General features: G+C 44.5%; 50 protein-coding genes and 1 pseudogene (1 of these 51 only partly in view). 45 read left to right on the top strand and 6 right to left on the bottom strand.

The genetic code is table 11. The features are described 5' to 3' along the window. The 12 genes and pseudogenes from RWS24_RS04755 to RWS24_RS04700 all read left to right on the top strand — a co-directional run. Positions 1 to 230: pseudogene (locus RWS24_RS04755) on the top strand (beta-1,6-galactofuranosyltransferase); the annotation flags it as partial. A 32-nt stretch (positions 231 to 262) separates the two neighbouring features. Further along, positions 263 to 1,486, top strand: coding sequence for an accessory Sec system protein translocase subunit SecY2 (secY2, locus tag RWS24_RS04750; RefSeq protein ID WP_314365914.1), 1,224 nt, complete (start codon positions 263 to 265; stop codon positions 1,484 to 1,486). 8 nt (positions 1,487 to 1,494) lie between these two features. Further along, on the top strand, positions 1,495 to 3,075 hold the full coding sequence (gene asp1, locus RWS24_RS04745; protein WP_314365912.1) for an accessory Sec system protein Asp1: 1,581 nt from the start codon (positions 1,495 to 1,497) through the stop codon (positions 3,073 to 3,075). After that, on the top strand, positions 3,065 to 4,594 hold the full coding sequence (gene asp2, locus RWS24_RS04740) for an accessory Sec system protein Asp2 (RefSeq protein WP_314365909.1): 1,530 nt from the start codon (positions 3,065 to 3,067) through the stop codon (positions 4,592 to 4,594). The genes asp1 and asp2 overlap by 11 nt, the downstream gene beginning before the upstream one ends. Further along, positions 4,591 to 5,070, top strand: coding sequence for an accessory Sec system protein Asp3 (asp3, locus tag RWS24_RS04735; protein WP_002895934.1), 480 nt, complete (start codon positions 4,591 to 4,593; stop codon positions 5,068 to 5,070). Before asp2 ends, asp3 begins: the two co-directional genes overlap by 4 nt. Continuing rightward, entirely contained in the window at positions 5,063 to 7,444 is a 2,382-nt protein-coding gene (gene secA2, locus RWS24_RS04730; RefSeq protein WP_314365906.1) for an accessory Sec system translocase SecA2, read from the top strand. The genes asp3 and secA2 overlap by 8 nt, the downstream gene beginning before the upstream one ends. A 12-nt stretch (positions 7,445 to 7,456) precedes the next feature. Next, positions 7,457 to 8,977, top strand: a complete 1,521-nt coding sequence (gene gtfA / locus RWS24_RS04725; protein ID WP_314365904.1) for an accessory Sec system glycosyltransferase GtfA — start codon at positions 7,457 to 7,459, stop codon at positions 8,975 to 8,977. Continuing rightward, positions 8,961 to 10,313, top strand: coding sequence for an accessory Sec system glycosylation chaperone GtfB (gtfB, locus tag RWS24_RS04720; protein ID WP_314365902.1), 1,353 nt, complete (start codon positions 8,961 to 8,963; stop codon positions 10,311 to 10,313). Before gtfA ends, gtfB begins: the two co-directional genes overlap by 17 nt. Next, positions 10,306 to 10,488 (top strand): accessory secretory system protein Asp4, encoded by a 183-nt coding sequence (gene asp4 / locus RWS24_RS04715; RefSeq protein WP_002897858.1) that lies wholly within the window; start codon positions 10,306 to 10,308, stop codon positions 10,486 to 10,488. The genes gtfB and asp4 overlap by 8 nt, the downstream gene beginning before the upstream one ends. A gap of 1 nt (position 10,489) precedes the next feature. Beyond that, positions 10,490 to 10,711 (top strand): accessory secretory protein Asp5, encoded by a 222-nt coding sequence (locus RWS24_RS04710; RefSeq protein WP_002929966.1) that lies wholly within the window; start codon positions 10,490 to 10,492, stop codon positions 10,709 to 10,711. 179 nt (positions 10,712 to 10,890) lie between these two features. Next, positions 10,891 to 11,271: a CidA/LrgA family protein gene (locus RWS24_RS04705; RefSeq protein ID WP_314365898.1), complete on the top strand. Its 381-nt coding sequence runs from the start codon at positions 10,891 to 10,893 to the stop codon at positions 11,269 to 11,271. Continuing rightward, on the top strand, positions 11,264 to 11,959 hold the full coding sequence (locus tag RWS24_RS04700) for an LrgB family protein (protein WP_002897855.1): 696 nt from the start codon (positions 11,264 to 11,266) through the stop codon (positions 11,957 to 11,959). Before RWS24_RS04705 ends, RWS24_RS04700 begins: the two co-directional genes overlap by 8 nt. 42 nt (positions 11,960 to 12,001) lie before the next feature. Here RWS24_RS04700 and RWS24_RS04695 read toward each other — a convergent pair whose 3' ends face one another. Both RWS24_RS04695 and RWS24_RS04690 read right to left on the bottom strand, forming a co-directional pair. Beyond that, positions 12,002 to 12,835, bottom strand: a complete 834-nt coding sequence (locus tag RWS24_RS04695; protein ID WP_268689989.1) for a lantibiotic ABC transporter permease — start codon at positions 12,833 to 12,835, stop codon at positions 12,002 to 12,004. A gap of 14 nt (positions 12,836 to 12,849) precedes the next feature. After that, a complete protein-coding gene (locus RWS24_RS04690; RefSeq protein WP_125341666.1) occupies positions 12,850 to 13,557 on the bottom strand; it encodes an ABC transporter ATP-binding protein in 708 nt (235 codons plus the stop codon). Between the two features lie 180 nt (positions 13,558 to 13,737). On the opposite strand from RWS24_RS04690, the gene RWS24_RS04685 reads away from it, so the two are divergent. The 3 genes from RWS24_RS04685 (at position 13,738) to pyk (ending at position 19,505) form a co-directional block, all read left to right on the top strand. Continuing rightward, complete coding sequence (locus RWS24_RS04685; RefSeq protein WP_314365894.1) at positions 13,738 to 16,848, top strand: DNA polymerase III subunit alpha; 3,111 nt, start codon at positions 13,738 to 13,740, stop codon at positions 16,846 to 16,848. A gap of 84 nt (positions 16,849 to 16,932) precedes the next feature. Continuing rightward, positions 16,933 to 17,943, top strand: a complete 1,011-nt coding sequence (gene pfkA / locus RWS24_RS04680) for a 6-phosphofructokinase (protein ID WP_295345747.1) — start codon at positions 16,933 to 16,935, stop codon at positions 17,941 to 17,943. A gap of 56 nt (positions 17,944 to 17,999) precedes the next feature. Next, positions 18,000 to 19,505: a pyruvate kinase gene (pyk, locus tag RWS24_RS04675; protein WP_314365892.1), complete on the top strand. Its 1,506-nt coding sequence runs from the start codon at positions 18,000 to 18,002 to the stop codon at positions 19,503 to 19,505. A gap of 88 nt (positions 19,506 to 19,593) precedes the next feature. Here pyk and RWS24_RS04670 read toward each other — a convergent pair whose 3' ends face one another. From RWS24_RS04670 to RWS24_RS04655, 4 genes are all read right to left on the bottom strand, one after another. Then, positions 19,594 to 20,745, bottom strand: coding sequence for a site-specific integrase (locus tag RWS24_RS04670; protein ID WP_314365890.1), 1,152 nt, complete (start codon positions 20,743 to 20,745; stop codon positions 19,594 to 19,596). A gap of 117 nt (positions 20,746 to 20,862) precedes the next feature. Continuing rightward, positions 20,863 to 21,552, bottom strand: a complete 690-nt coding sequence (locus RWS24_RS04665) for a hypothetical protein (RefSeq protein ID WP_314365889.1) — start codon at positions 21,550 to 21,552, stop codon at positions 20,863 to 20,865. Between the two features lie 12 nt (positions 21,553 to 21,564). Next, a complete protein-coding gene (locus tag RWS24_RS04660; RefSeq protein WP_314365887.1) occupies positions 21,565 to 21,954 on the bottom strand; it encodes an ImmA/IrrE family metallo-endopeptidase in 390 nt (129 codons plus the stop codon). An 18-nt stretch (positions 21,955 to 21,972) separates the two neighbouring features. Then, positions 21,973 to 22,323 carry a helix-turn-helix transcriptional regulator gene (locus RWS24_RS04655; RefSeq protein WP_314365916.1) on the bottom strand — a complete coding sequence of 117 codons (351 nt, stop codon included), beginning with the start codon at positions 22,321 to 22,323 and terminating at the stop codon, positions 21,973 to 21,975. Positions 22,324 to 22,623: 300 nt separating this feature from the next. Between RWS24_RS04655 and RWS24_RS04650 the strand changes: the two genes are divergently transcribed. The 30 genes from RWS24_RS04650 to RWS24_RS04505 all read left to right on the top strand — a co-directional run. Next, positions 22,624 to 22,836 carry a helix-turn-helix transcriptional regulator gene (locus RWS24_RS04650; protein ID WP_314365884.1) on the top strand — a complete coding sequence of 71 codons (213 nt, stop codon included), beginning with the start codon at positions 22,624 to 22,626 and terminating at the stop codon, positions 22,834 to 22,836. Between the two features lie 8 nt (positions 22,837 to 22,844). Further along, on the top strand, positions 22,845 to 23,165 hold the full coding sequence (locus tag RWS24_RS04645) for an excisionase (RefSeq protein WP_314365881.1): 321 nt from the start codon (positions 22,845 to 22,847) through the stop codon (positions 23,163 to 23,165). 43 nt (positions 23,166 to 23,208) lie between these two features. Next, the gene (locus tag RWS24_RS04640; protein WP_314365880.1) at positions 23,209 to 23,460 is read left to right on the top strand and encodes a hypothetical protein; all 252 of its coding nucleotides are present in this window, start codon (positions 23,209 to 23,211) and stop codon (positions 23,458 to 23,460) included. A gap of 36 nt (positions 23,461 to 23,496) precedes the next feature. Further along, positions 23,497 to 24,882, top strand: coding sequence for an SIALI-17 repeat-containing surface protein (locus RWS24_RS04635; protein WP_314365879.1), 1,386 nt, complete (start codon positions 23,497 to 23,499; stop codon positions 24,880 to 24,882). Between the two features lie 46 nt (positions 24,883 to 24,928). Further along, positions 24,929 to 25,690, top strand: a complete 762-nt coding sequence (locus tag RWS24_RS04630) for a phage replisome organizer N-terminal domain-containing protein (protein ID WP_314365878.1) — start codon at positions 24,929 to 24,931, stop codon at positions 25,688 to 25,690. Between the two features lies 1 nt (position 25,691). After that, on the top strand, positions 25,692 to 26,534 hold the full coding sequence (locus RWS24_RS04625) for an ATP-binding protein (RefSeq protein ID WP_314365877.1): 843 nt from the start codon (positions 25,692 to 25,694) through the stop codon (positions 26,532 to 26,534). After that, positions 26,531 to 26,734 (top strand): hypothetical protein, encoded by a 204-nt coding sequence (locus RWS24_RS04620; RefSeq protein ID WP_314365876.1) that lies wholly within the window; start codon positions 26,531 to 26,533, stop codon positions 26,732 to 26,734. Before RWS24_RS04625 ends, RWS24_RS04620 begins: the two co-directional genes overlap by 4 nt. Then, positions 26,731 to 26,883, top strand: a complete 153-nt coding sequence (locus RWS24_RS04615; protein ID WP_314365873.1) for a hypothetical protein — start codon at positions 26,731 to 26,733, stop codon at positions 26,881 to 26,883. The genes RWS24_RS04620 and RWS24_RS04615 overlap by 4 nt, the downstream gene beginning before the upstream one ends. A gap of 73 nt (positions 26,884 to 26,956) precedes the next feature. Next, the gene (locus tag RWS24_RS04610) at positions 26,957 to 27,217 is read left to right on the top strand and encodes a hypothetical protein (protein WP_314365872.1); all 261 of its coding nucleotides are present in this window, start codon (positions 26,957 to 26,959) and stop codon (positions 27,215 to 27,217) included. 245 nt (positions 27,218 to 27,462) lie between these two features. Beyond that, a complete protein-coding gene (gene bet, locus RWS24_RS04605) occupies positions 27,463 to 28,206 on the top strand; it encodes a phage recombination protein Bet (protein WP_314365870.1) in 744 nt (247 codons plus the stop codon). A 15-nt stretch (positions 28,207 to 28,221) separates the two neighbouring features. Beyond that, a complete protein-coding gene (locus tag RWS24_RS04600; protein ID WP_314365868.1) occupies positions 28,222 to 29,223 on the top strand; it encodes a DUF1351 domain-containing protein in 1,002 nt (333 codons plus the stop codon). Continuing rightward, positions 29,220 to 29,408: a sporulation protein Cse60 gene (locus RWS24_RS04595; protein WP_314365866.1), complete on the top strand. Its 189-nt coding sequence runs from the start codon at positions 29,220 to 29,222 to the stop codon at positions 29,406 to 29,408. Before RWS24_RS04600 ends, RWS24_RS04595 begins: the two co-directional genes overlap by 4 nt. Positions 29,409 to 29,539: 131 nt before the next feature. Continuing rightward, the gene (locus RWS24_RS04590; protein ID WP_314365864.1) at positions 29,540 to 30,658 is read left to right on the top strand and encodes a DNA (cytosine-5-)-methyltransferase; all 1,119 of its coding nucleotides are present in this window, start codon (positions 29,540 to 29,542) and stop codon (positions 30,656 to 30,658) included. Next, positions 30,655 to 31,080 carry a RusA family crossover junction endodeoxyribonuclease gene (locus RWS24_RS04585; protein WP_314365863.1) on the top strand — a complete coding sequence of 142 codons (426 nt, stop codon included), beginning with the start codon at positions 30,655 to 30,657 and terminating at the stop codon, positions 31,078 to 31,080. The genes RWS24_RS04590 and RWS24_RS04585 overlap by 4 nt, the downstream gene beginning before the upstream one ends. 156 nt (positions 31,081 to 31,236) lie before the next feature. Then, positions 31,237 to 31,950 (top strand): DUF1642 domain-containing protein, encoded by a 714-nt coding sequence (locus tag RWS24_RS04580; protein WP_314365861.1) that lies wholly within the window; start codon positions 31,237 to 31,239, stop codon positions 31,948 to 31,950. Next, positions 31,943 to 32,344 carry a hypothetical protein gene (locus tag RWS24_RS04575; protein WP_314365859.1) on the top strand — a complete coding sequence of 134 codons (402 nt, stop codon included), beginning with the start codon at positions 31,943 to 31,945 and terminating at the stop codon, positions 32,342 to 32,344. The genes RWS24_RS04580 and RWS24_RS04575 overlap by 8 nt, the downstream gene beginning before the upstream one ends. Before the next feature lie 13 nt (positions 32,345 to 32,357). After that, positions 32,358 to 32,540: a hypothetical protein gene (locus RWS24_RS04570; RefSeq protein WP_314365857.1), complete on the top strand. Its 183-nt coding sequence runs from the start codon at positions 32,358 to 32,360 to the stop codon at positions 32,538 to 32,540. Next, entirely contained in the window at positions 32,537 to 32,932 is a 396-nt protein-coding gene (locus tag RWS24_RS04565) for a YopX family protein (RefSeq protein WP_314365854.1), read from the top strand. Before RWS24_RS04570 ends, RWS24_RS04565 begins: the two co-directional genes overlap by 4 nt. Positions 32,933 to 33,006: 74 nt before the next feature. Continuing rightward, a complete protein-coding gene (locus RWS24_RS04560) occupies positions 33,007 to 33,414 on the top strand; it encodes a DUF1492 domain-containing protein (RefSeq protein WP_314365852.1) in 408 nt (135 codons plus the stop codon). Positions 33,415 to 33,640: 226 nt separating this feature from the next. Continuing rightward, complete coding sequence (locus tag RWS24_RS04555) at positions 33,641 to 34,123, top strand: terminase small subunit (RefSeq protein ID WP_314365849.1); 483 nt, start codon at positions 33,641 to 33,643, stop codon at positions 34,121 to 34,123. 2 nt (positions 34,124 to 34,125) lie between these two features. Beyond that, positions 34,126 to 35,415 (top strand): PBSX family phage terminase large subunit, encoded by a 1,290-nt coding sequence (locus RWS24_RS04550; protein WP_314365846.1) that lies wholly within the window; start codon positions 34,126 to 34,128, stop codon positions 35,413 to 35,415. Positions 35,416 to 35,432: 17 nt separating this feature from the next. Beyond that, complete coding sequence (locus RWS24_RS04545; protein ID WP_314365844.1) at positions 35,433 to 36,941, top strand: phage portal protein; 1,509 nt, start codon at positions 35,433 to 35,435, stop codon at positions 36,939 to 36,941. 5 nt (positions 36,942 to 36,946) lie between these two features. Next, positions 36,947 to 38,572: a phage minor capsid protein gene (locus RWS24_RS04540; RefSeq protein WP_314365842.1), complete on the top strand. Its 1,626-nt coding sequence runs from the start codon at positions 36,947 to 36,949 to the stop codon at positions 38,570 to 38,572. Then, entirely contained in the window at positions 38,569 to 38,790 is a 222-nt protein-coding gene (locus RWS24_RS04535) for a hypothetical protein (RefSeq protein ID WP_314365839.1), read from the top strand. Before RWS24_RS04540 ends, RWS24_RS04535 begins: the two co-directional genes overlap by 4 nt. Positions 38,791 to 38,919: 129 nt before the next feature. Further along, a complete protein-coding gene (locus RWS24_RS04530) occupies positions 38,920 to 39,477 on the top strand; it encodes a phage scaffolding protein (protein ID WP_314365837.1) in 558 nt (185 codons plus the stop codon). A 14-nt stretch (positions 39,478 to 39,491) separates the two neighbouring features. Then, positions 39,492 to 40,364 carry a hypothetical protein gene (locus RWS24_RS04525; RefSeq protein ID WP_314365835.1) on the top strand — a complete coding sequence of 291 codons (873 nt, stop codon included), beginning with the start codon at positions 39,492 to 39,494 and terminating at the stop codon, positions 40,362 to 40,364. Between the two features lie 14 nt (positions 40,365 to 40,378). Next, positions 40,379 to 40,627, top strand: a complete 249-nt coding sequence (locus tag RWS24_RS04520) for a Rho termination factor N-terminal domain-containing protein (RefSeq protein WP_314365834.1) — start codon at positions 40,379 to 40,381, stop codon at positions 40,625 to 40,627. Then, complete coding sequence (locus RWS24_RS04515; protein WP_314365831.1) at positions 40,614 to 40,814, top strand: hypothetical protein; 201 nt, start codon at positions 40,614 to 40,616, stop codon at positions 40,812 to 40,814. The genes RWS24_RS04520 and RWS24_RS04515 overlap by 14 nt, the downstream gene beginning before the upstream one ends. A gap of 11 nt (positions 40,815 to 40,825) precedes the next feature. Then, complete coding sequence (locus RWS24_RS04510) at positions 40,826 to 41,227, top strand: hypothetical protein (protein WP_314365829.1); 402 nt, start codon at positions 40,826 to 40,828, stop codon at positions 41,225 to 41,227. Beyond that, positions 41,217 to 41,267, top strand: the 5' end (the start) of a protein-coding gene (locus RWS24_RS04505; RefSeq protein WP_314365828.1) for a putative minor capsid protein. 282 nt of this gene lie beyond the right edge of the window; 51 of the gene's 333 nt are visible here — the first part of the coding sequence; the start codon lies at positions 41,217 to 41,219; its stop codon lies off the right edge, out of view. The genes RWS24_RS04510 and RWS24_RS04505 overlap by 11 nt, the downstream gene beginning before the upstream one ends.

Genomic DNA, 41,267 nt, shown 5'->3' with positions numbered 1-41,267 from the left:
GGATTCCGGTCATCGTCCCTTCTTACCTGTCCAATGCAGAGCTGATTCGCGAGCGCGGTCTGGGCTTTGTCGTAGACAGTCTGGAAGAGGCCAGTCGGATCGTTGAAAATCTGACTGCAGAGGAATATCAGGCTATGGTCGAGCGGGTTAGAAAGTTCTCTTTCCTGCTCAAGGAAGGTTATTTTAGCAAAAAAGTCTTAGTAGATGCGGTGATGGAAGTCTTATCTTAGAGCCTTTCCAGCCATCGTCATGAGGAGTCAGTGTGAAGTCATTTTTTAAAGCGATCATTATCAAAAAGTTTCTGTGGACCTTATTTTTCTTATTTATCTATGTCTTGGGAACCAAGCTGACCCTGCCCTTCATCGATATGAGTAAGGCAGCTGCCATGGACGGGACCTCTACTACCTTGAACTATGCGACAGCCCTGATGGGGGGGAATCTACGCAGTATGTCGCTCTTTTCTGTCGGCTTGTCTCCTTGGATGTCCTCTATGCTGATCTGGCAGATGTTTGCTGTGTCAAAGCGCCTAGGCTTGAGTAAGCTCCCTCTGGAAGTGCAGGAAAGGCGGCGGATGCTGCTGACTTTGGTCATTGCCTTGATTCAGTCCGTGGCACTGGTTCTAAACCTGCCACTGCAAGAAGTAGGTGGGGTGGATATGACTACGATTATGGTCTTAGATACCTTGGTCTTGATGGCTGGGACCTACTTTCTCATTTGGCTGACGGATTTGAATGCTGCCATGGGATTAGGCGGCTCCATCATGATTGTCATGGCCAGCATGATTGCCTACATTCCGCAGGATATTTGGGACTCCATTCAGGAGTTGAAGATTTCTTCGCTTTGGCTAGCCTTGATGCTAGTTTTCAGCCTAGTCTTTCTCTATCTGGCTGTTACTGTTGAGCGATCCAAGTACCGAATACCAGTCAATAAGATCAATATCCATAACCGTTTCAAGAAATACTCTTATCTGGATATTCGTCTGAATCCTGCTGGTGGGATGCCGATTATGTACGCTATGACCTTAGTCAGCATTCCCCAGTATTTCCTTTTGATAATCCACTTTCTCCAGCCGGACAACCAGTTGTTTGACCATTGGATAGAAGCACTGTCTATGGGAAGTCCAGCTTGGTTTATCCTCTATCTGCTGACTATTTTCATCCTGGCACTGGCCTTCGCCTTTATCAATATCAGTGGCGACCAGATTGCTGAGCGGATGCAGAAGAGTGGAGAGTATATTGAAAATGTTTATCCGGGAGGAGCAACCCGCCGGTATATCAATGGTTTGGTGACCTATTTTGCACTAGTGGGGGCTTTCTATCTTATCCTGATTTCTGGTCTGCCTATGATGGTGGTCCTTCTGGACATTCGCTATCTGCGGCTCAGTATGATTCCGGGGATTTTTATGATTTTTATCGGGATGGTCTTTTCTATTAAGGACGAGGTAGATGCCTTGACACTTAATGACCGTTATCGTTCATTGTTGTAGGAGAAACTATGTATTACTTTATTCCTTCGTGGAGTGGCAGTGGGGATCGGGTTTGGCACCGGGATATTGTCCCTTGGTATCGCTCCATGCAGCGACTGGAGTTTGATGACTCGATTCATCAGATTCGGATTTTTCAAAGTGAAAATCTGCCAGTCCAGCTGCTTTTGCCAGCTTATATGCCGCATGCCCGCTATCTCTTGCATCGGCAGGATATTTTTGAGACGGACTATTACTCGGTCTTTGATGAGATTCAGGGAATCCAGTCTAAAGAAATGCAGGTCTTGCAAATCAAGGATCTGGACTGGGAGTCAGACTGCGAGTTTGTCTATACGCCCTTTCTAATCATGGTCCGCAGTCAGGGACAGCTCTATGCCCATGTCGAGTTTGGAGTAGAAGGCTTTATCAGCTTCATCAAGTTTTTCAAGGATGACCAGCTGGAGAAGTTTTATATCTTTGATGATCGGGGCTTTGTCTCTAGTATCACCTATTATGAAGAAGGTCAGCCTCTGTATCAGGACTACCTGCAGCCAGATGGTGACTGGCGGATTCGTGAGCATCTCAAGCCTGACGACGGTCGGATAGAGGTCAACCCTGCTTACTTACTGGACTTTGATAAGCTGGAGTATGAGCGGATGCCGGACTTAATCTTGGAGAAATTAGGCCACTATATCGAGCGCAATGCAGGAGCGGACAGCCGATTCGTCCTAGCAACGCATCCCTTATACACTCAAGCCATTTTGCGCTTATTGCCCAAGAATGTTCAAATCATTCTCAGCTTTTTCCACGAGCGCAATCATACAGTGGATTGGCCAGCTTTAGAAGCAGATTTGCAGCAGGCAGATTTAGTCTTGACTGATCGTATGGACTTTAAGAAGGCTATTCAGCGCTACCTGCCTAGGCAGGCTCAGAAGGTGCATTACCTGTCGCCTTTTGATACCCGTCTGCAGCTGGGCAAGAGCCAACGCCGCCGGGAATCCAAGATTTTTTATCAGATTAATCTGGAAGAAGGGCTTAATGACTATGCCGTTTTCAAGGTTCTCCACTATGTGGCCAAGCATCCGGATACAGAGCTGACTATCGGTGTTTACAATGCCTGGCAGGAAGGAATCCAAAAGGTGGAGACCAAGGTGCAGGAGGTTATTGATGAGTATCTGAATCAATATGAATTTGTCAAGAACTACCGCCGCAGTGAGCAGGCTGAGAATGCCCTGCTGGAAAATCAGGAGCAGGACCTCCGTTTCACCATTAAGAATATCACGGACGAGCTCAGCTTGATTCAGGAGCTGGATGATACACGGTTAATCATTGACCTGAGTGAGCAACCCAATCTCTATACACAGATTGCTGGGATTTCTGCCGGGATTCCGCAGATCAATCTGGTGGGTTCGGACTATGTGACCCATCTGCAAAATGGCTATATCTTGGACTCTATCTCTGATGTTCCGACTGCTGCAGACTATTACTTGGAAGGTTTGAAAAATTGGAACCAGGCCTTGATTTATTCCATTGAAAAAATTCATCATAATACTGGTCTGGAGCTGATTGGCCGGTGGGAGCAGTGGCTCAAGGAGGCTGAGAATGCAAAATAAGCTAAAAATCTTACAGATTGGCTCAAGCGACTGGAGTAAGGAGCTTGCCATTCCGGACAATATGGCCTGGTATTATTTCTTTCCCAACTCCAATCTGGCTATCAAAAAAGTCATGGAGATGGATAAGATTGGCAAGTTTGATGCGATTCTGGTGGACGACCTGCGTCGGATTCCAGATTTGTTTATGATTGAGTCCAAGATTATTCCTTATACAGTTTTCTATGATCAGGAACAGGAAACCCAGGAAGCGGATATTGAGTACTTCCTTAAGCGTCACTGTGCTCAGCCAACGGATATGAGCGATCGAGCTGACCTGCTCCGCAAGCTGTCTAAGGCTCTCTTTTCCGGCCAGTATGGCGATAAGATGACCCCGCTTGATATGGTGGTCAGTCCCGGATTTCGGGGCAAGATTTGCTACAATGGCTATGAAAATCTGGAGCTGGAAGGTGACTTTGGTCAGGACTTTCAGCCAATCCTGTCTTGGAAATATAATATTATTGCCAACAAGTTTAATCCAGTTGAACTCTGGCTTGAGTATGAAAAGTCAGGCAGCTGTGAGCTGCGGTTGCGTCTCTATAATATCCAAGAAGGGTCGACTGCAGATATTGCTCGCGAGACTATTTTCGCAGAAGAGGACATGCGGGAATCCATGGTTCTGGACAATGACTTTACCTCCTATCTGGGAGTCAGTTTAGAGGCTAGAGGAGTGGGACGGATTCAGGTTGGCGCTCTGCATCAGCGTCTGACCCGCTTTGAGTTTGGTAAGTATGTTCTGGGTGGGAAGATTTTTCGCGATAGCCACCGTCAGGAGATTAATTACTTCTTTTATCCGGGAGATTTGAAGCCGCCTTTGGCTGTTTATTTTTCTGGTTACCGTCGGGCGGAAGGCTTCGAGGGCTTCGGAATGATGCGGAGTCTGGGCTGTCCTTTTCTCTTGTTTTCAGATCCGCGCGTGGATGGCGGTATGTTTTATCTAGGCAGTCAGGAGCTAGAGAGCGGTATTCATAAGATTATCCAAGAGCATTTGGACTTTCTGGGCTTTACCGAGCGGGATCTAATCCTGTCGGGCATGTCGATGGGGACCTATGGTGCGGTTTATTACGGTTCGGAGTTTCGTCCGCGGGCTATCGTTTTGTCCAAGCCCTTGGGAAATCTAGGAACTATTGCCCAACGTGGCCGTTTACGCCTGCCCGAGGTCTTTCCGACGGCTCTAGATGTCCTTCACCGTCACACGGGTGGCAAAGATAAGGAGCATGTAGAGGAGCTGAATCAACGCTACTGGCGTAAGTTTGAGAAGGCTGATTTCAGCCGGACGACCTTTGGTATCGCCTATATGAAAGAAGAGGACTATGATCCGACGGCCTATGAGGACCTGGTGGCAGCTCTTCATCTGACTGAGGCCAAGCTGATTAGCAGAGGTGTCCCTGGACGCCATAATGACGACTTAGCTGTGTCTGTGTCTTGGTTCATGAATTACTATCGAATGATATTGGAAAAGGAATTTGGGAGAAAGAAATGAACATTCAAAAAAGAAAGGGCATTTACTGGGGAGAGCTGAGAGGGGTTTCGGCAGCTGGTAAAATGACTGACTTTACCTATCTCTATGGCACTACCCTTATTATTCATTCCCCTTCACATATATTTTTTGAAAATAAACTAATGGCCTCCGGCCAGACCATCCATGAATGGTCTTCCAAATGGAATTATCAGCGAGACCGGCAGGTGCCTGCTCTCCCCTTGCTCAAAAAGGGAGCTCGCTATTGCCTGTCTAGAGATATGACCACCTATCCTGAATCCAGCGTCTTTCTGAAAATCATCTTCTTTGACCGCTATGAGAAAGAAATCAGCAATCAAGTGGAGCGTTCGGAGAGTATGATTTTTACCTATCCAAACGAAGCCTATAGCTATAAGGTTCAGCTGCTGAGTGCAGGAGTTGAGTCCTTAGAGTTTCATTGCCTAAATATTGACCAAATCATAGAGGAGTCTGATGATTAAAAATCATTTTCAAATTCAGCGCTTAAAGAAAATCTTAGCCAAAGTCAAGAGCTTTGAGTCAGAAATGGCTGGCTTGCCAGACGCTGATTTGCGGAAGAAAACTCAGGAATTTAAGGAGAGACTGACCGCAGGTGAGACTTTAGACGACTTGCTGCCGGAGGCTTATGCTGTGGTGCGGGAAGCGGACAAGCGGGTGCTGGGCATGTTTCCCTACGATGTGCAGGTCATGGGAGCGATTGTTCTCCATGAAGGCAATGTCGCTGAGATGGCTACAGGGGAGGGCAAGACTCTGACGGCTACCATGCCGCTCTATCTCAATGCCCTGTCTGGTCAAGGAGCTATGCTGGTAACCACCAATAGCTATCTGGCTCTGCGGGATGCTCAGGAAATGGTACAGGTCTATCGTTTTCTGGGGCTGACTATTGAGGCAGCGGTGGTAGCGGATGAGACTGAAAATTTGACTCCTAAGCAGAAGCGGCTGATTTACCAGGCGGATATTGTCTATACGACCAATAGTGCCTTGGGCTTTGACTATCTGATTGAAAATCTAGCAGAGAATAAGGATAGCCAATATCTTAGTCCTTTCAACTATGTCATCATAGACGAGATTGACTCCATCCTCTTGGACAGTGCTCAGGTGCCTTTGGTTATCTCTGGTGCGCCTCGGGTTCAGTCAAACTTCTATGGTATCATGGATACCTTCATTACGACTTTGAAAGAAGACGAGGATTATCACTACGATGACGAGAAGAATGAAGTCTGGCTGACATCGAAAGGTATTCTGGCGGCGGAGTCTTTTCTTGACTTGGAGCATCTTTTCTCCAAGGAAAATCAAGAGTTGGTCCGCCACCTCAATCTAGCCTTGCGGGGCCACAAGCTCTACAAGAAAGACAAGGACTATGTTGTCCGACAGGGTGATAAAGAGGCAGAAGTCGTACTTCTGGATCGCGCAACCGGCCGTCTGCTGGAAATGACCCGGCTTCAGGGAGGCCAGCACCAGGCTATTGAGGCCAAGGAGCATGTCAAGCTGACGGAGGAAACGCGGGCCATGGCTTCCATTACCTATCAGAATCTTTTCCGGCTCTTCCGGAAAATCTCTGGTATGACTGGAACCGGCAAGGTGGTGGAGAACGAGTTTATGGAGACTTACTCCATGTCTGTCATCAAGATCCCGACCAACCAGCCAGTTATTCGGCAAGACTTGCCAGATCAGCTTTACCAGACCCTGCCAGAAAAAGTTTTCGCTTCACTGGACGAGGTCAAGCACTACCATGCTCAAGGCAATCCGCTCTTGATTTTTACCGGCTCAGTAGAGATGTCAGAGATTTACTCTTCCCTACTGCTGAGAGAAGGTATCGCCCACAATTTGCTCAATGCCAACAATGCGGCCCGTGAGGCACAAATTATCGCTGAGTCTGGGCAGAAAGGTGCGGTGACAGTGGCTACATCCATGGCCGGCCGCGGTACGGATATAAAGCTTGGACCGGGTGTCGCAGATTTGGGTGGTCTCGTGGTGATTGGCACTGAGCGTATGGAGAACCAGCGGATTGACCTACAGATTCGTGGCCGTTCAGGCCGCCAAGGTGATCCGGGAATCAGTAAGTTCTTTATCTCGCTAGAGGATGATCTGCTCAGGAAGTGGGGGCCAGACTGGCTCAAAAAGTTCTACAAGGACTACTCTACTGAAGAGGTTGAGCAGAATCCAGTCCAGCTGGGACAGCGCCGCTTTAGACACTTGGTGGCCAGGGCTCAGAGAGCTAGTGAAAGCAGCGCCAAGATGTCCCGTCGGATGACGCTGGAATATGCCCAGTGTATGAAGATTCAGCGGGAGATTACCTATGCTGAGCGCAACCGTCTAATTCAAGCCGAAGAGCGGATTGACGAGGAAATCAACCGTGTCCTTAGTCAGGTCATCCATCAGGCAGCCTATGAGCAGTCCTATGCGACACGGGCTGACCTCTATCGCTTTATCTTAGACCATTTCAGCTATCATGCTGAGCGTATTCCTTATGATTTCGATATTTATTCGCCAGAGAAAATTGCAGAGCTCTTGCAGGATATTGCCGAGCAGGAATTGCAGGCAAAGAAAGCCTATCTCAAGTCTGACAAGCTCTTTACCCATTTTCAGCGGGTGTCCGTTCTCAAGGCTATTGATGAGAACTGGGTCGAGCAGGTGGACTATCTGCAGCAGCTCAAGACAGCTTTGAGCGGCCAGCATTTCTCTATGAAAAATCCTCTGGTAGAATACTACCAAGAGGCTTACGATGGCTTTGAATATATGAAGGAGCGCATGAAACAGCAGATTGTCAAGAATCTTTTGATGAGTGAATTGGCACTCAACCCTAAAGGAGAAGTCATCATGTACTTCCCGTAAGACGAGGAGAATATGACAGTATATAACATCAACTTAGGCATTGGCTGGGCCAGTAGCGGTGTGGAATACGCCCAAGCTTATCGGGCCCAGCTTCTGCGCAGAATCCAGCAGCCGGCTAAGTTTATCTTTATGGATATGATTTTAGCGGATAATATCCAGCATCTGACGGAAAATATCGGTTTTCTGGATGAGGAAGTTATCTGGCTCTATAACTACTTTACGGATATCAAGATTGCGCCGACGACTGTGACACTGGACCAAGTGCTGGCTCAAGTTGCCGGTCAGCCGGAGCGCTCGGAGAGAGAGGGCAAGATTGTTCGCTATTTCTATCCGCAGGATGATCAGTTTATCACTTGTTATCTGCGGCAGGAAGACCAGGACTTTGTGGAGCATGTAGAGTATGTCTCGCGGGGGAGATTGATTCGCAAGGATTATTTCTCCTATGTCCGCTATGCCAGTGAATACTTCGCGCCTCACAATGACGCCGCAACCCTCTACCAGCGCCGTTTCTACCATGAAGACGGCAGTGTGGCTTATGACATGCTGATAGAGGATGGTCAGGAAGAACTCTATCGTTTTCCAGACCGGATTTTCTATTCCAAGGCTGAGCTGGTTCGTTATTTTCTCCAGTGTTTGCAGCTGCATGTGGATGATGTAGTTATCTTGGATAGGGAGACAGGGATTGGTCAGGTTGTCTTTGAAGAGAGCCAGAAGGCTAAGCTGGGAGTAGTGGTCCATGCGGAGCATTTCAGTGAAAATGCCAGCAGCGACGACTACATTCTCTGGAACAATTTCTATGACTACCAGTTTACCAATGCTGACAAGGTGGACTTTTTCATCGTGGCAACTGAGGCTCAGAAAACGATTCTAGAGCAGCAGTTCCAGCATTACTCGGACAAGCGGCCCAAGATTGTCACAATACCGGTGGGCAGTCTTGGCCAGCTGACTTATCCCAAAGAGCCTCGCAAGCCTTTTTCTATGATTACGGCTTCGCGTCTCGCTACAGAAAAGCATATTGATTGGCTAGTGGCAGCGACCGTCCAAGCCCATGCCCAGCTGCCTGAGCTGACTCTGGATATTTACGGTAAGGGGGGCGAAGAGGAGAAGCTGCGCCGTAGGATTGAGGAAGCAGGAGCTCAAGACTACATTCGGCTTAAAGGGCATGCAGATTTGAGTCAGATTTATGCAGGCTATGAGCTTTATCTGACAGCTTCAACCAGTGAAGGCTTTGGTTTGACTCTCATGGAAGCGGTCGGATCGGGTCTGCCTCTCATCGGCTTTGATGTCCGCTATGGCAATCAGACTTTTATCGATGATGGTAAAAATGGCTATCTGCTGCCGGTCAGTTCCAATCAGGTCGAGGACCAGATTATTGCTGCTTTTGTGGAGAAAATAGTAGCTCTTTTTAGTCAAGGGCGCCAGCAGGAGATGAGCCAACGCTCTTATCAAGTGGCCGAGAATTATTTGACCAGCCGGGTTGAAGCGGCTTGGTCCCAGCTTTTAAAGGAGGTCAGAGATGATTCAGCTCTTTGATTATTACAATCAGGAAACCCAGGATCTGCATGATTCCCTCCTTGCAGCTGGCTATGACTGTCCGACCATTGTCATTGAGGCCAATGGCTTTCTGCCGGACGACATGATCTCCCCCTATACTTATTTTTTAGGGGATGAAGAGGGAGTAGACCACCCGCTCTTTTTCAATCAAGTGCCAGTGCCACCTTTCTGGGAAATCACAGGCGACCATCAGGCTGCGCGTGTCAGTGACATGGGAGAAGAAAGAGCGCGGATTCACTATGCCAGTCAGGCCAAGGGCCGGCTGGTCAAGCAGGTGGATTGGCTGGATAAAAAAGGCCAGCTGCGACTGAGTGAGCGCTATAATAAGCAAGGCCGCTGCTTTGCCAAAACAGCCTATAAATCTGCTCAGGAAGCCTTCAACACGACCTATTACAGCACAGACGGCCAGGAGCGCATCGTGGAGAATCACGCCACTGGTGACATCATACTGACTTTGGACCAAGAGCCCTTGCGAATTTTTAAAAGCCGAGTGGATTTTATCCGTTTCTTCTTGGAACGGCTAGACTTTGACTTGGATCACTTTCTCTTTAATTCGCTGGCCTATTCTTTCCTAGTTTCTCACAGCTTGACGGGTCGAGCTGGACAGGACATTCTCTTTTGGCAGGAGCCCCTGTATGACGAGCTTCCGGGCAATATGCAGCTGATTCTGGACAATAGTCAGCTGCGGGCGCAGACCATTGTCATTCCAGACTTGGCGACCTATGAAAAGGCCATGAGTTTGGCTGTAGCTGACCAGCAGCAGAAGTTCCTGCATCTAGGCTATCATTATGATTTCAAGCGGGACAACTTCCTACGAAAAGATGCTTTAATCCTGACCCACTCGGATCAGATTGAAGGCTTAGAGACCTTGGTTCAGGCCTTGCCGCAGGTGGTCTTTCGCATTGCTGCCCTTACGGAAATGTCGCCCAAGCTCTTGTCTATGCTGTCCTATAAGAATGTCGTTCTTTATCAAAATGCCAGTCTCAAGCAGATTGAGCAGCTCTACTTGGAATCAGACATCTATCTGGATATCAATCACGGCGGACAGGTTCTGCAGGCAGTGCGCAAGGCTTTTGAGAATAATCTCTTAATTCTAGGCTTTGAGCAGACCCTGCATGACAGACACTACATTGCCCAGCAGCATATTTTCGACAGCAGCCAGCCTGCTCAACTGGCATCAACTTTGGAAGAAGCCTTATCTGGTGTCGAGCAGATGCGGTCAGCCTTGCAAGCACAAGGCCGACATGCCAACGATGTGCCAGTCAGTCTTTATCAGGAGACTCTCCAAGGCGTACTAGGAGGTCAGCATGGCTAAAAAAGATTTATTTCATAAGGATATTGAGGGGCGGTTAGATGAGCTCAAGCATGGCAAGCCCAAGAAAGAAAAGGCCAGCTTGGGTGAAAATCTCAACAAGGCCTTTGTCATCGCCTTGGGCTTGATGATCTTGATTGGTTTGATTTTTACATTGATTGGAGCCTTGAGGAAATAAAATGCAAACAATATTGATTACACTTACCATTGTAGCAGCTCTTGTCTTGATTTTGCTGGTTGGTCTTCTTCCCAGAGAGAGCCAGCAATTTTACAGAGACACCAATACATCAATCGGCAAGTCAGGCTACTGGGAAACTCACTTCGCAAAGAAAATTCTAGTTCTTTTGGCAAGCCTTGCTCTGATTGTGCTTATGATTTTCTTTATGATTCAATCCCTTTAGTATCTGTTTAGGTAGCGAAGCTGTCCTGACGGCTGCCTAAATAAGAAAGACCCTCTATTGCAGACAATGGAGGGAATTTTTATAAGCAAATTTTTTATGTAAAGGTTTTAATTTCTGAAAGCACCTTGATATTTTTCTGAAAAGGAGTAAACTGGATATACTAGTGATGGAGGTTTGGTATGAAATTATACGTTCAGTTGATGATTATTTTTATGATTTCCCTCGTTGGAGAAGGGATTTCAAGTGTTTTCCACCTACCTGTCTCGGGTAGTATCATTGGCCTGGTCTTGCTGTTTTTGGCTCTGCAGTTCAAGCTCCTGCGCCTGCGTCATATCAGCATGGTTGGCAATTTTCTTTTGGCAAATATGACCATTCTTTTTCTGCCTCCTGCGGTTGGTATCATGGATAAATTTCAGGTCATTGCACCTTATCTGCTGCCAATTATTTTGATTGTTTTAGGAGCGATTGTGCTCAATGTCTGCGTGATTGCAGTTGTAGTGCAGCTGATTAAGACTCGTTTTGAAGGAGATTATGAGGAAGGAGACGCCAGTAATGTCTGATTTATGGAGCAACCCTCTCTTTGGCCTTGCCTTGTCTATCTTGGCCTATCTGTTCGGTTTATTGATTTTTCGGAGATTTCCTCATCCCTTAACAACTCCTTTGCTGATTGCAGCAGTTTTGGTCATTGCTTTTTTAAAATTAACCGGTATTTCCTACAAGGATTACTATGTCGGCGGCTCCTATTTAAACAACCTAATTGTGCCATCTACGGTTGCTTTGGGGATTCCGCTTTACAAGACTTTTCATTTGATGAAGCACCATGCACGCAGTATTTTGATTGGGACATTTGCGGCGGTTGTAGTCAATACTAGCTTTACTGCTCTGTTGGCTAAGTTTTTCGGCATGGATTTTTTTCTGGCTGTTTCTCTTTTTCCGAAATCTGTCACAACGGCAATGGCTGTCGGTATCACAGACAAGCTGCAAGGGCTTGCTACAGTGACATTAGTGGTGGTTGTTGCGACGGGCATTCTGACCAGTGTCTTGGGGCCAACGCTTCTTAAGCTCTTAAAAATCACAGATCCAGTAGCTATCGGTCTAGCTTTAGGGGGGACCGGCCATGCGGTAGGAACGGGAACCGCCTTTAAATACGGCCAGGTCGCAGGAGCTATGGCAGGACTTGCGATTGGCGTGACTGGGCTCATGTACGTTCTGGTCAGCCCCATCGTGGCAGCCATTATTCTGAAGTAAAAATAAACAAGGTTGAAACAAAATGCTTCAACCTTGTTTTGCTTATTGAAGATTTAGCTTCTTTTTCACGATGAAATAGATGGTAAAATAGAAACCAAAAACTTTCACGAGCTCAAAGACAATTTGGATAATCAGAGAGAGGTCTAGCATCATTTCAAAATCCGTAGCGGAGTAACTATAATCGTATGGAACAAATAGGCCATACGGATTGAAGAGACTAGGTAAGAAGATTGACAGGACCGCCAGAACACTCCAAATCAAAAATCCGAAAAGCACAGCCATCATAATCCGATTCTTCTTAAATAGCTGTCCGACTGAGATTGCTAGATAAAAGAAGAGGATACCAGAAAGGATTTGGAGGAGATTAAGGAAGCCGTATTTGACAATCCAAAGCCATAGATTTGGGATTTCGCCAATATATTTAAAAAAATCATTAAATGAATAGCCGGTAATAGGGAGGGCAATGCCAAAAATGACAAGGCCGCTAATAAACATGGTCAGCATACACAAGAGAGTCCAAACAAATGCGGAAAGAAGCTTAGACAGAAGAATCTGATGCGGCGTAACCGGCAAGGTCCAAGTCAGGTAGCCTTCTCGCCCAAAAACATTTTTATAAAACCGACGGATAATAATGATGGTATTGGACAGAAAGACAGCGCAGGATGCAGAAAACAGCAAGAGGAAGAGCAGATATAACGTGACGATGACACCACTAGTAGCCATTGGGTAGTCACTATATCGCTCCATGACCTCAGGTCTCAAGCTGCTGCCAGTTATAAATCCCATCAAGATAGATAGAGTGAGAAGAATGGCAAAGGTGATACAGTACCATTTGTAATTAGACTTAAAGTCGTATTTAAAGAGTTTTCCAAACATATAATGAAGACCTCCTAATAAAAGCGAAACTGGCTGCGGAAGAGATTATCAATGGATTGATTGTACTGTTGACGCAGCTGATTAGCATTTTCATGCAAAAGAATCTGACCTTGGTTAATCAGGATTACTTCATCCAAGATTGGCTCGATATCCGCAATCAAGTGGGTGGAAATGATGACAGAAGACTGAGGCGTGCGATTTTGGATGATGGTCTGCAGGATATAGTCACGAGCAGCCGGATCGACACCACCGATAGGCTCGTCTAGGATATACAGTTCCGCATGGCGGCTCATGACCAAAATGAGCTGCATTTTTTCCTTGTTTCCTTTTGAAAGGCTTCCGATGCGGACTTGAGGATCGATATGAAGATCCTTTAGAAGCTGCATGGCTTTCGCGCTGTCAAAATTATCATAAAAATCTTGGAAATATTTTACAGCTTCGATTACTTTAGAGCTGTCGCTCAGATAAGTCGTATCTGGCAGATAGGAAACGATTCTTTTCGTATCAGGAGAAGGTTCGACGCCTTTGAGATAAATATGGCCAGAGGTGGGCTGCAAGAGACCATTGATAAGCTTGATAATAGTTGTCTTGCCGCTGCCATTAGGACCTAGAAGTCCGATGATTCTGCCAGGCTGGATGTTTAAGCTCACATCGTACAGGGCGGGTGCGTCGCCATAATTTTTATGGACATGGTCAAGATAGACCAGAGGATACTGATTCATACATGTCTCCTTTACTTTGTTAAATTTATCATTATTATACCTTTTCCTAAGGAAAATGGCAAAGAAAGCCGGAAAGGGTGAATGGAATCTTTATGTTCAGTCAAACTCCTATTTCCCTCATTCAGTGAATTGCGGTATAATAGTTATAAGAAGAAGCAAAGCATGTTCAAGGAGAAAAATGTGGTGATACAACTTGATACCAAGACTGTTTACAGTTTTATGGATAGCTTGATCCCGATAAAGAAATATGTGCAGAAAGCCAAGGGGTTAGGATACAGTCATCTGGGCATGATGGATGTGGACAATCTCTATGGAGCCTATCATTTCTTAGAGGAAGCTGAATCTGCGGGACTGCAGCCACTTTTAGGCTTGGAGCTGAGTCTGATCAAGGCAGAGCAGGAGCTTCATCTCCGTCTGCTGGCCTTAGACAGTCAGGGCTATCGCAATCTGATGAAAGTCTCGACTCTCAAGATGATGGGACAAAAAAACTGGGAGGATTTCCAGCATCTCTTTAAGGGATTGGCTGTAATTGTTCCTGCTTTTGACGGAGTAGCAGATCTGGATTTGGGTTTGGATTTTTATGTTGGAGTTTTTCCAGCAACGCCCCAGCAGGAGTTTGGTCGGCCAACCCTGCCCCTGCATACCGTCCGATATTTTGACACGGGGGATTTGGAGACCTTGCAGATGCTCCGGGCTATTCGAGAAAATGCCAGCCTGCGGGAGATTGGCAGCCTCCCCAATCATGAGTTTTTGCTAGCACCAGATGCTCTGGCAGGAGCTTTTAAGGGAACTTTCCCAGAGAGTCTGGCTAACCTTGAGCAGCTAGTCCGTCATGTTCACTATGATATCAATAGGGAGCTGAAACTGCCACGCTTTAATCGAGAGCGGCCAGCCGTGGAAGAGTTAAGGGAGCGCTCCGAAGCTGGCTTAAAAAAACGTGGTCTAACAGGTAAACTTTATCAGGAACGACTGGACCAGGAGCTGGATGTCATTCATCAGATGGGCTTTGATGATTATTTTCTCATTGTCTGGGATTTGCTGCGCTTTGGTCGCAGTCAGGGCTATTATATGGGCATGGGCCGAGGATCAGCTGTCGGCAGTCTAGTGGCCTATGCTTTGGAGATTACTGGGATTGATCCAGTCAAGAATAACCTGCTCTTTGAGCGCTTTCTAAATCTAGAGCGCTATACCATGCCCGATATTGATATCGATATTCCTGATGTTTACCGGCCGGAGTTTATCCGCTATGTTCGGGACCGCTATGGCAGTATGCATGCGGCTCAGATTGTGACCTACTCGACCTTTGGAGCCAAGCAAGCCATCCGTGATGTTTTCAAGCGCTTCGGTCTGCCAGAGTATGAGCTAACCAATATCACCAAGAAAATCCGCTTCGGCGATAGTCTGACCTCTGCTTATGAGAAAAATATGGCCTTTCGCCAGATTATTAATAGCAAGCTAGAGTACCAAAAGGCCTTTGATATTGCTAAAAAAATCGAAGGTCATCCCCGTCAGACTTCTATCCACGCAGCCGGCGTTGTGATGAGCGACAATGACCTAACTGATCAGATACCTCTCAAATATGGCGAGGACATGTATATCACTCAGTATGATGCTCACGGAGTCGAGAGCAACGGTCTGCTTAAGATGGACTTTTTGGGCTTGCGCAATCTAACCTTTGTCCAGCGGATGAAAGAAGCAACCCTGAAAAAATATGAGATAGATATTGAGATTGCAGAGATTGACTTGGAGGATGCAGACACTCTGAAACTCTTTGCGGCTGGCCAGACCAAGGGGATTTTCCAGTTTGAGCAGCCGGGTGCAATCAGCCTGCTTAAGCGGGTTCAGCCGGTTCGCTTTGAGGAAGTAGTAGCCACAACCTCTCTCAATCGTCCTGGAGCCAGTGATTATATCGATAATTTTGTCAAAAGAAAGCATGGACTGGAGCAGGTGGAGTTGATTGATGACAGTTTGGCTGATATTCTAGCTCCGACTTACGGTATCATGCTCTACCAAGAGCAGGTCATGCAGGTGGCCCAGCGCTTTGGTGGCTTTAGTCTGGGGAAAGCCGATATTTTACGGCGGGCCATGGGAAAGAAGAGTGCTGCTGAAATGCACCGCATGCAGGAGGACTTTGTTGCAGGTGCTCTCAAGTTAGGTCACTCGGAAACTAAAGCCAAGGAAGTCTTTGCTATTATGGAGAAGTTTGCTGGTTATGGCTTTAACCGCAGCCACGCCTATGCCTACTCAGCTCTGGCCTTTCAGTTGGCTTACTTCAAGGCTCATTATCCAGATGTTTTCTTTGATGTCATGCTCAATTATTCTAGCAATGACTATATCACCGATGCCCTGAGTTTTGACTTTGAAACAGCACCCCTCAGTATCAACAATATTCCCTATCATGATAAGTTTCAGGATAAGAAGATTTTTTTGGGCCTGAAAAATATCAAGGGCCTGCCTAGGGATTTGGCCTACTGGATTATCGAAGAGCGACAAAATGCCGCCTTTACTGGGGTGGAAGACTTTATTCTGCGCCTGCCTCAGAATTACCATAAGATTCCGCTGCTGACTCCTCTGATCCAGCTGGGGCTCTTTGACAGTTTTGAGAAAAATCGCCAAAAAATTCTAGCCAATCTTCCTAATCTGTTTGTATTTGCGGATGAACTGGGCAGTCTCTTTGCGGATACGACTTATTCTTGGACAGAGGCTCAGGATTTCAGCGATGCCGAAAAGTTTGAGCTGGAACAGAGCATTATCGGTGTGGGGCTTAGCGATCACCCCTTGGTTAAACTGGCCAAAGAAGCGGATCAGCCCTTTAGCTGGATTAGTGAGCTGACAGAAAATAGCAGAGCCAGGATTCTGGCTCAAGTCCAGACTATCAAGACTATCCGGACTAAAAAGGGCGAGAATATGGCCTTCTTGCAGGTTTCAGATACCAAGAAAAAGCTGGATGTTACACTCTTCCCTGATACCTATCGCCAGCTGGGTGAACGCATTAAGGAGAAGGGGATTTACTACTTGAGCGGCAAGGTGCAGGAGCGGGATGGTCGTTTACAGTTGGTCTTGGCAGACATAGAGGAGGCCACCACTGAACGCTTCTGGATAAAACTTGCGGGCCATGAACATGATCGGGAAATATCTCATGTTTTGCAGAAATACCCCGGCAATATTCCGGTTGTCCTGCGCTACGAAGATGAGAAGCGAACCATATCTGCACCTCATTTCCGAGTGGAGAAATCAGAGCAGCTGCAAGAGGAATTGAAGAATTATACTATGAAAACGATTTTTCGTTAAAAAATATGGAAAATAAGAGAATTTTCATGATGATTGTGGTATAATCTATAAGAATGTTAAAAAGAAAAAGGAGCAAAAAGCGAAATGAAACGTATTGCTGTTTTGACTAGTGGTGGTGATGCCCCTGGTATGAATGCTGCCATCCGTGCGGTTGTTCGTAAAGCAATTTCCGAAGGAATGGAAGTTTACGGTATTTATGATGGTTACGCTGGAATGGTAGCTGGCGAGATTTACCCACTCGATGCGACATCAGTTGGTGACATTATTTCTCGCGGTGGAACTTTCCTTCACTCTGCTCGTTACCCTGAGTTTGCCCAAGTTGAAGGGCAGCTGAAAGGGATTGAGCAGCTTAAAAAACATGGAATCGAAGGTGTCGTTGTTATCGGTGGAGATGGATCTTACCACGGTGCGATGCGCTTGACAGAGCATGGCTTCCCAGCTGTCGGTGTTCCAGGAACCATTGACAATGATATCGTCGGAACAGACTTCACTATCGGTTTTGATACAGCTGTTACTACAGCTATGGATGCGATTGACAAGATTCGGGATACCTCATCCAGTCACCGCCGTACTTTCGTTATCGAAGTAATGGGACGTAATGCTGGTGATATTGCTCTTTGGGCAGGTATTGCATCTGGTGCGGATGAAATCATCGTTCCTGAAGAAGGTTTCAAAATCGAAGAAGTTGTTGAAAGCATTAAGAGTGGCTATGCCAAGGGTAAGAAACACAACATCATCGTCTTGGCTGAGGGTGTTATGTCAGCGGATGAATTTGCTGAAAAGCTGAAAGAAGCTGGAGATATGAGCGATTTGCGTGTCACAGAGCTCGGCCATATCCAGCGTGGAGGCTCACCAACTGCGCGTGACCGTGTTCTTGCATCTCGTATGGGAGCACATGCTGTTAAACTTCTTAAAGAAGGTATCGGCGGAGTTGCTGTTGGAATCCGCAATGAGCAGATGGTTGAAAGCCCAATCTTGGGAACTGCTGAAGAAGGAGCACTCTTTAGCTTGACTGCTGAAGGTAAGATTGTCGTCAATAATCCGCACAAGGCTGATCTGGGCTTGGCTGATTTGAACCGCAGCATCAATATTTAATTATTATTTGTTATTCAGGCCAAGAGGCCAAATAGAAGAAGGAGTTTCATACAATCATGAATAAACGTGTAAAAATCGTTGCAACATTAGGTCCTGCGGTAGAAATCCGCGGTGGTAAAAAATTCGGCGATGACGGATATTGGGGAGAAAAGCTGGATGTTGAAGCATCAGCTCAAAACATTGCTAAGCTGATTGAAGCTGGTGCAAACACATTCCGTTTCAACTTCTCACACGGTGACCATGCTGAGCAAGGAGAGCGCATGGCAACTGTTAAGCGTGCAGAAGAAATTGCCGGTCAAAAAGTTGGTTTCCTTCTTGATACAAAAGGACCAGAAATTCGTACAGAATTGTTCGAAGGCGATGCAAAAGAGTATTCATACAAAACTGGTGAAAAAATCCGTGTTGCTACTAAGCAAGGTATCAAATCTACTCGTGAAGTAATTGCTTTGAACGTTGCTGGCGGCTTGGACATCTACGATGATGTTGAAGTTGGTCGTCAAGTATTGGTTGACGATGGTAAACTTGGTCTTCGTGTTGTCGCTAAAGATGATGCTAGTCGTGAATTTGAAGTAGAAGTTGAAAATGACGGCATCATTGCTAAGCAAAAAGGTGTGAACATTCCTAACACTAAGATTCCTTTCCCAGCACTTGCTGAGCGTGACAATGACGATATCCGCTTCGGTCTTGAGCAAGGAATCAACTTCATCGCGATTTCATTTGTACGTACTGCAAAAGACGTCAACGAAGTTCGTGCAATCTGTGAAGAAACTGGTAATGGACACGTTCAATTGTTCGCGAAAATCGAAAACCAACAAGGTATCGATAACTTGGACGAAATCATTGAAGCTGCTGACGGTATCATGATTGCCCGTGGTGACATGGGTATCGAAGTACCATTCGAAATGGTTCCAGTTTACCAAAAAATGATCATCACTAAAGTTAATGCTGCAGGTAAAGTTGTTATCACTGCAACAAACATGCTTGAAACAATGACTGAAAAACCACGTGCAACTCGTTCAGAAGTATCAGACGTATTTAACGCTGTTATCGACGGAACTGATGCAACTATGCTTTCAGGTGAGTCTGCAAATGGTAAATACCCACTTGAGTCAGTAACAACAATGGCTACTATCGATAAGAATGCTCAAACCCTTCTTAACGAATATGGCCGCTTGACAACTGATAACTTTGAGCGTAACTCTAAGACTGAAGTTATGGCTTCAGCAGTTAAAGATGCTACAAACTCAATGGATATCAAGTTGGTAGTTACCCTTACTAAGACTGGTCACACAGCTCGTTTGATTTCTAAATACCGTCCAAATGCTGATATCTTGGCTATCACTTTTGACGAATTGACTCAACGCGGTCTTATGCTGAACTGGGGTGTAATTCCAGTGACTACAAACACTCCATCTAACACAGATGATATGTTTGACATCGCTGAAAAGATTGCGGTTGAGCAAGGCTTGGTTGAATCTGGTGATGATATCGTTATCGTTGCTGGTGTGCCACTTGGTGAAGCTGTTCGTACCAACACAATGCGTATCCGTACAGTACGTTAATAAGAATTTAAAAACCTTGCTATATCAACGTTTCAGCGTTGTTGGCAAGGTTTTTATTTTTTATAAGGGGCAAGCAAGGGGCAAAAATCTATTTTCGGTCATTGGCAATTGTGTCTAAAATATTCTCTATATTGGATTTCATGCTCTTTGTTACATGTGTATAGATTTGCATGGTAGTATTAGAGTCTTTATGCCCGACTCTTGCCATAATAGCTTTTACTGGTACGTTTCTTTCAGCAAGCATGCTGATTAGTGTGTGCCTAAAGATGTGGGAGCTGAGGGGCTTATTAATCGGCTTATCCAATCTCTGATTTGCTTTCTGCAGGGTGATGTTAAAAGCGTTTCTTTGAATTGGCTTCCCATGATTGTTGAGGAAGATATAATCTGTATCAGAGAGTTTAGGGTTCGTACTAGCGGCTAGTTCGTTTAGTTTGATAAACTCGTCAATGATCTCGATTTCACGGTTAGTCAAGTTAGTCGTGCGGTAACTTGATATAGTTTTCGTCAGTTCTTTCTTGGCGTTTCTGTCAATACTGTCTAGTGTGCCGTGTATATCAAGCTCTCTGCTTTCTTTGCGGTAATTGTGTCTTTCGATAGCTACAGCTTCACCAATGCGGCAGCCATTCAAAGACATAAATTCAGCCAATAGTCCGGCTCTGTATGTTCTAGTGCTTTTATATAACTCTTTCAAGAGCAAATTTAGTTCTTCCGGCTCTAGATATTTCTCTGTGACCGACTGCATATTTTCCAGCGTCAATACACGTTTAGGAAGAGTAGTAGCCCTGGCAGGATTGTCAGTTATGATCCTTAGCTCTTGAGCATAATCAAACACTCCGTTTAAGACAACTTTGATATGGTTTAGTTGAGAAGCTGTGTAGTCAGAATTAGCAATATATCTCTTAATATAAGCGACATCGATATTGCGGATAGGAACATTAGGCGCAAAGTTGTTGGATAGTCTTTTGTATGCTGGTTTACGAGCACGGACACTAGACCGTCTGACTTCTTTTTGGTAAAATGTCCACCATTCTTCCAGGACATCGGCAAACAGCCTGTCTGATGTCGTAAGCTTCTGGAGAACATTCTCAATCTTTTCATCTAAAATCTTCTGAGCTTCTTTTTTTGCTCGGCTAGAGCCACTATCTAGTGTAACTGAGACTCTGCGCCATTTTTCTGTATATGGATCTTTATATCTCTCGAAAAATTTATATTTTCCGTTTTCTAATTTCTCTATCCACATTGTTTTTTCTCCTCATTTTTGGTAAAATGAGTACAAGAAAACGACCTTTTGAATGGTTGTTTCTTATACGGGATTTCCCTACATTCAAGCTTGCCGGCCGAGAATGTGGGGATTTTTTTATTTTTCTAACAAAATTTCTATCTTCTGTTTCAAATCTTCCAGCTCAATCATTTCACTATTGGCTGTGCTGATGTAATAGTCTATGTCTTGTTTGGCTTCTCTTTTTCCACCAGGATGTCCATACTGGTTTAAGTAATCAATCATCCGCTTATAAAAAGCGATACTATCTCGCAGATAATTTTCTTTCATCCTGTAGTAATCTATCTCAGATCTAGTCTTGTCCCAAGTCGGGAAGTCAATATCTAAGTTAGTAGGAAAGCCTTTAAAAGAGTGAATCTCCCACAGCGTGGCATATTTATCATAAAATTCTTGCCCGGCGGCTGTAAGTTTTGTTTTTTCGCCCAAATCTTCTAGATATCCCTCGACCTTGAGCTTTCGGGTTACCTTTTCAGCATTAAGATTATACTGGCTAAAGAAGTATTTGGGGATTGCTGTAGATGACTTACGCCCTTGCTTAGTCTTCCCCCACCAAACGAGCAGCAACCACTCTCTAAGCTTGTGACCGTCGCCTGTCTTAAAACTGTCATTGTAAGCCGGCAAATCAAAACTGCGGCCGAAATAATCTACTAGACTAGGACGAGTGATCAAAATATCGTAATAGTCTTCAGAGAAGCTAGATTTACCTCTCACAACCAAATCAACCCTTGCACTATTTTTCTTTCCAAATAGAGCGCTAAAAATCCCCATAATTTGAACCTCCTAAAGACCTCCGGCAAACTTCAGATACTCGCCTTGTATCATGAGTTCGTCTGCGGTCGTTTTTAAATTATATTTTTTAGCAAAGTTAGACCAGTTAAATGCTGCTGGGTCATCATAGCTGGCCAGCTCTTCCTGGACCAGATGGCGGATCATGAAACGATTGGCTTCATTCTCACAGCGCATAGCAGAGTGACGATAGATAGAGCCGATATGCTCTAAGTGTCCTAATTCGTGTAGCAATACTCTGTGGCGTTCTGCAGAAGACAAGGAGCTGTTCAAGAAAATAGTCCTTGTCTCTGCGTCATAGAAACCACGTCCTGCCCATTGGTCTGGGTTAAAAGTATAAAGTGATACCTCATACTGCTCCAACAGTTCTTTTTCTTTATCCATAATCTCCCTCACCTAAACTTATTTCTTGCTATTGAGGTAGCCCTCTATGATGCCTTTGATTGCTCTCTTGTCGTCATCGGACAATGGCTTGCCGTCAAACAGCATGATGCGGCCGTCCAAGTCGTCAAGTTCTATTTCATGATCTGGAGCTTTTTCTCCTGCAATAGCAGGGTTATCTGTCCGACCTAGTAGGTAGTCAGTAGATACTCCGAAATAGTCTGCGATTTCTTGAAGACGGTCAGATTTTAAAGTTTTTTCTTTTAGTGAATAAAAATAATTTACACTATAACCTAAGTCTTCGGCGACTTTTTGTAGATTTATGTGTCGCTTATAGGATAGTTCTTTTATTTTTTCAAGTGTAGAAAACATTGTCACAAAGCCTTTCTTGGGCATGACAAAAAATATTTTATAAAAAAGTGTTATTTTCTGTTGACAAAAATAATACTCTAGTGTAAAATAGTTTTTGTAAGTTAAAGATTTAGTAAAAAACCTTGTAAAAACTTATCTAAAAATTAAATAGCTTTGGCGAGCGCATTGAATTGATAGATATAACGTTTTATCAAGCCTTTTAATCATGCTTACATTTTACACCTTAGTGTAAAATCTGTCAAGCGATATAACAAAATAATTTACTATTTCTTTAACTTTCTAATTAAGAAAGGAGAAAACATGAGTCAACAACACCAAAAATGGATTGAGTTGGTAAAGCAGCGACTCAATGAAAAAGGTTGGAGTCAATCGGACCTCGCAACAGTCATCGGTGTAACACCGGCCGCAATCAATCGGTTGCTCAAAGAGGGGCACGGAAGCGACGGCCTAAAGCTTGAAATCACTAAAAAGCTATCTATCTCTGATAGTTGGACCGTCTTTGAAGAAAGGTAGAGGAGAAGATGCCGCAGGTAAAGATAAAAGAAATCATCTACACGCCAGCCGGCGGGACGGAAGAAGCGACAGGCGGAGATTATGATCATCTAATGCAAAGGTGGCAAGGGCTAACACTTCCGACGGCAAAACAATTTGTCAAAGAAATGCGAGAAAACCCAGAATTTGAGCAATATGTCTTCAACCCAACGCATAAGCTGATGTTTGTAGACTATGATGGTTTCCGCAAGTTCTGGAAGTGGAAGCAACTCAACCGCTACCGTGCCAAAAAAATAAGCCTTGCCGAGATAGAGTCGGACAAGGCACTAGCGAAGCGATTAGGCTTCTAAAAAGTATTTGCTTAATTATATAACACAACGAGGAGAAAAAACAATGGAACCAACATTAGGAAGTCAAATCATGGGAGTTGCTTTGATTGCAACTATCGCATTCGTTGCTGGCTGGTACGGCAATAGAATGGACGCTCGTAAGCGTGCAAAAAAAGAGCGTCTGGAGCGCATGCAAACCGAACTGATGGAACAGTATCACGAAGACTTGGAGCTGTACCACATGGAACAACGACAAGCGGAAATTGCTGCTTTGGCAATGGCTAGAAAAGGTATCACGCCAGCGTTTGAATATTAGGAGGGGAAAATAATGAAAAAAGGAATTAAATTATCAGTGGTAGGACTAACAGCTGTAGCAGGCTTGCTAATCAGCACAAATGTATTGGCAAGTGAAGTTGCTAAGGACGGAAACCAAATTCAGGTCACAGAACCTGAAATCACATACAATACAGAAGCTTCTGAAACGTATGTGAATAAGGAATTGACATATCACACAGAAATCCCTGATGAGATTGACATTGAGGAAGGCGATACACTTACTTATACATTGCCTGAACAGCTTCAATGGACTACCACACAGGAGTTTGATGTGACTAGCCCAGAAGGTGAAGTGGTAGGACGTGCTGTAGCCTCAAATGACTCACAGAATGTAACTACTACTTTCAACGGGTACTTTAAAGAGCACCCACTTAACAAACAATTTGACATGACACTTTCAACTATGTGGAAGAAGGAAGTTGTTAAAGAAGGACAAAAATATGACCTAAGCTTTAATGGCACAGTAGTTCAGCAGGCAGAGGTTAAGCCTCAAGGCAAGGCAAATCCTACTGAGATTGTGGCTAAATGGGGCTGGCAAGACAAAGATGATCCTTCACTTATCCAGTGGGGCGGACGTGTAAACTTTGTGAAGCATGACCTTCATGATGTGAACGTATCTGACACCTGGGACGATAACAATGAATATGTAGAAGGCTCAATGCGTCTGTTTGAATTGTCTTCAGCAGAGCCCTGGGTAGGGATTAGAGAAATTCCTCTAACAGAGGCTAATGTGCAATTCTACAAGAATGGGTTCAAGTTCAACCTGCCACATGTGACTAACATCGTGAGCGTGGAATACAAAACACGCCTGAAGAATAAGCTCCAGAACCCTGTGAATGTGTTACGCTTCACAGCAAGCGGCCAGGAGTATAGCTTTGAGCGTGAGATTGTGGTTGCAAATGCCAAGGGTTCAGCTAAGGGAACTATCCGCCCTTATTCTTGGGACGTCCCGCCAGCTCCAGTGTATGACATTCCAGAGTACACAGGAGACGCTGTTCCGTTAGACCCACCTGTGCATGAGAAACCAAAACTTGACATCTCAGGTATTCCAGAAATGCCTCCTGCTCCTGTTCATGAGCTTCCAGAATGGCAAGGAGGTACCACACCGTTAGACCCTCCTACAGTTGACAAGCCTGAGTGGAATGGAGGAGTAGTGCCAAACGATCCGCCTGTGTTAGACTTGCCCGAGTTGGTTATTCCAGAAGAGCCTAAATCGCTCGAAAAAGAGCCGCCCGCTCCAAGTACTAAGGAAGAACCTAAAAACGCAGTAGGGAGCAAATTAGAGACCTCTCCGAACGAGCTGCCGAAGACCGGAGAGGTCAGCAATGTCTTTCTGTCAATCTTCGGTATCTCCTTGCTAATCAGCGGAGCGATGATTTGGCACGATAACAAGAAAAAGTAAGGAGGGGATTGAAATAGCAAATCCAAAAAATAGGCGCTTCTATTGGTTGCAGCTGTCCGAGGAGTTCTTCAAATCGAAAGAAATGAAGCTCCTTCGACGGCTTCCAGGAGGCGAAGAACACACGATCATCTATCTCAAACTCATGCTAGCAAGTCTGCAAGACAACGGAAATATCTATTTTGAGGGTTTGGCTGACAGTCTGGCAGAAGAAATGGCTCTTATCATCGACGAAGACGCTGAAGCGGTCAGAATGACACTGATGTTCCTTGAGCAAAAAAAGCTATTGACGACATCAGACAATTTTGCCTATAAACTGGAACAAGTACCAGAGATGATAGGCAGCGAAACCGCAAGCACCCGTAGGTCTCGCAAGTATCGAAGCACACAAAAAGCGTTGCAATGCAACGCTAATGCAACAAAGTGCAACGGAGATATAGATATAGATATAGATATAGAGGCAGAGGTAGAGGTAGAGAAAGAAAAAAAGAATGAAATTCCAACCACTACCCCCCTTGGTGAATTTAATCAACTAATTTTAGAAAATTTTGGGAAACAGCCGTCTCCTTTACAAGTTGATGAAATGCGCTACTTGGTTGAAGAACACAAAATGGAGGTCTTGCGCTTGGCAGTCAAGGAAGCCGTAGACAATGGCAAGCCATACTTCGCTTACTTGAACGGCATCCTTAATTGCTGGAAGCATGAGGGACTAACAACAGCAGAGCTTGTCCGCAATCGTGTGAAACCTCGTGGCAAGTCTGGCAAAATCACTATGCTAGACGACGGATACGATCCAAAACTAGGTATTTAGTATGGCAGAAGAAGTTAGAAGTATTAAAGACCTAAGAGCAGCCTACTACGCTAACACGCATGCCATTGACAAGCGATGTCAAAAACACCCAACCGTTTTGATGATACGGACTAAAAACCCATGCACCGGAAATGTATTAGAGTTCTGCCCGGAATGCGGACAAGAGCTGATTAACAGGGATATTGCCAAAGCAGGGGCAGAAGCGGAAGCACAAATCAGAAATTTTAAAAGCTATGCAGTATTTGAGAGAGAGTCAATTGTATCTCCGAAAATCGCAAAAGAAACAATCGGAAGTTATGAAATCCACACAGAGCAAGACGCAGAAGCAGTGAACTTCGTCAAACGATTTGCGACCGACTATTTCAAAGGACGCTATGAGGGGAATGTAATTTTACAAGGCCCTCCAGGCGTCGGGAAAAGTCACCTTGCTTTAGGCATGGCAAAGTCGCTCAATGAGGGCTTTCAAAAAATCGGAGAAAAGAAATCAGTGGTCTATATGCCAGTATCTGAACTTTTTATGCGAATGAAAGAAGCCTTTAACCTCAAAGGTGCGAAGTGGGAAGAACGGGCGACAATCAAATTCTTGCAAGATGTTGATTTCTTGGTATTAGACGACCTTGGCAAAGAGTCAAACGTTGGGAACTCTATCAGAGAGGGCAGCAGTTGGGCGCAGTCAGTTTTATATCGGCTGCTTGAGGGAAGAACAAAAACGATTATTACAACTAATTACGCAGGGGAGCAACTAAAGCAATTGTATGAGCCTAGTTTGCTAGACCGCATACTTGCCGGAAAGGACAATGTATTTAGATTTAAGACAGATACAGAAAGCAGGAGGAGGATATGAAAAAAAGACAAAGTGTCTTGAAACCAGAAATGAGCAATTTTGAAATGGTGGCAGTATTTAGTGACAAATACTACGAGCTGTCAGACATGCTTGTAAATAGGCTGATGAAAGCAAGTGGTGATGTCTGCTATTGGAAACTGCGAGAAATGGAAAGCCTGCATCAAGCCGGCGGAATATTTACTTGGGAGGTAGGGCTATGACAATACCAGAACTTGAAACAGCGTTGCTGTATCATATCACACCTAACGAGCGTAAACGCCTGAAGTGGTATAAGCGACATGATGTAGTGAAGTTTGTTAAGGAATTAGGAAAACTTTGGCGAAAATACAAGGGAGAAGAAAATGAATAAATTACACAAACGAATTTTACAAGCCATTCCTGTAGGAAGTGATCGGCCGAGACCACGGCGGGAAATTGAACAAATGCTCGGCCTGAGCAAGCGCTCTGTAGAAAAAGCTATCGAGCGATTGATCTATCGAGATGGTATTCCTATCGTGGCAATCAAACAAGCCGGGCATAATGGCTATTATCTGCCAAGGAATGAAGAAGAGCGCCAGGAAGGTCTGCAGGCTTACAAAGGTCAAATAAGAACTTCACAACGCCGAGTATCAAAAGTTGAGTCGGTCGACTTGGTGAAGTTCCACCAGGCGCTAAAGGAGGGAGTCTATGCTCGAACCGTTTGACTATGACAAGTGGCTGACGACAGAACCAGAGCAACCAGAGCCAAAAGAAGAATGTTTTATCTTCTCAGGTGGCCAATGGCTATATATCGGAGACGACTTATAGCTCATATATACCTAGAAAGCCACAGAATGGCGCACAATCGATTTTAACCTATCGAGAGTATAATTGTGCCAATAAAACAATAAAATTGATTAGAAGCGAAAATATAAGCAAAAACTACAAACGTAGAACAAGGAGTAACAACATGACAAATGAAATTTCAACTCAAAAAGGCGGCTATTTGACCGACCTACAGCAACTGGACGGAAAGACCTTGCGAGACTTTGTCGATCCAAAACATCAAGCAAGTCCGCAGGAATTACAGACCTTACTTGCCATCGTGAAAAACCGCAATCTTAATCCATTCACGAAAGAAGTTTACTTTATCAAATACGGCAACAATCCGGCTCAGATTGTAGTATCAAAAGACGCTTTCATGAAGCGGGCAGAGGAAAACGTACAATTTGACGGCTTTGAAGCTGGGATTGTGATTGAAACACCAGACGGTGAAATCAAGCAGATTGAGGGGACAATCAAACCAAAATCAGCTACTCTGCTGGGTGGTTGGTGCAAGGTGTATCGCAAAGACCGGTCACGTCCTATCTCTGCAGACGCAGACCTTGTCGCATACAACACAGGAAAATCCATGTGGGCTAAAGCGCCTGGTCTGATGATCCGTAAAGTAGCCGTCGTATCAGCTTTTCGTGAAGCATTTAGCGAAAATGTTGGTGGACTGTACACTAGCGACGAAATGGAACAAGCAGCGCCTATCGATGTGACACCGCAAGAAACACAAGAAGAAGTCCGAGCACGTAAGATGCAAGAAATCGAGCAGATGAAGCAAGACGAAGAAGAACGCAACCGTGAAGCCGAATTGCAAAAAGCTTTTGAAGAAGCGGAAGCTCGAACAGAAGCAGAAGCAGAACAAATCGAATTGCCTTTTATCTAAAACGAGGAGTGAAGAATGAAAGAAGCAGAAAAAATCAATCAACTAGACAATATTAAAATTACTTTCGAACCGGCCAAGGTCGCATTTAGCGACTTTGCGGCCTTTGAAGCAGGAATTGAGCAAGCTATTGCTCGATATGGAACATTTGACCTTGAGGTCAACTCGATTGAAGAAGTAAAGCAAGCTCGGACAGACTTGAATAAGTTAAGCAAGAACCTAGAAGATCGACGCAAAGAAATCAAAGGTGCAATCAATGAGCCTTATGCTGAATTTGAAAAAGCGTACAAAGCGCCTTACAGCAAACTAAAAGGCTTGATTGACGAACTCAAGCGTCAAATTGACGGATATGAAGAAAACCAAAAGGCGCTACGGAAAGACACAGTCCGCAAGTGGTTCGCTGAAAAAGCAGCAGAGGGCAATCTCAATCCAGAAGTCTTTGAGCAATACTTGGACGAGTACACGAAAGCTACACAATTCAAGAAAGATAGCTTTACGCTCTTAAAGAAAACAGAAACAGAGCTTGAAGCTATCGTTATGGACGAGTTGAACAAGCAAAACCAGAAAGACCAAGACATAGCAGCTATTAGTGCTCAATGTGCTAACAACGGTCTAGGGCCTGCAACGTATATCAGAGCTTACGAAAGCGGCTTGACGCTTGCAGAAGTGCTGAACAACATTAACAAAGACATTGAGTCTGCAAAACTCTTTAAACAGCAACAGGAAGCGAAAGCAAAAGCCGAAGAAGAACGCAAAGCAGAAATTGAGCGATTAGCTCAAGAAAATGCGCAAGCTCATATCAAGGCATACGACGCTGACACGGGCGAGATAATCGAGGGCGGTGCAAACACCCTCGGACAAGAAAAAAATGCAGAACAGGCGAAAACAGACGGCAATACGGCTAAGTATGTGACGACTATCAAGTTCTGGCTGGATTTAGAGCAAGCAAATGCGTTTAAAGAGTGGCTAGATACTCATGATATCGAATTTGAAACAGTTGAGGGGATGAAGAAAGCATGATCCAAGTAAAAGTATTTAGAGAAAATGCTATCAATGGCTTGGAATGGGATATAAATCACTTTTTCAGGAAAAATCCCGAGGTTGAACTGATTGATATTAAATTCCAAAATGCTATAGCTGAAACAAAGTACGGCTTTGAAGAACGGTGTGCAGCTATGGTTATTTACAAAGAAACTGAAAAATAAACAAAACAACGTGCCGTGAACCACGTAAAAAGCGAACTAGAATTAAGCGTCAGACTTGGACGGATGACGTAAAGGATTTCACCAGCCAAGCCATGCTCACAACAAATTGGCTGGTGGATTTTGATTAGATTATGAAATTTTTAGATTTATTCGCAGGTATCGGCGGTTTTCGTCTTGGTATGGAAGCCGCAGGCCATGAATGTGTGGGTTTTTGCGAAATAGACAAATTTGCTCGCAAATCCTACAAAGCGATACACAATACGAAAGGAGAAATTGAACTGCATGACATCACAGCAGTATCAGACGACACTGTTCGAGGAATTGGACGGGTTGACGTTATCTGCGGAGGATTTCCGTGTCAGGCTTTCAGCATTGCGGGAAAGCGGCAAGGATTTGAAGATACTCGAGGAACTTTATTTTTTGAAATCGCACGGTTCGCATCTATTCTCAGACCTCGCTTGCTATTCCTTGAGAACGTCAAAGGACTCCTCAACCATGATGGGGGGGATACATTCGAGACCATCCTCTCAGCCTTGGATGAATTGGGGTATGACGCTGAATGGCAAGTGCTTAACAGCAAAAATTTTGGAGTCCCCCAAAATAGGGAACGTGTGTTCATTATCGGACATCTTAGAGGAGAATGTACCAGAGGAGTATTTCCTTTCAGAGGAGAAAGTCAGTCAATTAGTAGCCAATCAGTTGTGAAAATTGGTAATGTAAACCCATCTGGTAGTGGCATGAATGGAGAAGTCTATCAAGCTGACGGCTTAGCTCCTACGCTCACAACGAATAAGGGAGAGGAGCAAAAAATAGCCATACCTGTTTTGACACCCGATCGCACGGATAAACGACAAAACGGGCGCAGATTTAAGTCTGACGGGGAACCTATGTTTACTTTAACAAGTCAAGATAAGCATGGAATTATGATTAGAGAAGCAACCGCTCAAGGATATGCAGAAGCAGAAATTGGGGACAGCGTGAACCTAGCACATCCGAACTCTAAAACACGCAGAGGACGAGTAGGAAAAGGACAGGCTAACACTCTCTTGACTGGAGAAAGCCAAGGAGTAGTCACGTCAGACTTCCGTATTCGCAAGCTGACACCTCGTGAATGTTGGAGACTGCAAGGTTTCCCAGATTGGGCTTTTGACAGGGCGCAAGAGGTGAATAGTAATAGTCGGCTATACAAACAAGCTGGCAATAGCGTGACAGTCAATGTGATCGAAGCGATAGCGAGGAAGTTGGGATGAAATTAACACTAAACATAGAGCCGAAGCCACAGAGCAGACCGAGATTAGCGGTCGTCCGAGGTAGAGCTTCGGCTTATGAAAGAAACGACATGCGCTTGTGGCGCAAACAGTGTGCTCTTTTGGTTAGAAACCAATGGAAAGGCAAGAAGTATGACACAGCTTTAAAAGTAAAAGCGACATTTTACATCAAACCAACAAAGCAACTACTGAATACGAAATATAAGCGTCCAATGCTGGAAGCTGAAACAATCCCAGTCGCTACACTGCCAGACACAGATAACTACATCAAATCACTATTCGACAGCATATCTGACGCTGGTTGCGTTTGGACTGACGACGGCAGAGTGTCGGAAATATGGGCTAAGAAAGTTTACAGCCTAAACCCTCGTATTGAGGTAGAAATAGAGGAGTTACATGAGTAAAGAGGAGATTTTGAAACAGTACCGGCACTCTTTAGAGGCCTATCAAAAAAGGCTTGCCGATAAGGAAGAAGACAAGTTTTATATGAAAGTTCACGGGTACAGAAATGCTTGTTAAGAAAATCAATGAAGCGAAGAAGAAAATCAAGGAGTTGGAAGATGAATAAACAGGAATTAAAACAATTGCTCAAAGACAGCGAAGTAAAGGGATTGAAAATTTTCGGCAAAGATGTTTACGGCATTCCGTCAAGTACAGTATTAGGACTGATAGACCAGTTGGACGAGCCAGAAAAAGGCTATGCAGAACAATCTCCACAATATCTCAAGAATATACTAGCACGACTGAGAGAATTGCCATTGCATGATAGAGAGGTTTGGTTAAAAGCTATCATGAGTGAATTCGAACAGGATTTCAGCCACGCAAAATGGCGTGAGGGATACGAGCTAGGAAAAATTGAGGGCATGATGGAATGTGAAAAAGTTAAAATTCCTCGAATTGTGGCGAATTGGATTGAGAGTTACAAAAACGCTCAATTGTCTCTATCATACGCTATGAGTAATATTTCTCCCGAAATTCGTCAATGGATGGATGGAGATTGTGTGACTAAGGCAGAAATATTCGCTCGTGCTTGGCTTGATGGGTATGAGGTTAATGATGAGAATGAAAAACGATATAAAGCACGAATCCCAAAGGCTAAGAATCATATAAACCAAAGTCAATTTCTTTGCAAAAAAGAAGAAAATTATTTCTTCTGCGGAAATGATATTGGTAGATTTAGAACAGAATTTGGAAAGTGTGAACTTGAAAAAGCAGGTTTTGGTTGGGTGTTTGATTGCCCAGGGATTGAGGTTGAGGAGGTACAAGATGACTGAAACCAATGTACAGAAATTTTACAGAATTTTAGCTGAGAAGACCGAAGCTTTCGGCACAAAGAAAGAAATGATGGCGCAGCTAGGGTTTGAGGGTGCAAAGCTTAGTTCGGATAGAACTAGACTTAACAGCGACGAAAGAGCAGGAAGATTTCCGCCAATTCGACTGATGATTAAGCTAGACAGCTTGTTTGACAGAGATTTTCTTATCACTTGCTTGCGTGAGAAAATGGACTGCAAGACAGTTGATAAGCGCTGGCTGAAAGTCGCACAAGATTACATCGATGATAATTCAAAAATTGGGGGGGCGACGAGAGACAGCGAAGCGGAGCGTCAACGGAAATTAAAGCGCAGATTGAAGCGTGAAATGTATTTAGAGAGATCTTTTGAAATTTAAAAAAGGAGGGAATATGCAACAATCAAGAATTGAGAGACTTGAGCACGAAGTGGCCAGGCTGCGGATATTGACAATATTAGCTATGGCAGTTCTCATCACAACACTACTAGTCTTCGTTTATGCAACTCAAGGACAACTTAATCAAATCAAAGAACTTACAACAAGGCTGGAGCAAGTGGAAGGAGCGAACAGATGATACCGAAATTTAGAGCGTGGATTAAGTCAGAGAAATGTTTTGCGGATTATATAGAATCTATAAGGTATTACTCATCAGAGATTGACCTCTGTTGGGGAGGTGTCTGCGAGAGTGACACTTTTAATCTTGACGACGTGGAGCTTATACTTTCCACAGGCCTAAAAGACAAAAATGGCAAGGAGATTTTTGAGGGAGATATAGTTCAATATCAAAATAGCAAAGTTCCATCTGCTGACAGTAAAGGAGTTATCAGATATTTTGATAATTGGGCCATGTTTGGAATCGATATAGAACACAACGAACCAAGAGCGCTATTCTTTAACGGCTTGGCAGACCACATATCATTAGATGTCGTCGGCAACACATACGAAAATCCAGAATTGATTGAATAGAAAAAAGGCCGACACACTGCAGCCCTTCGGTATATTTTCGATAAACCTATTATACCACAAAAGGGAGGCAAAAAGTGAGTAAGGCTAAAGAATTATTAAACGAGCTACAAAGTCTAGATTTAGATATTCAGAGCAGGATAGATGAAATCAACGAGCTTGAAGCTGGTTTGCTTTCAAGTCCTAAGTTTAAGTCTGATAAAATCAAAGGAGGGTCAACTCGGAAAATTGATGATGTCTACTGCCAGCTTATCGTAATGAAGGAAGCCATAGAACAGGACACGAGCGAAATCATCATGCGAAAGATTGAACTTGGACGAATGATCAATAAGCTGAAAAATCCAAGGCATAGGACGGTGTTGAGGATGACTTATATTATCAAGCAAGATGTCTTCGATATATGCGATAAGCTAGACATTAGTCAGAGTTCTTACTATTCGCAACGTAAGACTGCCATTGAAGAACTGGATAAAATTCTGGAATAATTTGGAATAACTTAGATAAATCTGGTGTGCACTGTAGCTCTGATGTGCTAGAATGGTAGTATCAAGAATTAAGCAAAGGCACCTTAGGCAACAGCCTAGAAAAGCTTCTGAAAAACTGCCAGCTTGGGTTACTGGTGGCGATAGAGTAGGATGTTTTAATATCGCAAGGCGAGGCAATAAATGCCTTGCTTTTTTCATTCCACAAGAAAGCGAGGTAGTCCAGTGAGTGGGTAATCTTACGGTTAAGCAAGAGAAGTTCGTCCAAGGTATAATCTCCGGACTATCTCAGAGGCAGGCATATAGAGAGGCTTATCCATCTGCCAAAAAGTGGCTAGATAATAGCGTGGATAGCAAGGCAGTAGTACTTTTGCAAAATGCAAAGGTTATGAAAAGGTACAGAGAGCTTCTAAAGGAGTTCTCAAATATGTCCTTGTGGTCCAGGGAGCAGGCTTTTAATGAATATGAGTGGTTAAAAAACAAAGCTCGAGCAAGCATTGAACAAGACGGAATCAGACAAGCTAATTCCAATGCTTTTCTATCTGCTTTAGACGGAATGAATGAAATGGCATGGAAGGATCTAGAGCTGACAGACGAGAAGCTGAGGAAAGAAATCGAGCTGCTTAAGATTAAGATCGAGAGTGGCCAAGGCTCTAAGTCTGATACAAGTCTCATGACGGCCCTTTTGGAAGCCGTGAAAGGTGGTGACTAGCTTTGGATATAACCTTTTCTAAGAAGCAGCTAGATATCATCAAGCGACCTTTTAATTACGAGCTCGAGGTCAACGAGGGGACACCTCGGAGCGGTAAGACTACGGCTGGCCACTTTCGATACGCCAGGTATCTGATTGAGTCTCTAGATGAAAACCACCTTATAGCAGCTTATAACCAAGAGCAAGCTTACCGTCTATTTATCGATGGTGATGGCACAGGTCTAATGCACATCTTTGACGGCGCTTGTAAAATCAAGCATGACGAACACGGCGATCACTTGCTGATTGATACACCTACCGGCCAGAAGCGTGTATATTACAAAGGCGGCGGTAAGGTAAACAGTGTTGGTGCTATTACTGGTATGTCACTAGGCTCTGTGGTTTTTTGCGAGATCAATCTCTTGCACATGGATTTTATTCAGGAAGCGCTGCGGCGTACCTGGGCGGCCAAACTACGGTATCACTTAGCAGACCTCAACCCTCCAGCACCTCAGCATCCAGTCATTAAGGATGTATTTGATGTTCAAAATACACGCTGGACGCATTGGACTATGGACGACAATCCGATTCTGTCTGAAGAGCGTAAGCATTCCATCATTCAAGCCTTAAAGAAAAACCCTTATCTCTACAAGAGAGATGTCCTTGGTCAACGCGTCATGCCTCAGGGCGTTATATACGGCCTATTTGACATCGAGAAGAATATCAGTGATATATTGGCCGGACAGCCTGTAGAGATGTATTTCTGTGGTGATGGTGGCCAATCAGACGCAACATCCATGAGCTGCAATATCGTGACAAGACACAGAGAAGATGGTAAGACTTTCTTCCGTCTCAACCGTGTTGCTCATTACTACCATAGCGGTGCTGAGACTGGACAAGTAAAGGCCATGTCTACCTACGCTGTCGAGCTTCGAGCATTCATCCAGTGGTGTATTAGCAAGTACCAGATGCGCTATACTGATGTCTGGATTGACCCAGCATGTAGATCCTTGCGAGAGGAATTGCATAAGTTGGGAATACAGACCAGAGGAGCCATGAACAACGCTCACGATGTCAGCAGCAAAGCGAAAGGTATTGAGGTAGGGATTGAACGTGGCCAGAATATCATCTCTTCAGGTCAGTTCTTGCTTATTAATCACCAAGAAGAAGAGTACGACCATTACTATTTCTTGAAAGAGATAGGTCTCTACAGTCGAGATGATAACGGCAAGCCAATTGATAAAGACAACCACGCAATGGATGAATATAGATATAGCGTGAACGCGTTCTATACACGCTACGCCAATTTTTAGCAACAAGGAGCGAGTAAATGGGCATCATACAGACTATTAGAAATCTATTTAAGAGAGGACAGTACGCAATGACAACAGACAGTCTGACAAGCATTACAGACCACCCCAAAATCGCTGTCACTAGCGCAGAATATCGACGCATTAACGATAATCTGAGGTATTTTCAAAGCAAGTGGCCTAAGGTTGAATATCTCAATACAGATGGAATCAGGAAGCATAGGAAAGCCAATCATTTGCCGATTGCACGAACAGCAGCTAAGAAGATTGCAAGCCTGGTATTTAACGAGCAGGCAGAAATCAAACTAGATGACGATATTGCTAACAAATTCGTCCAGAAGACACTGACAAACGACCGCTTCAACAAGAACTTTGAGCGGTACCTTGAGAGTTGTTTAGCGCTTGGAGGCCTTGCTATGCGGCCTTATGTGGATAACGACCGAGTGCGGGTGTCATTCGTTCAAGCGCCGGTGTTCTTGCCTTTACAATCCAATACTCAGGATGTATCAAGCGCCGCTATCGTGACCAAGACGGTAAAGTCTGAAGACAAGAGGAATGTGTATTACACATTGATTGAGTTCCATGAATGGGCAAAGGATGGGAAGTATATTGTCACGAATGAACTTTACAAGTCCAAGGATGTTGACAAGGTTGGGGATCGTGTTGCTTTGGCCGAACTTTACGAGGACCTTGAGGAGACGGTAGAGCTTGATGGGTTATCTCGCCCGCTCTTTACTTACCTAAAACCACCAGGGATGAATAACAAGGACATCAATTCGCCCCTCGGTCTGTCTATCTTTGACAATGCTAAGAGCACCATCGATTTTATCAATACCACTTACGATGAATTTAAATGGGAAGTCAAGATGGGGCAGCGCAGGGTAGCAGTGCCTGAAAATCTAACTGAGACAAGGATGGTTTCAACAGATGGTGACGTTCGTACTGTCCAAAGATTTGACAGCGAACAGAATGTCTATCTGAGACTTTCGACAAGCGATATGGACGGAGGTCAGCTCACAGATCTAACAACTCCTATCAGAGCTGAAGACTATATCAAGACTATTAACGAGGGGCTGAGCCTTTTTGAGATGCTTCTAGGAGTATCTGCAGGGATGTTTACCTTTGACGGCCAAAGCTTGAAGACGGCTACAGAAGTAGTCTCAGAGAACTCGGATACTTATCAAATGCGCAACAGTATTGTGAGCCTGGTAGAGCAATCAATAAAAGAGTTAATCATCTCAATATGTGAAATAGGCAAGCTTTATGACCTCTATCATGGAGAAGTCCCGGAGATGGCCAATATTACAGTCAATCTTGACGATGGCGTCTTTACGGACAAAAACAACGAGCTGGAATACTACACCAAGGCGCTGGCAAGCGGACTTGTAAGCCGTGAGTTTGCTATCCAGAAAGCGTTTGGAGTATCAGAAGAAGAAGCTAGGAAGATGATTGCAGATATCCAAAACGAAGCTCTGGTGGCCAGTAATCAGGTCAGAACTCAAGAAGATATTGATATTTACGGAGAATAAGCAACATGGCCAAAAGCAAGAAAAAATCAATCAAACTGAATGATGAACAGCTCTTGTTAGAGGCTAGTCAAGCAGCGGACATCTATCACCAGCTAACCCTAGATCTCTTTGACCAGGTCATTGATCGATTAAAAGAGAGGGGGACGGTCAGTCTTGAGGATAACCCCTATATCTGGCAGCTTGAGAAGATGTCAGAGATGGGCTTGCTCAACGATGACAATGTCAAGCTCATTGCTGAGCGGTCAGGGATAGCTGAGCAACAGCTTAGGCATGTCATAGAGGGCGAGGGATATAGGGTCTACCAAGACACCAAGCAACAACTCTTAGATACGCTGGGAAAGTCTGGGAGTGTTGTAAATAGCGAACTTCAAGATCGCCTTGCTTCGTATGTCAGCCAGACCATGAGCGACATCAGCAACCTTACAAATTCAACCCTGCCGGCCAGTGTCCGAAGTGTCTATCAATCCATAGTTGAGGAGTCCGCGGCAGCCGTTATAACAGGTTTAAAGACGGCTGATAAGGCCATATCAGACACTGTCATGAAATGGGCCAACAAAGGCTTTTATGGCTTTACAGATAGCTCGGGGAAACGCTGGAAAGCAGATACTTATGCCCGAAACCTGATTAAATCAACCGCCTGGAGGACCTACAACGAGGTTAGAACAGCACCGGCTGAGGAACTCGGGATAGATACTTTTTACTATTCGCAAAAGTCAGCAGCCCGAGAGATGTGTGCTCCTCTACAGCATAGGATAGTTACCACTGGAAAAGCTCGGACGGAGCATGGTGAGAAAATTTTGGCTCTGGATGACTACGGTTACGGAAGCCCCGGAGGATGCCGAGGCGTCAACTGTAGCCATGTCATGACACCTTTTGTGGTCGGAGCTAACTACAAACCTGAACTTGGACCGGACGTAAAGGACATCACGCCGGAGCAGGCGATAGAAAACGCCAACGTAGAAGCAAAGCAGAGGGCCTTAGAGCGTTCTATACGAAACAACAAGGAAAAGCTGCACGTCGCCGAAAAGCTTGGCGACCAGGAGCTTATAAACCGCTACAGAAACAAAGTGCAAATCCAACAGGGAGCCATGAGGCAATACCTGAAAGATAAACCATTCTTACACCGTGACTATAGTCGGGAGAAATACTACAGCGACCCCTACACGCAAGCCAAGAAAGAGGTTAAGCTTAGGGAAAATCTGGCCAAGCTTGAAAAGCGCAGATCAGAGCAAAAAGAAATGCAGAAAAAGTTCAATTTTGCTGTTGAAAGTGGTATAATTAAGACAGAAATTAACAACGAGCATTTTGAAAGGCATGTCAAAGGGACTAAGGGGTATGAAGATTATCTAAATTCTAACCTGGCCAAAGGAAAGAACATGCCAAGTTATCTGACAATCACAAAAGAAGAATGCCAGAAATTAGTGGATCGCTATGCTGGAACTGGACAATTTAAGTACAATCCAAAAACAGATAAAATGCAGGAAATCATCTCACAAAACAAACCTATCGGAACTTATATAGATCCTAAAACTGGGCAAGTTATCGAAGATGTTACTGATTTCCGCATTCATTACAGTAAAACCGGCGCGCACATCGTACCAACTATCAAAGGGAAAGGAAAACGAAAATGAGTAAGAAGTTATGGAATTATCTACGCTCAAAAGTTCGCGTAGTTGATATTAATGGCAATGTCATTAGCGGACTTGTTACGGATTTTGTCGATGAAATGGATAACGACGAGCAAGATGAAATCACTATCCTCATTGACGGATCAAATCCTGATAGCCCCACTGAAGTTTCTCTATATGAGAGAGATATCTCATCAATTCAAGTAATAACTGGCGCATAGTTAAATCTAGGCGCTTTTCTAACGTTTAAAAATCAAGACTGGCTTTGCCGGTCTTTTTTCTTGCCCTGGAGCATGGCGTAAAACTGTCTGAATTCGTCCATGTGACGTAAAAGAGGAGGAGTTTTAGACATGAGTTTAAAACGAGAAATGTTAGTCGAAGCCGGTATTGAGGACAAAGAGCAGATTGATAAAATCATGGCAGCGTACGGGTCAGGGATTGAGTCAGCGAAGTCCGGACTGCAGGCAGAGATTGATAGCTACAAACAGCAACTTGAGCAACGAGACCAAGCTATCAAGGACTTACAGGACAAAGAGGGAGCGAGTGAGGAAGCTAAGAAGCAGCTAGCAGACCTACAGGCTCAATTTGAAACCTACAAGACGGACAGCGAGGCTAATCTTGCACAGTTGCAAAAGACCAATGCTGTAGCCCTTGCCTTGAAAGATGTAGGAGCTTACAACTCTGAGGACCTCATGAAGTTTATTGACCTAGACAAGATCGAACTAGGCGAGGACGGGAAACCAGTCCTAGAAGAAACTATCAACGGTCTTAAAGAGTCTAGCCCTTACTTGTTCCAACAAGGGCAAGAGCAAGCAAAGCCGCAACCGCGCTTTTCAGCTGCTGGAAATCCACCGGCTGGAACAAACCAAGAAGACGCCTTTTTGAAGGCTCTAGGATTAAATGACTAATAGGAGAATGATCAATGACAATTAACTACATCACTAAACATGAGGGTACTTTTGAAAAGAAATTGATGCAAGGCGCCCTTACAAGCGTTTTGGAAACTCAACAAGTAAATTGGCTAGGAGCCAAGTCGTTCGAGTTGCCAACTATTTCAGTTACAGGCTATAAGGCGCACACTCGATCTAAAGGATACAACTCTGGTACAGTATCGAACGACAAGAAAGTTTATACGCTCGGATTTGACCGTGACGTCGAGTTCTTCGTAGATGCTGCAGACGTCGACGAAACAGACCAAGAGCTTTCTGCTGCTAACGTATCTAACACATTCATCACAGAACATGCAACTCCAGAAGTTGATGCTTACCGTTTCTCTAAGATGGCTACAGAAGCTATCACAAATAGCCACTTCAAGTCTGAAGATGACCTATCAGAAGTGAACATCTACACTAAATTGAAAGCTGCCCTTTTGCCAGTACGTAAATACGGTGCACAAAACATCGTTATGTATGTTTCTAGCGAAGTCATGGACTTTTTGGAACGCTCTAAAGAGTTCACACGCTCTATCGCTACTACATCTCCTCAAGGAATTGATACTCGTGTCACTTCACTTGATGGAGTTCAACTTATTGAAGTTTGGGACGATGCACGCTTCAAAACTAAGTTTGACTTCACTGAAGGCTTTGTTAAGGCTTCAGATGGTAAAAACATTAACTTCTTGATCGTGGCTAAGCCGGCAGTAATCGCTAAGGCTAAGTTTAACTCAATCTATCTTTTCGCCCCTGGTCAACATACAGAAGGCGACGGATATTTGTACCAAAACCGCCTCTATCATGACCTTTTCGTCTTGCAAACCAAGAAAGACGGAGTCTATGTATCTCACAAATCTGCTTAATAAGGGGGTAGAACATGCGTAAGTACGAAAAAGGGAATCAAGTCTACACAGTACAAGAAGGTAGCTTGCTTGAAGCTCAGCTAATGGCTGATGGATTTGAAGAAGTGATTGAAGATGGCCAAATCGAAGAAATCTTGGCCACTCGTTCACTTTCGGATATGACTTTGGCAGAGTTGAAGGTTCTTGCGAAAGAAAGAGGGGTTGAAGGTTACTCAACCAAAGCAAAAGACGAGCTCTTGGAGGTTCTGAATGGCCAAGTTTAAAGCAAAATTGAACGCCTATCTTGCTAAGTCTGACCGCCACTTTGACAAAGGGCAAGAATACGAGCTGGATCAAGACGAAGCCAATAGAATCAATAGTCTGTTTAATGAGGTTGTTGGTGGTGATTGCCTTGAACTTGTTGAAGGGCCTGAGAAAGAGTTAGTTGAGGTGGAGACCTCCACCTTTTAAGGAGGTGTTAAATGACCTATTTGACCGAACGAGAGTATAAAGACTTAGGTTTTGGCGAGGCGAAAGACTTTGATAGTTTGCTCAAGCGTGCTGAAATGGCTGTAGATCTCTACACTCGGGATTTTTACTCTTACAATGACTTTGAGCGTGATTTTGAGCCAAGGCGGCGGGCTATAAAGCGAGCTGTGGCCTTTCAGGTTGCTTATCTGGATAGCACGGGCATCATGACGGCCGAGGACAAGCAGGCAGTGGCCAGCATGTCGGTAGGTCGAACAACTGTAAGCTATCAAAATGGCTCTCAGAACTCTTCTCAGGGGCTTTCTATGGCTGCTCGCTATAATCTATCTCGGGATGCAGAAAACTGGCTGAAATCGGCCGGTTTTGGATTTGTGAGGGTAGGATATGATAGATAAGAGAATGCTTTCTGACTCTGTTAAAATCCAGAAATCGGCA

This window comes from uncultured Streptococcus sp. (assembly GCF_963528215.1).
Taxonomy (GTDB): domain Bacteria; phylum Bacillota; class Bacilli; order Lactobacillales; family Streptococcaceae; genus Streptococcus.
The sequence above is the reverse complement of the archived record's forward strand: the minus strand, read 5'-3'. Positions and strand labels throughout refer to the sequence as shown.

Bases quoted from the DNA above. Each gene is read 5' to 3' on its own strand.
- RWS24_RS04575 (WP_314365859.1), top strand. From the start codon at position 31,943: ATGACTGAAACCAATGTACAGAAATTTTACAGAATTTTAGCTGAGAAG.
- RWS24_RS04530 (WP_314365837.1), top strand. From the start codon at position 38,920: ATGAGTTTAAAACGAGAAATGTTAGTCGAAGCCGGTATTGAGGACAAA.
- RWS24_RS04525 (WP_314365835.1), top strand. From the start codon at position 39,492: ATGACAATTAACTACATCACTAAACATGAGGGTACTTTTGAAAAGAAA.
- RWS24_RS04620 (WP_314365876.1), top strand. From the start codon at position 26,531: ATGAAAAAAAGACAAAGTGTCTTGAAACCAGAAATGAGCAATTTTGAA.
- RWS24_RS04595 (WP_314365866.1), top strand. From the start codon at position 29,220: ATGATCCAAGTAAAAGTATTTAGAGAAAATGCTATCAATGGCTTGGAA.
- RWS24_RS04660 (WP_314365887.1), bottom strand. From the start codon at position 21,954: ATGGATAAAGAAAAAGAACTGTTGGAGCAGTATGAGGTATCACTTTAT.
- asp3 (WP_002895934.1), top strand. From the start codon at position 4,591: ATGAACATTCAAAAAAGAAAGGGCATTTACTGGGGAGAGCTGAGAGGG.
- bet (WP_314365870.1), top strand. From the start codon at position 27,463: ATGACAAATGAAATTTCAACTCAAAAAGGCGGCTATTTGACCGACCTA.
- RWS24_RS04645 (WP_314365881.1), top strand. From the start codon at position 22,845: ATGCCGCAGGTAAAGATAAAAGAAATCATCTACACGCCAGCCGGCGGG.
- RWS24_RS04670 (WP_314365890.1), bottom strand. From the start codon at position 20,745: ATGTGGATAGAGAAATTAGAAAACGGAAAATATAAATTTTTCGAGAGA.
- RWS24_RS04540 (WP_314365842.1), top strand. From the start codon at position 36,947: ATGGCCAAAAGCAAGAAAAAATCAATCAAACTGAATGATGAACAGCTC.
- RWS24_RS04545 (WP_314365844.1), top strand. From the start codon at position 35,433: ATGGGCATCATACAGACTATTAGAAATCTATTTAAGAGAGGACAGTAC.
- RWS24_RS04650 (WP_314365884.1), top strand. From the start codon at position 22,624: ATGAGTCAACAACACCAAAAATGGATTGAGTTGGTAAAGCAGCGACTC.
- RWS24_RS04625 (WP_314365877.1), top strand. From the start codon at position 25,692: ATGGCAGAAGAAGTTAGAAGTATTAAAGACCTAAGAGCAGCCTACTAC.
- RWS24_RS04700 (WP_002897855.1), top strand. From the start codon at position 11,264: ATGTCTGATTTATGGAGCAACCCTCTCTTTGGCCTTGCCTTGTCTATC.
- RWS24_RS04610 (WP_314365872.1), top strand. From the start codon at position 26,957: ATGCTCGGCCTGAGCAAGCGCTCTGTAGAAAAAGCTATCGAGCGATTG.
- RWS24_RS04580 (WP_314365861.1), top strand. From the start codon at position 31,237: ATGAATAAACAGGAATTAAAACAATTGCTCAAAGACAGCGAAGTAAAG.
- secA2 (WP_314365906.1), top strand. From the start codon at position 5,063: ATGATTAAAAATCATTTTCAAATTCAGCGCTTAAAGAAAATCTTAGCC.
- RWS24_RS04690 (WP_125341666.1), bottom strand. From the start codon at position 13,557: ATGAATCAGTATCCTCTGGTCTATCTTGACCATGTCCATAAAAATTAT.
- RWS24_RS04640 (WP_314365880.1), top strand. From the start codon at position 23,209: ATGGAACCAACATTAGGAAGTCAAATCATGGGAGTTGCTTTGATTGCA.
- RWS24_RS04655 (WP_314365916.1), bottom strand. From the start codon at position 22,323: ATGTTTTCTACACTTGAAAAAATAAAAGAACTATCCTATAAGCGACAC.
- RWS24_RS04520 (WP_314365834.1), top strand. From the start codon at position 40,379: ATGCGTAAGTACGAAAAAGGGAATCAAGTCTACACAGTACAAGAAGGT.
- RWS24_RS04665 (WP_314365889.1), bottom strand. From the start codon at position 21,552: ATGGGGATTTTTAGCGCTCTATTTGGAAAGAAAAATAGTGCAAGGGTT.
- RWS24_RS04535 (WP_314365839.1), top strand. From the start codon at position 38,569: ATGAGTAAGAAGTTATGGAATTATCTACGCTCAAAAGTTCGCGTAGTT.
- RWS24_RS04710 (WP_002929966.1), top strand. From the start codon at position 10,490: ATGCAAACAATATTGATTACACTTACCATTGTAGCAGCTCTTGTCTTG.
- RWS24_RS04565 (WP_314365854.1), top strand. From the start codon at position 32,537: ATGATACCGAAATTTAGAGCGTGGATTAAGTCAGAGAAATGTTTTGCG.
- pfkA (WP_295345747.1), top strand. From the start codon at position 16,933: ATGAAACGTATTGCTGTTTTGACTAGTGGTGGTGATGCCCCTGGTATG.
- asp2 (WP_314365909.1), top strand. From the start codon at position 3,065: ATGCAAAATAAGCTAAAAATCTTACAGATTGGCTCAAGCGACTGGAGT.
- RWS24_RS04695 (WP_268689989.1), bottom strand. From the start codon at position 12,835: ATGTTTGGAAAACTCTTTAAATACGACTTTAAGTCTAATTACAAATGG.
- pyk (WP_314365892.1), top strand. From the start codon at position 18,000: ATGAATAAACGTGTAAAAATCGTTGCAACATTAGGTCCTGCGGTAGAA.
- RWS24_RS04615 (WP_314365873.1), top strand. From the start codon at position 26,731: ATGACAATACCAGAACTTGAAACAGCGTTGCTGTATCATATCACACCT.
- RWS24_RS04515 (WP_314365831.1), top strand. From the start codon at position 40,614: ATGGCCAAGTTTAAAGCAAAATTGAACGCCTATCTTGCTAAGTCTGAC.
- asp1 (WP_314365912.1), top strand. From the start codon at position 1,495: ATGTATTACTTTATTCCTTCGTGGAGTGGCAGTGGGGATCGGGTTTGG.
- RWS24_RS04585 (WP_314365863.1), top strand. From the start codon at position 30,655: ATGAAATTAACACTAAACATAGAGCCGAAGCCACAGAGCAGACCGAGA.
- asp4 (WP_002897858.1), top strand. From the start codon at position 10,306: ATGGCTAAAAAAGATTTATTTCATAAGGATATTGAGGGGCGGTTAGAT.
- RWS24_RS04510 (WP_314365829.1), top strand. From the start codon at position 40,826: ATGACCTATTTGACCGAACGAGAGTATAAAGACTTAGGTTTTGGCGAG.
- RWS24_RS04600 (WP_314365868.1), top strand. From the start codon at position 28,222: ATGAAAGAAGCAGAAAAAATCAATCAACTAGACAATATTAAAATTACT.
- RWS24_RS04570 (WP_314365857.1), top strand. From the start codon at position 32,358: ATGCAACAATCAAGAATTGAGAGACTTGAGCACGAAGTGGCCAGGCTG.
- gtfA (WP_314365904.1), top strand. From the start codon at position 7,457: ATGACAGTATATAACATCAACTTAGGCATTGGCTGGGCCAGTAGCGGT.
- RWS24_RS04590 (WP_314365864.1), top strand. From the start codon at position 29,540: ATGAAATTTTTAGATTTATTCGCAGGTATCGGCGGTTTTCGTCTTGGT.
- RWS24_RS04705 (WP_314365898.1), top strand. From the start codon at position 10,891: ATGAAATTATACGTTCAGTTGATGATTATTTTTATGATTTCCCTCGTT.
- gtfB (WP_314365902.1), top strand. From the start codon at position 8,961: ATGATTCAGCTCTTTGATTATTACAATCAGGAAACCCAGGATCTGCAT.